Annotated in this window: 50 protein-coding genes (1 of these 50 only partly in view); 26 read left to right on the forward strand and 24 right to left on the reverse strand. The window is 53.3% G+C overall.

The window, feature by feature from the left end:
• Positions 1-333, forward strand: the final stretch of a protein-coding gene (locus tag ACT9TW_RS12975) for a YcbJ family phosphotransferase (protein ID WP_182060243.1). It extends 561 nt beyond the left edge of the window; the window shows 333 of its 894 coding nt (coding positions 562-894); its start codon lies beyond the left edge, outside the window; it ends in the stop codon at positions 331-333.
• Here the strand turns inward: ACT9TW_RS12975 and elyC are convergent.
• Positions 310-1,089, reverse strand: coding sequence for an envelope biogenesis factor ElyC (gene elyC, locus ACT9TW_RS12980; RefSeq protein WP_446492594.1), 780 nt, complete (start codon positions 1,087-1,089; stop codon positions 310-312). The two genes, ACT9TW_RS12975 and elyC, sit on opposite strands and share 24 nt — an antisense overlap.
• A 124-nt stretch (positions 1,090-1,213) precedes the next feature.
• Between elyC and cmoM the strand changes: the two genes are divergently transcribed.
• From cmoM to ACT9TW_RS13015, 7 genes are all read left to right on the forward strand, one after another.
• On the forward strand, positions 1,214-1,999 hold the full coding sequence (cmoM, locus tag ACT9TW_RS12985; RefSeq protein WP_436353438.1) for a tRNA uridine 5-oxyacetic acid(34) methyltransferase CmoM: 786 nt from the start codon (positions 1,214-1,216) through the stop codon (positions 1,997-1,999).
• Positions 1,996-3,318 (forward strand): chromosome partition protein MukF, encoded by a 1,323-nt coding sequence (mukF, locus tag ACT9TW_RS12990; protein ID WP_182060245.1) that lies wholly within the window; start codon positions 1,996-1,998, stop codon positions 3,316-3,318. Before cmoM ends, mukF begins: the two co-directional genes overlap by 4 nt.
• Positions 3,299-4,003 carry a chromosome partition protein MukE gene (mukE, locus tag ACT9TW_RS12995; RefSeq protein ID WP_014069595.1) on the forward strand — a complete coding sequence of 235 codons (705 nt, stop codon included), beginning with the start codon at positions 3,299-3,301 and terminating at the stop codon, positions 4,001-4,003. Before mukF ends, mukE begins: the two co-directional genes overlap by 20 nt.
• Positions 4,003-8,451, forward strand: a complete 4,449-nt coding sequence (gene mukB, locus ACT9TW_RS13000; RefSeq protein ID WP_446492595.1) for a chromosome partition protein MukB — start codon at positions 4,003-4,005, stop codon at positions 8,449-8,451. Before mukE ends, mukB begins: the two co-directional genes overlap by 1 nt.
• A gap of 180 nt (positions 8,452-8,631) precedes the next feature.
• Entirely contained in the window at positions 8,632-10,455 is a 1,824-nt protein-coding gene (ldtD, locus tag ACT9TW_RS13005) for a L,D-transpeptidase (RefSeq protein ID WP_446492596.1), read from the forward strand.
• Positions 10,456-10,631: 176 nt separating this feature from the next.
• The gene (locus ACT9TW_RS13010; RefSeq protein WP_182060248.1) at positions 10,632-11,183 is read left to right on the forward strand and encodes a YcbK family protein; all 552 of its coding nucleotides are present in this window, start codon (positions 10,632-10,634) and stop codon (positions 11,181-11,183) included.
• A 20-nt stretch (positions 11,184-11,203) separates the two neighbouring features.
• A complete protein-coding gene (locus ACT9TW_RS13015) occupies positions 11,204-11,851 on the forward strand; it encodes an MBL fold metallo-hydrolase (protein ID WP_257272496.1) in 648 nt (215 codons plus the stop codon).
• A 79-nt stretch (positions 11,852-11,930) separates the two neighbouring features.
• Here ACT9TW_RS13015 and ACT9TW_RS13020 read toward each other — a convergent pair whose 3' ends face one another.
• The 4 genes from ACT9TW_RS13020 to ACT9TW_RS13035 form a co-directional block, all read right to left on the reverse strand.
• A complete protein-coding gene (locus tag ACT9TW_RS13020) occupies positions 11,931-13,121 on the reverse strand; it encodes an amino acid aminotransferase (RefSeq protein ID WP_446492597.1) in 1,191 nt (396 codons plus the stop codon).
• Between the two features lie 184 nt (positions 13,122-13,305).
• A complete protein-coding gene (locus ACT9TW_RS13025) occupies positions 13,306-14,394 on the reverse strand; it encodes a porin (protein ID WP_310649358.1) in 1,089 nt (362 codons plus the stop codon).
• Between the two features lie 607 nt (positions 14,395-15,001).
• Positions 15,002-16,402: an asparagine--tRNA ligase gene (gene asnS / locus ACT9TW_RS13030; RefSeq protein ID WP_436353430.1), complete on the reverse strand. Its 1,401-nt coding sequence runs from the start codon at positions 16,400-16,402 to the stop codon at positions 15,002-15,004.
• 179 nt (positions 16,403-16,581) lie between these two features.
• On the reverse strand, positions 16,582-17,043 hold the full coding sequence (locus tag ACT9TW_RS13035) for an Lrp/AsnC family transcriptional regulator (RefSeq protein WP_446492598.1): 462 nt from the start codon (positions 17,041-17,043) through the stop codon (positions 16,582-16,584).
• Between the two features lie 307 nt (positions 17,044-17,350).
• On the opposite strand from ACT9TW_RS13035, the gene dpaL reads away from it, so the two are divergent.
• From dpaL to ACT9TW_RS13055, 4 genes are all read left to right on the forward strand, one after another.
• The gene (gene dpaL / locus ACT9TW_RS13040; protein WP_446492599.1) at positions 17,351-18,565 is read left to right on the forward strand and encodes a diaminopropionate ammonia-lyase; all 1,215 of its coding nucleotides are present in this window, start codon (positions 17,351-17,353) and stop codon (positions 18,563-18,565) included.
• 117 nt (positions 18,566-18,682) lie between these two features.
• Positions 18,683-19,972, forward strand: a complete 1,290-nt coding sequence (locus tag ACT9TW_RS13045; RefSeq protein WP_446492600.1) for an amino acid permease — start codon at positions 18,683-18,685, stop codon at positions 19,970-19,972.
• Positions 19,973-19,996: 24 nt separating this feature from the next.
• Positions 19,997-21,235 (forward strand): Zn-dependent hydrolase, encoded by a 1,239-nt coding sequence (locus tag ACT9TW_RS13050; protein ID WP_446492601.1) that lies wholly within the window; start codon positions 19,997-19,999, stop codon positions 21,233-21,235.
• An 18-nt stretch (positions 21,236-21,253) separates the two neighbouring features.
• The gene (locus ACT9TW_RS13055; RefSeq protein WP_446492602.1) at positions 21,254-22,417 is read left to right on the forward strand and encodes a M20 aminoacylase family protein; all 1,164 of its coding nucleotides are present in this window, start codon (positions 21,254-21,256) and stop codon (positions 22,415-22,417) included.
• A 51-nt stretch (positions 22,418-22,468) separates the two neighbouring features.
• On the opposite strand, the gene pncB is transcribed toward ACT9TW_RS13055, so the two are convergent.
• Positions 22,469-23,671, reverse strand: a complete 1,203-nt coding sequence (gene pncB, locus ACT9TW_RS13060; protein ID WP_446492603.1) for a nicotinate phosphoribosyltransferase — start codon at positions 23,669-23,671, stop codon at positions 22,469-22,471.
• A 264-nt stretch (positions 23,672-23,935) separates the two neighbouring features.
• On the opposite strand from pncB, the gene pepN reads away from it, so the two are divergent.
• The gene (gene pepN / locus ACT9TW_RS13065; protein ID WP_446492604.1) at positions 23,936-26,548 is read left to right on the forward strand and encodes an aminopeptidase N; all 2,613 of its coding nucleotides are present in this window, start codon (positions 23,936-23,938) and stop codon (positions 26,546-26,548) included.
• Positions 26,549-26,599: 51 nt separating this feature from the next.
• On the opposite strand, the gene ssuB is transcribed toward pepN, so the two are convergent.
• Genes ssuB through ssuE form a run of 5 tightly spaced genes read right to left on the reverse strand, consistent with a single transcriptional unit; the run spans position 26,600 to position 30,840 of the window.
• Positions 26,600-27,370: an aliphatic sulfonates ABC transporter ATP-binding protein gene (gene ssuB, locus ACT9TW_RS13070; RefSeq protein WP_446492605.1), complete on the reverse strand. Its 771-nt coding sequence runs from the start codon at positions 27,368-27,370 to the stop codon at positions 26,600-26,602.
• The gene (ssuC, locus tag ACT9TW_RS13075; RefSeq protein ID WP_315688246.1) at positions 27,367-28,158 is read right to left on the reverse strand and encodes an aliphatic sulfonate ABC transporter permease SsuC; all 792 of its coding nucleotides are present in this window, start codon (positions 28,156-28,158) and stop codon (positions 27,367-27,369) included. Before ssuC ends, ssuB begins: the two co-directional genes overlap by 4 nt.
• 9 nt (positions 28,159-28,167) lie before the next feature.
• Positions 28,168-29,313, reverse strand: a complete 1,146-nt coding sequence (ssuD, locus tag ACT9TW_RS13080) for an FMNH2-dependent alkanesulfonate monooxygenase (RefSeq protein ID WP_446492606.1) — start codon at positions 29,311-29,313, stop codon at positions 28,168-28,170.
• A complete protein-coding gene (locus tag ACT9TW_RS13085; RefSeq protein WP_446492607.1) occupies positions 29,310-30,272 on the reverse strand; it encodes an aliphatic sulfonate ABC transporter substrate-binding protein in 963 nt (320 codons plus the stop codon). Before ACT9TW_RS13085 ends, ssuD begins: the two co-directional genes overlap by 4 nt.
• Positions 30,265-30,840 (reverse strand): NADPH-dependent FMN reductase, encoded by a 576-nt coding sequence (gene ssuE / locus ACT9TW_RS13090; protein WP_446492608.1) that lies wholly within the window; start codon positions 30,838-30,840, stop codon positions 30,265-30,267. The genes ACT9TW_RS13085 and ssuE overlap by 8 nt, the downstream gene beginning before the upstream one ends.
• 248 nt (positions 30,841-31,088) lie before the next feature.
• On the opposite strand from ssuE, the gene pyrD reads away from it, so the two are divergent.
• Together pyrD and zapC are read left to right on the forward strand one after the other, a co-directional pair.
• Positions 31,089-32,099: a quinone-dependent dihydroorotate dehydrogenase gene (pyrD, locus tag ACT9TW_RS13095; protein ID WP_182060329.1), complete on the forward strand. Its 1,011-nt coding sequence runs from the start codon at positions 31,089-31,091 to the stop codon at positions 32,097-32,099.
• A 166-nt stretch (positions 32,100-32,265) separates the two neighbouring features.
• Complete coding sequence (gene zapC, locus ACT9TW_RS13100) at positions 32,266-32,808, forward strand: cell division protein ZapC (RefSeq protein ID WP_182060330.1); 543 nt, start codon at positions 32,266-32,268, stop codon at positions 32,806-32,808.
• On the opposite strand, the gene ACT9TW_RS13105 is transcribed toward zapC, so the two are convergent.
• The gene (locus tag ACT9TW_RS13105) at positions 32,805-33,914 is read right to left on the reverse strand and encodes a YcbX family protein (RefSeq protein WP_182060331.1); all 1,110 of its coding nucleotides are present in this window, start codon (positions 33,912-33,914) and stop codon (positions 32,805-32,807) included. The two genes, zapC and ACT9TW_RS13105, sit on opposite strands and share 4 nt — an antisense overlap.
• Before the next feature lie 98 nt (positions 33,915-34,012).
• Between ACT9TW_RS13105 and rlmKL the strand changes: the two genes are divergently transcribed.
• From rlmKL to rmf, 6 genes are all read left to right on the forward strand, one after another.
• On the forward strand, positions 34,013-36,121 hold the full coding sequence (gene rlmKL, locus ACT9TW_RS13110) for a bifunctional 23S rRNA (guanine(2069)-N(7))-methyltransferase RlmK/23S rRNA (guanine(2445)-N(2))-methyltransferase RlmL (protein WP_182063545.1): 2,109 nt from the start codon (positions 34,013-34,015) through the stop codon (positions 36,119-36,121).
• Positions 36,122-36,132: 11 nt separating this feature from the next.
• Entirely contained in the window at positions 36,133-38,040 is a 1,908-nt protein-coding gene (locus ACT9TW_RS13115; protein ID WP_446492609.1) for an ABC transporter ATP-binding protein, read from the forward strand.
• A gap of 13 nt (positions 38,041-38,053) precedes the next feature.
• Complete coding sequence (pqiA, locus tag ACT9TW_RS13120; protein ID WP_446492610.1) at positions 38,054-39,307, forward strand: membrane integrity-associated transporter subunit PqiA; 1,254 nt, start codon at positions 38,054-38,056, stop codon at positions 39,305-39,307.
• Positions 39,308-39,311: 4 nt separating this feature from the next.
• On the forward strand, positions 39,312-40,952 hold the full coding sequence (pqiB, locus tag ACT9TW_RS13125) for an intermembrane transport protein PqiB (RefSeq protein ID WP_446492611.1): 1,641 nt from the start codon (positions 39,312-39,314) through the stop codon (positions 40,950-40,952).
• The gene (gene pqiC, locus ACT9TW_RS13130) at positions 40,949-41,515 is read left to right on the forward strand and encodes a membrane integrity-associated transporter subunit PqiC (protein WP_446492612.1); all 567 of its coding nucleotides are present in this window, start codon (positions 40,949-40,951) and stop codon (positions 41,513-41,515) included. Before pqiB ends, pqiC begins: the two co-directional genes overlap by 4 nt.
• 254 nt (positions 41,516-41,769) lie before the next feature.
• Entirely contained in the window at positions 41,770-41,937 is a 168-nt protein-coding gene (gene rmf / locus ACT9TW_RS13135) for a ribosome modulation factor (protein ID WP_014069623.1), read from the forward strand.
• Between the two features lie 72 nt (positions 41,938-42,009).
• On the opposite strand, the gene fabA is transcribed toward rmf, so the two are convergent.
• Together fabA and ACT9TW_RS13145 are read right to left on the reverse strand one after the other, a co-directional pair.
• Complete coding sequence (fabA, locus tag ACT9TW_RS13140; protein ID WP_013097260.1) at positions 42,010-42,528, reverse strand: bifunctional 3-hydroxydecanoyl-ACP dehydratase/trans-2-decenoyl-ACP isomerase; 519 nt, start codon at positions 42,526-42,528, stop codon at positions 42,010-42,012.
• 68 nt (positions 42,529-42,596) lie between these two features.
• Positions 42,597-44,357 (reverse strand): AAA family ATPase, encoded by a 1,761-nt coding sequence (locus ACT9TW_RS13145; RefSeq protein ID WP_446492613.1) that lies wholly within the window; start codon positions 44,355-44,357, stop codon positions 42,597-42,599.
• Positions 44,358-44,543: 186 nt separating this feature from the next.
• On the opposite strand from ACT9TW_RS13145, the gene matP reads away from it, so the two are divergent.
• Positions 44,544-44,996, forward strand: a complete 453-nt coding sequence (gene matP / locus ACT9TW_RS13150; protein ID WP_182060337.1) for a macrodomain Ter protein MatP — start codon at positions 44,544-44,546, stop codon at positions 44,994-44,996.
• A gap of 65 nt (positions 44,997-45,061) precedes the next feature.
• Here matP and ompA read toward each other — a convergent pair whose 3' ends face one another.
• Both ompA and sulA read right to left on the reverse strand, forming a co-directional pair.
• Positions 45,062-46,117, reverse strand: coding sequence for a porin OmpA (gene ompA / locus ACT9TW_RS13155; RefSeq protein ID WP_182060338.1), 1,056 nt, complete (start codon positions 46,115-46,117; stop codon positions 45,062-45,064).
• A gap of 355 nt (positions 46,118-46,472) precedes the next feature.
• Entirely contained in the window at positions 46,473-46,982 is a 510-nt protein-coding gene (sulA, locus tag ACT9TW_RS13160; protein ID WP_182060339.1) for an SOS-induced cell division inhibitor SulA, read from the reverse strand.
• A gap of 217 nt (positions 46,983-47,199) precedes the next feature.
• Between sulA and ACT9TW_RS13165 the strand changes: the two genes are divergently transcribed.
• Positions 47,200-47,826 (forward strand): TfoX/Sxy family DNA transformation protein, encoded by a 627-nt coding sequence (locus ACT9TW_RS13165; RefSeq protein ID WP_182060340.1) that lies wholly within the window; start codon positions 47,200-47,202, stop codon positions 47,824-47,826.
• On the opposite strand, the gene yccS is transcribed toward ACT9TW_RS13165, so the two are convergent.
• Together yccS and ACT9TW_RS13175 are read right to left on the reverse strand one after the other, a co-directional pair.
• Positions 47,783-49,945, reverse strand: a complete 2,163-nt coding sequence (gene yccS / locus ACT9TW_RS13170; RefSeq protein WP_182060341.1) for a YccS family putative transporter — start codon at positions 49,943-49,945, stop codon at positions 47,783-47,785. The genes ACT9TW_RS13165 and yccS overlap by 44 nt on opposite strands.
• Positions 49,946-49,964: 19 nt before the next feature.
• Positions 49,965-50,411: a YccF domain-containing protein gene (locus ACT9TW_RS13175; RefSeq protein ID WP_182060342.1), complete on the reverse strand. Its 447-nt coding sequence runs from the start codon at positions 50,409-50,411 to the stop codon at positions 49,965-49,967.
• 123 nt (positions 50,412-50,534) lie between these two features.
• On the opposite strand from ACT9TW_RS13175, the gene helD reads away from it, so the two are divergent.
• Positions 50,535-52,589 carry a DNA helicase IV gene (gene helD, locus ACT9TW_RS13180; protein WP_446492614.1) on the forward strand — a complete coding sequence of 685 codons (2,055 nt, stop codon included), beginning with the start codon at positions 50,535-50,537 and terminating at the stop codon, positions 52,587-52,589.
• A gap of 55 nt (positions 52,590-52,644) precedes the next feature.
• Here helD and mgsA read toward each other — a convergent pair whose 3' ends face one another.
• Both mgsA and csgI read right to left on the reverse strand, forming a co-directional pair.
• Positions 52,645-53,103, reverse strand: a complete 459-nt coding sequence (mgsA, locus tag ACT9TW_RS13185; RefSeq protein ID WP_182060344.1) for a methylglyoxal synthase — start codon at positions 53,101-53,103, stop codon at positions 52,645-52,647.
• 81 nt (positions 53,104-53,184) lie between these two features.
• Positions 53,185-53,847, reverse strand: coding sequence for a curli synthesis inhibitor (gene csgI, locus ACT9TW_RS13190; RefSeq protein ID WP_182060345.1), 663 nt, complete (start codon positions 53,845-53,847; stop codon positions 53,185-53,187).
• Positions 53,848-54,019: 172 nt separating this feature from the next.
• On the opposite strand from csgI, the gene ACT9TW_RS13195 reads away from it, so the two are divergent.
• Positions 54,020-54,433 (forward strand): CoA-binding protein, encoded by a 414-nt coding sequence (locus ACT9TW_RS13195; protein ID WP_014069634.1) that lies wholly within the window; start codon positions 54,020-54,022, stop codon positions 54,431-54,433.
• Between the two features lie 36 nt (positions 54,434-54,469).
• Here ACT9TW_RS13195 and hspQ read toward each other — a convergent pair whose 3' ends face one another.
• Together hspQ and rlmI are read right to left on the reverse strand one after the other, a co-directional pair.
• Positions 54,470-54,787, reverse strand: coding sequence for a heat shock protein HspQ (gene hspQ, locus ACT9TW_RS13200; protein ID WP_182060346.1), 318 nt, complete (start codon positions 54,785-54,787; stop codon positions 54,470-54,472).
• A gap of 60 nt (positions 54,788-54,847) precedes the next feature.
• A complete protein-coding gene (gene rlmI, locus ACT9TW_RS13205; protein WP_182060347.1) occupies positions 54,848-56,038 on the reverse strand; it encodes a 23S rRNA (cytosine(1962)-C(5))-methyltransferase RlmI in 1,191 nt (396 codons plus the stop codon).
• Positions 56,039-56,131: 93 nt separating this feature from the next.
• On the opposite strand from rlmI, the gene yccX reads away from it, so the two are divergent.
• Positions 56,132-56,413, forward strand: a complete 282-nt coding sequence (gene yccX, locus ACT9TW_RS13210; protein WP_446492615.1) for an acylphosphatase — start codon at positions 56,132-56,134, stop codon at positions 56,411-56,413.
• On the opposite strand, the gene tusE is transcribed toward yccX, so the two are convergent.
• Positions 56,410-56,739 (reverse strand): sulfurtransferase TusE, encoded by a 330-nt coding sequence (tusE, locus tag ACT9TW_RS13215; protein ID WP_182063546.1) that lies wholly within the window; start codon positions 56,737-56,739, stop codon positions 56,410-56,412. The two genes, yccX and tusE, sit on opposite strands and share 4 nt — an antisense overlap.
• Positions 56,740-56,828: 89 nt before the next feature.
• Positions 56,829-57,488 carry an FtsH protease modulator YccA gene (gene yccA / locus ACT9TW_RS13220; protein ID WP_182060349.1) on the reverse strand — a complete coding sequence of 220 codons (660 nt, stop codon included), beginning with the start codon at positions 57,486-57,488 and terminating at the stop codon, positions 56,829-56,831.
• Between the last annotated feature and the right edge of the window lie 183 nt (positions 57,489-57,671).

Below are 57,671 nucleotides of genomic sequence, written 5' to 3' on the forward strand. Positions count from 1 at the left end.
GGGTTTAACGACAACTGTGTGCTGATCCATGGCAATTTTACCCTGCGAAGTATGTTAAAAGACTCCCGCAGCGATCAGCTACTGGCGATGGTTGGGCCGGGGGTCATGCTCTGGGCACCGCGTGAGTTCGAGCTGTTCAGGCTAAACGACAGCGCTTTCGCTGAAGGGTTACTGTGGCATTACCTGCAACGCGCGCCAGTTGCTGAGGCATTTATCTGGCGGCGCTGGCTCTATCTGTTATGGGATGAAGTGGCGCAACTGGTTAATACCGGGCGATTTAATCGCGCTAACTTCGATCTCGCGACAAAATCACTCCTGCCCTGGCTCGCCTGATGAGCCTTTTAGCCACTGCCATATGCGCCCGAGCGTCTCATAGCCTACGCGATCGCTGTGCATCAACCATACCGGGGACGGGATTACCCGCTCCCACGGGTTGAGGGGCGCTGAAATAGCCAACTGGTTGGCGGGTGCCGGCAGCGGGTGTAAACCCTGTTTTTCGAAGAAAATCATCGCTCTGGGCAGGTGCGACGCAGATGTCACCAGTAAGAACGGCGCATCGCCAATGGCCTGTTTCACCGCGGCAGCCTCTTCTTCCGTGTCTTTTGGACTGTCCAGTGTGATGATAGATGAACGCGGCACGCCCAGCGATTCAGCGACTCTGGCACCAGCTTCTGCCGTGCTGACCGGATTCGTTTTTGCCGCCGCCCCGGTGAAGATGATCTTGGCCCCCGGATTCGCCAGCCACAGGCGTATACCTTCGTTTAGCCGGGCAAGGCTGTTATTGATCAGGTTTGAACTTGGTGCCCACTGCGGATCCCAGGTGTAACCGCCACCCAGCACCACGATAAATCCGATTTTCTGATTTCCCTGCCAGGTCGGGTACTTATTTTCAATCGGGCGCAATAAGCTATCTGCGACGGGTTGCAGGCTTAACAACAGTAACGCCAGCCAGCCGAGCGTAATGAGCGATTTGCCACTTTTCTGAAAGCGACTAAACCACACCAGCGCCAGGCCCAGTGCGATAAGCATCAGCAGCAGAGGAAGGGGAAGCATCATGCCCCCAATGTATTTTTTCAGGGTAAAAAGCATCCTTTTTGGTTCCTTTTTTGACCATACAGCAGGCGATTACCTGTGATCTTACACCAGAGAGGTTCATTCTCCGCCCGGGTATGACAAAATAGCGGTTTTGCTGTTAGCGAGTGGAACTCTCCCAATGCGGGATCGCAATTTTGATGACATCGCGGAAAAGTTTTCGCGCAACATTTATGGCACCACCAAAGGTCAGCTACGGCAGACGATCCTCTGGCAGGATCTGGACAAGCTGCTCGCTGATTTCGGTGACCGCAAGTTGCGCGTGCTGGATGCCGGTGGCGGGGAAGGCCAGACTGCCATTCTGATGGCGCAGCGGGGTCATCACGTCACGCTTTGCGATTTGTCCGCTGAGATGGTTGCGCGCGCGCAACGTGCGGCAGAAGAGAAAGGTGTGAGCGACAACATGCATTTTATACATTGCGCCGTTCAGGACATCCCGCAGCATTTGGAAACTCAGGTTGATCTGATATTGTTTCATGCTGTGCTCGAATGGGTGGCCGAACCGCAAGCGGTCTTAAAAACGCTGTGGTCGATGCTGTGCCCTGGCGGTGCGTTATCGCTGATGTTCTACAATGCAAATGGCCTGCTGATGCGTAACGTACTGGTGGGCAATTTTGGCTACGTGCAGCAGGGTATGTATAAAAAGAAACGGCGCACGCTTTCACCGGATTTCCCGCGCGAACCGCAGCAGGTTTACGGCTGGCTGGAGGAGATCGGCTGGGAGATCACCGGTAAAACAGGCGTGAGGGTGTTTCATGATTATCTGCGTGATAAACAAAAACAGCATGACTGCTTAGATGCCTTAACAGAAATAGAAACGCGGTATTGCCGCCAGGAGCCTTACCTGAGCCTTGGCCGCTACATTCACGTCACCGCGCGCAAGCCGCAGAGCAAGGATAATCTATGAGTGAATTTTCCCAGACAGTCCCCGAACTGGTTGCCTGGGCCAGGAAAAATGATTTCTCCATCACGCTGCCGGTAGACCGTCTCTCTTTTCTGCTGGCGGTTGCTACGCTGAACGGCGAGCGTCTGGATGGAGAAATGAGCGAGGGTGAACTGGTGGATGCGTTCCGCCATGTCAGTGATGCGTTTGAGCAAACCAGCGAAACCATTAGCGTGCGTGCCAACAACGCGATCAACGATATGGTGCGTCAACGTCTGCTGAACCGCTTTACCAGCGAGCAGGCGGAAGGAAACGCCATTTATCGTCTGACGCCACTGGGCATTGGCATCACCGATTACTATATCCGCCAGCGCGAATTCTCCACGCTGCGCCTTTCTATGCAGCTGTCCATCGTGGCAGGCGAACTTAAGCGTGCCGCTGATGCGGCGGATGAAAACGGCGATGAGTTCCACTGGCACCGCAACGTCTATGCGCCATTGAAATATTCGGTGGCGGAAATTTTCGACAGTATCGACCTGACCCAGCGTCTGATGGACGAACAACAGCAGCAGGTGAAAGACGATATCGGTCAACTGCTGAATAAAGACTGGCGCGCGGCGATTTCCAGTTGTGAACTTTTGCTGTCAGAAACGTCCGGTACGCTGCGTGAATTGCAGGATACGCTGGAAGCGGCAGGCGATAAGCTTCAGGCCAACCTGCTGCGCATTCAGGATGCAACGCTGGCGCACGACGATCTGCATTTTGTCGATCGTCTGGTCTTTGATCTGCAAAGCAAACTCGACCGTATTATCAGCTGGGGCCAGCAGTCTATTGACTTGTGGATTGGCTACGATCGTCACGTGCATAAATTTATCCGTACCGCGATCGATATGGATAAAAACCGCGTCTTTGCCCAGCGTCTGCGTCAGTCGGTGCAAACCTATTTTGATGCACCATGGGCGCTGACTTACGCCAATGCCGATCGTCTGCTCGATATGCGTGACGAAGAGATGGCGCTGCGTGATGAAGAGGTGACAGGGGAACTGCCACCGGATCTCGAATACGAAGAATTCAACGAAATTCGCGAACAACTTGCAGCGATGATCGAAGAGCAGCTCGCGGTCTACAAAACCAGACAAGTGCCGCTGGATCTCGGGCTCGTGGTGCGCGACTATCTGGCGCAATATCCACGTGCGCGCCATTTCGATATTGCACGTATTGTTGTCGATCAGGCGGTTCGCCTGGGCGTAGCACAAGCAGATTTCACCGGCCTGCCGCCGAAATGGCAGCCGATTAACGATTACGGAGCCAAGGTACAGGCGCATGTCATTGACAAATATTGAACAAGTGATGCCAGTTAAGCTGGCACAGGCGCTGGCGAATCCGTTGTTTCCGGCGCTGGACAGCCAGCTGCGTGCCGGTCGTCACATTGGCCTTGACGAGCTGGATAATCACGCCTTTTTGATGGATTTCCAGGAGTACCTGGAAGAGTTTTACGCGCGCTATAACGTTGAACTTATCCGTGCGCCGGAGGGTTTTTTCTACCTGCGTCCGCGCTCTACAACGCTTATTCCCCGCTCAGTGCTTTCTGAGCTGGACATGATGGTCGGTAAAATTCTTTGCTATCTCTATCTCAGCCCGGAACGTCTGGCAAATGAAGGGATCTTTACCCAGCAGGAGCTTTACGACGAGCTGCTGTCGTTGGCAGATGAAAGCAAACTGCTCAAGCTGGTGAATAACCGCTCTACGGGGTCGGATCTCGATCGCCAGAAATTACAGGAAAAAGTTCGCTCTTCCCTGAACCGCTTGCGTCGTCTGGGTATGGTCTGGTTTATGGGCCATGACAGCAGCAAGTTCCGCATCACCGAATCCGTCTTCCGCTTTGGCGCAGATGTACGTGCGGGCGATGATGCCCGTGAAGCGCAGCTGCGCATGATCCGTGATGGTGAAGCGATGCCGGTGGAAAACCAATTGCAGCTCAATGAAGAGCATGAAGAGAACCAGGCGGATAGCGGGGAGGAAGAGTAATGATTGAACGCGGTAAATTTCGCTCACTAACGCTGATTAACTGGAACGGCTTCTTTGCCCGAACCTTCGATCTGGATGAGCTGGTTACGACGCTCTCCGGCGGTAACGGTGCGGGTAAATCCACGACCATGGCGGCGTTTGTCACAGCGCTTATCCCGGATTTAACGCTGCTGCACTTCCGTAATACCACCGAAGCAGGGGCAACAAGCGGCTCCCGTGATAAAGGTCTGCACGGTAAGTTGAAAGCTGGTGTCTGTTATTCCGTGCTGGACGTCATTAACTCCCGACACCAGCGTGTCGTTGTGGGTGTGCGTTTACAGCAGGTCGCCGGGCGCGACCGTAAAGTGGATATCAAACCTTTTGCGATCCAGGGGCTGCCAACGTCTGTGCAGCCGACCGCGCTGCTGACGGAAACACTGAACGAACGCCAGGCTCGCGTGCTGACGCTGCAAGAGCTAAAAGATAAGCTCGAAACTATCGAAGGCGTGCAGTTCAAGCAGTTCAACTCCATTACCGATTACCACTCGCTAATGTTCGACCTGGGCGTGGTGGCTCGTCGTCTGCGCACTGCGTCTGACCGTAGTAAATATTACCGTCTGATCGAAGCCTCGCTGTACGGCGGTATTTCCAGCGCCATTACCCGCTCCCTGCGCGACTACCTGTTGCCGGAAAACAGCGGCGTGCGTAAAGCCTTCCAGGATATGGAAGCGGCCTTGCGTGAAAACCGCATGACGCTGGAAGCCATTCGCGTTACTCAGTCCGATCGTGACCTGTTTAAACATCTGATCAGCGAAGCCACCAACTACGTGGCCGCAGATTACATGCGTCATGCTAACGAGCGGCGCGTGCATCTCGACCAGGCGCTTGAGTATCGTCGCGAACTGTTCACTTCCCGCAAACAGCTGGTGGCAGAGCAGTACAAACACGTTGAAATGGCGCGTGAGCTGGGCGAGCACAATGGTGCGGAAGGGGACCTGGAGGCCGATTATCAGGCAGCCAGCGATCACCTGAACCTGGTGCAGACTGCGCTGCGTCAGCAGGAAAAAATCGAGCGCTACGAAGCGGATCTCGATGAGCTGCAAATTCGTCTCGAAGAGCAAAATGAAGTGGTGGCCGAAGCCGCCGACATGCAGGAAGAAAACGAAGCCCGCGCCGAAGCTGCTGAACTGGAAGTGGATGAGCTGAAAAGCCAACTTGCCGATTACCAGCAGGCGCTGGATGTTCAGCAGACACGTGCAATTCAGTACACCCAGGCATTGCAGGCATTACAGCGTGCGAAAGAGCTGTGCCATCTGCCGGACTTAACGCCGGACAGCGCTGACGAATGGCTGGATACCTTCCAGGCGAAAGAGCAGGAAGCGACCGAAAAACTGCTGTCGCTCGATCAGAAAATGAGTGTGGCTCAGACGGCGCACAGCCAGTTTGAGCAGGCGTATCAACTGGTTGTGGCAATTAACGGCCCGCTGGCGCGTAACGAAGCCTGGGACGTTGCCCGCGAATTGCTGCGCGACGGCGTGAATCAACGCCATCTGGCTGAGCAGGTTCAGCCGCTGCGGATGCGTCTGAACGAACTGGAACAACGCCTGCGCGAACAGCAGGAAGCCGAGCGTCTGCTGGCCGATTTCTGCAAGCGTCAGGGCAAAAATTACGATATCGACTCTCTCGAGACGCTGCATCAGGAGCTGGAAGCACGTATTGCTGCGCTTTCCGACACCGTATCCAGCGCCAGCGAACAGCGTATGACGCTGCGCCAGGAGATGGAACAACTTCAGTCCCGCTCACAGACGCTGTTGCAGCGTGCACCAGTCTGGCTTGCGGCGCAAAGCAGCCTGAGCCAGCTCAGCGAGCAGTGCGGTGAAGAGTTTGCCTCCGGTCAGGAAGTCACCGAATATCTGCAACAACTGCTGGAGCGCGAGCGCGAGGCAATTGTTGAGCGTGATGAAGTCGGCGCACGCAAGCGTGATGTTGACGACGAAATCGAACGTTTAAGTCAGCCGGGTGGTGCGGAAGATGCACGCCTGAATACCCTGGCGGAACGTTTTGGCGGCGTGTTGTTGTCTGAGATTTACGACGATGTGGGTCTGGATGACGCGCCTTACTTCTCCGCGCTGTATGGCCCGTCACGTAATGCGATTGTTGTCCCGGATCTGTCGCTGATTGCCGATCAGCTCGCTGGCCTGGAAGATTGCCCGGAAGATCTCTATCTGATCGAAGGGGATCCGCAGTCGTTCGATGACAGCGTGTTCAGCGTTGATGAGCTGGAAAAAGCGGTAGTGGTGAAAATCGCTGACCGCCAGTGGCGTTATTCCCGCTTCCCTGAACTGCCATTGTTTGGCCGCGCAGCGCGTGAAAACCGCATCGAAAGCCTGCACGCCGAGCGTGAAGCGCTTTCTGAACGTTTTGCAACCCTGTCGTTTGACGTACAGAAAACGCAGCGTCTGCACCAGGCGTTCAGCCGCTTTATCGGTAGCCATTTGGCCGTTGCTTTTGACGCTGACCCGGAAGCCGAAATTCGCAAGCTCAGCACGCGTCGTGGCGAGCTGGAGCGTGCCATTGCCAATCATGAAAGTGATAACCAGCAGAGTCGTGCACAATTTGAGCAGGCGAAAGAGGGCGTTGCCGCGCTGAACCGCATTCTGCCGCGCCTGAACCTGCTGGCAGACGACACCCTTGCTGACCGTGTGGATGAAATTCAGGAACGCCTGGACGAAGCACAGGAAGCTGCGCGCTTTGTGCAGCAGCATGGCAATCAGCTGGCGAAGCTGGAGCCTGTTGTCTCGGTATTGCAGAGCGACCCTGAACAGTTTGAACAGTTAAAAGAAGATTACGCCTGGTCTCAGCAGGTGCAACGCGAAGCGCGTCAGCAGGCATTTGCGCTGACCGAAATCGTTCAGCGTCGTGCTCACTTTGGCTACTCTGATTCAGCAGAAATGCTGAGCGGCAACAGCGATCTTAACGAGAAACTGCGCCAGCGTCTTGAACACGCCGAAGCAGAGCGTACCCGTGCGCGTGAGGCGTTGCGTAGCCACGCCGCGCAGCTCAGCCAGTACAGCCAGGTCATGGCCTCGCTGAAAAGTTCGTTCGACACCAAGAAAGAGCTGTTAAACGACCTGCATAAAGAGCTTCAGGATATTGGCGTGCGTGCTGACAGCGGCGCCGAAGAGCGCGCGCGCATTCGCCGTGACGAGTTGCATGGCCAGCTCAGCAACAACCGCGCGCGTCGTAATCAGCTGGAAAAAGCATTGACCTTCTGCGAAGCCGAGATGGATAACCTGACCCGTCGTCTGCGTAAGCTGGAGCGCGATTACTTTGAGATGCGTGAGCAGGTGGTGACCGCGAAGGCGGGCTGGTGCGCGGTGATGCGTATGGTGAAAGACAATAACGTTGAACGTCGTCTGCACCGTCGCGAGCTGGCTTATCTTTCCGCGGACGAACTGCGCTCTATGTCGGATAAGGCATTGGGGGCACTGCGTCTGGCGGTGGCGGATAACGAACACCTGCGCGATGTGCTGCGTATGTCGGAAGATCCAAAACGTCCTGAGCGTAAAATTCAGTTCTTCGTGGCCGTTTACCAGCACCTGCGCGAGCGTATTCGTCAGGATATCATCCGTACCGACGATCCGGTTGAGGCCATCGAACAGATGGAAATCGAGCTGGGCCGTCTGACGGAAGAGCTGACCTCACGTGAGCAGAAGCTGGCGATCAGCTCCCGCAGCGTGGCGAACATTATTCGTAAGACTATCCAGCGCGAGCAGAACCGTATTCGTCAGCTGAACCAGGGGCTGCAAAGCGTATCCTTTGGCCAGGTGAACAGCGTGCGCCTGAACGTGAACGTGCGTGAAGCCCACTCCACGCTGCTGGATGTATTGTCTGAACAGCACGAGCAGCATCAGGATCTGTTCAACAGTAACCGCCTGACCTTCTCAGAAGCGCTGGCGAAGCTGTATCAGCGCCTGAATCCGCAGATCGATATGGGTCAACGTACCCCGCAAACCATCGGTGAAGAGCTACTGGATTACCGTAACTACCTGGAAATGGAAGTTGAGGTTAACCGTGGTTCAGACGGCTGGTTGCGTGCGGAATCTGGCGCACTCTCTACCGGTGAAGCTATCGGTACAGGTATGTCGATTCTGGTGATGGTTGTTCAGAGCTGGGAAGATGAAGCGCGTCGTCTGCGCGGCAAAGATATCTCTCCATGTCGTCTGCTGTTCCTTGATGAAGCGGCACGTCTTGATGCCCGCTCCATTGCCACGCTGTTTGAGCTCTGCGATCGTCTGGATATGCAGCTTATCATTGCAGCGCCTGAGAACATCAGCCCGGAAAAAGGCACAACCTATAAGCTGGTGCGTAAAGTGTTCCAGAACAGCGAACACGTACACGTGGTCGGATTGCGTGGTTTTGCGCCGCAGCCGCCGGAGTCGTTGCCAGGAACGGCTGACGCGTCATAACGCGTTTTGTTACAAAGGGCGGCGCAGAAGCGCCGCTTTTTTTATTCACTTAACTTGAGCTTACGGCTGCGTTATCTTTAAACTTCTTTACATAAGGTAAGGCAACACTATTTATGCCTTCCTATACTGAAGAAAAGCCCCAACGTGATGGGCATGTCGTAAGAAAACAGGGGGCAAGGGATGTTGCTAAAGAAAATTCGTGGTCGTCAGCTGTCTGCACTGAGTTTGTGCCTGGCAGTGATGTTTGCTCCACTGTTTAGCGCTCAGGCTGATGAGCCTGAAATTGTGCCGACTGACAGCTCTGCAACGACAGGCGCGCAGCCAACGTCGTTGTCTCAGCCGCTGGAGCAATCTCCGGCGACGGCGATCATGGCCGGTATTAAGCCGTTGCCAGAAGGCATGAACATTGAAACACTTCAGCAACAGCTTCTGACGGGGCTACCTTCAGGTTACAAACCTGCGTATCTCAACCAACTGACGCTGCTCTATGCTGCACGCGACATGAAGCCCATGTGGGACAATCGCGATGCGGTTCGTGCTTTCCAGCAACAGCTGGCAGAGGTGGCTATCGCCGGTTTCCAGCCACAATTCACCGCCTGGGTTGAACTGCTGACCGATCCGTCTGTGACCGGCCAGGCACGTGACATCGTGCTGTCAGATGCCATGATGGGCTACCTTCAGTTTGTCGCCGGAATTCCGGTCAATGGTAATCGCTGGCTCTACAGCGACAAGCCTTACAAGCTGGCAACCCCCGCTTTATCGGTGATTAACCAGTGGCAATTGTCTCTGGATAACGGCAATTTGCCGGGCTTTATTGCAAGCCTGGCCCCTGCGCATCCGCAATATGGCACTATGCATCAGTCATTGCTTACGCTGGTGTCTGACACCCGTCCGTGGCCGCAGCTACGTGGCGCAGGCTCATTGCGGCCGGGGCAGTGGAGCAGTGATGTGCCTGCTTTGCGAGAAATTCTCCGGCGCTCCGGTATCCTGGATGGCGGACCAAAAATTGCTTTACCCGGTGACGACCCACAGAGCGTAGTCGTAAGCCCGTCCGCACCTGCAAAAGTGAAAAACGTGCAGGTAATCAGTGATAAACCGGCTGCTTACGATCGCGAGCTGGTGGCTGCCGTTAAGCAATTCCAGGCCGCACAGGGGCTGGGTGCCGACGGTGTTATTGGACAATCAACGCGCGACTGGCTGAACGTCACCCCGGCACAGCGAGCAGGCGTGCTGGCGCTGAATATCCAGCGTCTGCGCTTGCTGCCAGGCACATTATCGACTGGCATTATGGTGAACATTCCGGCGTACTCGCTGGTTTATTACCAGAACGGCAGCGAAGTGCTGGCTTCCCGCGTGATTGTGGGTCGCCCGGACCGTAAAACGCCAATGATGAGCAGCGCCCTGAATAACGTCGTGGTTAACCCGCCGTGGAATGTACCGCCAACGCTTGCCCGTAAGGATATCCTGCCCAAATTGTGGAATGACCCAGGCTATCTGGAACGTCATGGTTATACCGTAATGCGCGGCTGGAACAGCAAAGAGGCGATTGACCCTTACATGGTTGACTGGTCAACCATTACGGCGTCTAACCTGCCGTTCCGTTTCCAGCAGGCACCTGGCGCGCATAATTCGCTTGGGCGTTACAAATTCAACATGCCAAGTTCGGAAGCGATTTATCTGCACGACACGCCAAACCACAACCTGTTCCAGAAAGATACCCGCGCGCTCAGCTCTGGTTGCGTTCGCGTCAATAAAGCCTCTGAACTTGCGAATATGCTGTTGCAGGATGCGGGCTGGAACGATACGCGGATATCCGATGCGCTGAAACAAGGAGATACACGCTACGTTAATATTCGACACAATATTCCGGTTAATCTTTACTATCTGACCGCGTTTGTTGGCGAAGATGGGCGTACCCAGTATCGTACAGATATTTACAATTACGATCTCACCGCGCGATCGGGTGCACAAATTTTGCCAAAAGCTGAACAATTAATCAGGTAAATGAAGTAGTTCGGGAAAATTGATTGTCGTAAGTTATGGTGAATGCGTGGCAATATGGCTGTAGGCCGCGTGTTTACTGGGGTTGGGCGCCTTGACGTAGGTTGTTTTGCCAGTTAAGGTGCCCTTCGTGCGCTAAGCATATATACGATAAACATTGACCTGTAGACCTGATTATCATGGACAAATTTGACGCTAATCGCCGCAAACTGCTGGCGTTAGGTGGTGTTGCGCTTGGCGCAGCGGCCATCTTGCCTACGCCAGCATTTGCCACCCTCTCGACACCTCGTCCGCGTATTTTAACGCTCAACAATCTGCATACTGGTGAGTCGCTTAAAGCGGAATTTTTCGATGGCAGAGGCTATATTCAGGATGAATTAGCAAAACTAAACCATTTTTTCCGTGATTTCCGCGCGAATAAAATAAAAGCCATCGATCCTGGATTATTTGATCAGCTTTTCCGCCTCCAGGGCCTGCTCGGAACCAGCAAGCCTGTGCAACTCGTTTCCGGTTATCGCTCTCTTGATACCAACAATGAATTGCGCGCCCGTAGCCGTGGGGTAGCCAAAAAAAGCTATCACACTAAAGGACAGGCGATGGATTTTCATATTGAAGGCGTTTCGTTAGCCAATATTCGCAAAGCTGCGTTATCTATGCGTGCAGGTGGTGTAGGATATTACCCCAGCAGCAACTTTGTGCATATTGATACCGGGCCCGTTCGGCACTGGTAATAACGAAATACAGGAGCAGTATGAACTATCGTATTATTCCGGTTACCGCGTTCTCCCAGAACTGTTCATTAATCTGGTGTGAGCAAACCAAACTGGCCGCGCTTGTCGATCCCGGTGGTGACGCCGAGAAAATCAAGCAAGAAGTCGCAGCGTCGGGTGTGACGCTGATGCAGATTTTGCTGACCCATGGTCATCTTGATCATGTGGGGGCTGCGGCGGAGCTGGCGCAACACTACGGTGTGCCGGTGATTGGCCCGGAAAAAGAAGATGAGTTCTGGCTGCAAGGGTTACCTGCCCAAAGCCGCATGTTTGGCCTTGATGAGTGTCAACCTCTGACACCCGATCGCTGGCTAAACGAAGGGGAGAGCGTTACCGTAGGGAATGTGACTTTACAGGTGTTGCATTGTCCGGGGCATACGCCAGGTCATATCGTCTTCTTTGATGATAAATCGCGTTTGCTGATTTCCGGTGATGTGATTTTCAAAGGTGGCGTAGGACGCAGCGACTTCCCGCGCGGTGACCACGGTCAGCTGATTCAGTCGATTAAACAGAAATTATTGCCGCTGGGCGATGATGTGACGTTTATTCCTGGACATGGCCCGATGTCGACGCTGGGTTACGAGCGTATACACAACCCGTTCCTCCAGGATGAAATGCCTGTCTGGTAAGCCAGATTAAATAAAAAAAGCCTGCATGATGCAGGCTTTTTTATTGGTCGGGTGCGTGAAAACATCACCCGACGGATTGTTACAGCACAGCGACAATCGCTTCGCACAGCGGCGCCATGTTGTCTGGTGTCATGCCGGCAACGTTAACACGGCCTGAAGCCACCGCGTAAACGCCAAACTCTTCACGCAGACGCAGAACCTGTTCTTTGGTCAGGCCGCTGAAAGAGAACATGCCGTTCTGTTTGATAATAAAGCTGAAGTCGCGGTCAGCGCCTTTCTCAGCCAGGGTGTTCACAAACAGCAGACGCATACGCTGGATGCGCTGGCGCATATCGTTCAGCTCTTGTTCCCAGATTGCACGCAGGGCGTCGTTGCTCAGGATGGTCGCGACCACCGATGCACCGTGCGCTGGTGGGTTAGAGTAGTTAGCGCGGATCACAGACTTCATCTGGCTGAATGCGCGATCAACAGTTTGCTCATCAGCGGAAACCAGCGTACATGCACCTACACGCTCGTTGTACAGGCCGAAGTTCTTGGAGTAGGAGCTTGCAACAATCAGTTCCTGATGCACAGCAGCGAAGGCACGCAGGCCTTCAGCATCTTCTTCCAGACCACGGGCAAAGCCCTGGTATGCGAAGTCGAACAGCGGCAGCCAACCTTTTTCAACGGACAGTTTAGCCAGTTGTTCCCACTGTTCCAGCGTAGGATCGATACCCGTTGGGTTATGGCAGCAGCCGTGGAACAGCACCACGTCTCCAGCTTGCGCTTCGCTCAGGCTGGCCAGCAGGCCGTCGAAGTCGAGAGAGTGTTTTGCCGCGTCGTAGTAAGCGTATTCACACACTTCCAGACCCGCAGAGTTAAACACGCTTTTGTGGTTCGGCCAGCTTGGATTGCTAACCCACACACGTTTAACAGAGGTATTTTTTGCCAGGAAATCCGCCGCAACACGCAGCGCGCCAGTACCGCCAGGGGTCTGCGCAGTGCGGGCACGCTTATCGGTCACGATCGCGTTGCCTTTTCCGAACAGCAGTTCCTGAGTGCAACGACCAAATTCAGGGATACCATCAATACCGAGGTAGTTTTTGGTGGTTTCGTTTTCCAGCAGATACTGCTCAGCTTTTTTAACGCTGGTCAGTACCGGAGTCTTGCCGGTTTCATCTTTATATACACCAATACCCAGGTTGATTTTGCCAGGGCGGTCATCGGCACGAAACAGATCGGCCAGGCCCAGAATTGGGTCGGCAGGAGCGGCGGTAATGTTCTCAAACATGACGAAGTTCCATTGTGATTACAGGAGTGAAATCCGCTATCAGGTTAACGGTAGATTTACAAAATGCCAACCGTTTGCGACAAAAAGCGTGCGGCTTTTCAAAAGTCGCCATTATTTACTATCAGACATAAAAAAACAGGGCCGAAGCCCTGTTTCTTAAGCATAGAACAAAGTGGTGTACTGATTAGAACTGGTAGGTCACAGCCATTGCAACCTGGTCGTCTTTACCGTTCACGATACCAACGTTACGAGAGTAAGAGGTGTCGTCGATCAGGTTCAGCTGGTAGTCAACATAAACGTTGAAGTTTTTGTTGAAGTAGTAAGTTGCACCCAGTTCAACAAATTTCTGCAGGTCAGCATCGCCGCCATTGAAGGTGCCACGCTGAGACAGGTTTTTACCTTTAGACTGAACGTAAGACACGGAAGGACGCAGACCGAAGTCGAACTGGTACTGAGCGATCACTTCGAAGTTCTGAGTTTTGTTCGCGAATGAACCGTCAGCTTCACGAGTCATGTTGCGGGTTTCAGCATAGGTGGTTGCCAGGTAGATGTTGTTAGCATCGTATTTAGCACCAACAGCCCATGCTTCAGCTTTGTCGCCTTTGCCGTCAGCAGTCTGAAGGTTGGTACGGTCAGAGTTGCTGTATGCACCGATCAGACCGAAGCCTTCACCGAATTCGTAACCAACAGAGGTACCGAAGCCATCACCGTTAGCGGTTTTAACGTCAGTACGGTCGTTTTTACCCTGATACTGCAGGCCCAGGCTCAGACCATCAACCAGACCGAAGAAGTCGGTGTTGCGGTAGGTCAGAACGCCAGTAGTACGGCCAGTCATGAAGTTATCAGAGTAGTTAGCCCAGGTCATACCGGAGAAAGAAGGTGCCATATCGGTCAGACCTTCTACATCGTATACGATACCGTAGTTACGGCCGTAGTCGATAGAACCAGCATCACCTGCTTTCAGGCCAGCGAACGCCAGACGGGTACGCTGAGTCTGGTTGCTTTCTGCCTGGCTTGCCAGAGCACGGTATTCCCACTGACCGTAACCAGTCAGTTGGTCATTGATTTGAGTTTCGCCTTTGAAACCGATCTGTGCATAGGTGTTGTCGCTGCTGTCGGTGTTGTCACCAGAGGTAACGAAGTCATGCTCACCAACAACTTTCCCATACAGATCCAGTTTGTTGCCGTTTTTGTTATAGATTTCTGCAGCGTTAGCTGCACCGGCTACCAGCAGAGCAGGGATAACCACTGCCAGGATATTGCGCTTCATCATTATTTATTACCCTCATTGGTTTTTTTATGACACTCGCCACTGCCGTCAATAAATTCTGTCAATAAATATTTCCGGAACTATTGATGAGAGTTTGGTGTCTTTATGTATCTGACAGGCATCTTTCCATTCATAGAACCGTTTCGCTAGCCTGAAAATGCTACAATTCTAAAGATTGAGTAACAAAAAGAAATAATGTGTAAGAGTTTGTGTATTTTAAGGAACTTTGTGAACCACCTCAAATTTCAGAACTGATTGGCTAATTAAAAGCCTGGTTCATTCCTATGTATATGAATTGCTTATGCTTAATTTGGATAAAGGCAATTCATATAAACAGAAGTTAAACGACTCGTTTTTTCTTATGACCGCTATCAGCCTTCTGGATGGCTGTAAATGTGGTTGAAATTTGTGCTAAAGCATCAGAAATGCATTAAGCGCAATAAGAGTGTGGTTTATTTTTTGTTCACAGATATTTCGTGGAAACAAAACGTAACAGGTAGAGGTTATGACGGGGTTGTAGTTTAAAGATGCTGACTTTCAACTGACGAAAACTGACAAAGCAGAATAAAATAATGGCCAGCAATTGCTGGCCATTTTAATTAACGCGGAATTAGAAGCTTGCGTTACGCGGGGTACGCGGGAATGGAATCACGTCACGCACGTTCTGAACGCCGGTCACGTAAGCGATCAGACGCTCGAAGCCCAGACCGAAACCTGAGTGAGGCACGGTACCGTAACGACGCAGGTCGCGATACCAGCTGTAATCAGCCGGGTTCAGGCCCATCTCTTCCATACGGGCATCCAGCACGTCCAGACGCTCTTCACGCTGAGAGCCACCGATGATTTCACCGATGCCCGGTGCCAGCACGTCCATCGCAGCAACGGTTTTACCGTCTTCGTTAAGGCGCATGTAGAAGGCCTTAATGTCTTTCGGATAGTTTTTAACAACTACCGGTGCTTTGAAGTGCTTCTCTGCCAGGTAACGCTCATGCTCGGAAGAGAGATCGACGCCCCAGTAAACCGGGTTCTCGAACGTCTCGCCGCATTTTTCGAGGATGGCAACCGCGTCGGTGTAATCCACCTGCGCGAAGTCAGCCGAAACAAAACGCTCCAGACGGGCAACAGCGTCGTTATCCACACGCTCGGCGAAGAATTTCATGTCGTCAGCGCGTTCTTCCAGAACCGCTTTGAACACGTACTTCAGCATCGCTTCTGCCAGACCCGCAACATCGTTCAGGTCAGCAAACGCCACTTCTGGCTCCAGCATCCAGAATTCCGCCAGGTGACGGCTGGTGTTGGAGTTTTCCGCACGGAAGGTTGGGCCGAAGGTGTAGATCTTAGACAGCGCACAGGCGTAAGTTTCGCCGTTGAGCTGGCCGGACACCGTCAGGAAGGCCTCTTTGCCGAAGAAATCTTTGTCGTAATCGATTTTGCCTTCAGGCGTTCGTGGCAGGTTTTCCATATCCAGCGTGGATACGCGGAACATCTCGCCTGCGCCTTCGGTATCGGAGGCAGTAATCAGCGGGGTAGAGACCCAGAAGTAACCCTGCTCGTCAAAGAAACGATGGAGCGCTTGCGCCAGCGTATGACGAACACGAGCAACCGCACCAATCAGGTTGGTACGCGGACGCAGGTGCGCCACTTCACGCAGATACTCGATGCTGTGGCGTTTTGCCGCCATCGGATAAGTATCCGGGTCTTCAACCCAGCCGGTCACTTCAATGGCAGAGGCCTGGATTTCAAAGCTCTGGCCCTGACCCGGAGAGGCAACCACAACGCCTGTCACGATAACGGAGCAACCTGTGGTCAGGTGCAGGACGTCATCATTGTAATTGGGCAGAGAATTATTAATGACGGCCTGTACAGGATCAAAGCAGGAACCGTCATAGACGGCAAGGAAGGAGATGCCAGCTTTAGAATCTCGGCGAGTACGCACCCATCCGCGCACGGTGACTTCTTGGTCAACGGCGACGCGGCCCTGGAGTACGTCGGCTACAGGCACAACGCTCATAATATTCTCTCTGTTAATAGTCGGAAAAAATAGACACTTGTCCACCCTTATGGGGGGGATATCTATGTTACCTGGCATCTGCCATCAGACAAGCAGATTTCGCAGTCAAAAGAGAAGAAATCGGAAATAATTGTGTCGCGGGCCCGCCGCTTTCCTTTCATCCCAGCCTTTCACGCACATTACTCGATGACCACCGTCATTTCCTGCTTCGCATTTTGCATCGATACGATGGTGCGAAAGGACTTTATATTCCCGGATGCGAAAAACAGTTCCCGGGTCAGGGCCTCATACTCCGCCATATCGCGGACGTTCATCACCAACAGGAAATCGAAATCCCCGGTAACGTAGTAGACCTGCTGTACCTGAGCACAGCTAACAAACCGTTGCTTGTCTTCCTCCAGCAGGTCGAGTCGTTCATTCTCAATGGTGACCTGAACCATGATGGTGATCGGACGGCCTACCTTACTGGCGTCGACCACACTGACCGTATTTTTAATGATGCCGGCCTCTTCCAGCGCCGCTATCCGCCGATTGACCGCCGAAGGTGACAGGCTGACACGATCGGCGATTTCCCGTTGTGAAAGGCGATGATTACGCTGTACCAGCGTGAGGATTTTCTTATCCCAGGTGTCCAGTTTCATTCTATTTGCGGCCCTGAAAGCATGTGATCGGCCTCACTAATGCAATTTTGTTGCAACAAAATGGTAAATGAGGGTGAAAGTTGCGTATTGCCGGACAATTTTGCGCCATTTAATCGTCGGGCGCAGTGTACCATCTCAGGCAGTGGGAAAGCGTTAAATCGCTCCAGGAAGTCACCCCACCATTATCTGAACACGTTTATTCGACCATTTCTTAACTGGCCGCGCGGATCTCTGCGCCTGAAATTGGGTGGAGTGGGTCGTGGATTAATTCATCGTCTCAGGACGATAGGGATATAAAGGTGCATTTATGACGGACACGATTAAATATCAACTTAATGCCAGGCGCCAGCCCTACGGACAGGGCGCAGACCTCTCCTTGCTCAATGAGCGCACTGGCAATGAGGTGCTGGCATTTCATCAGAAATTCCCTGACTACCGGGTGACACCACTGCGTAAGCTGAGCTTTTTAAGCCAGCGGCTGGGACTGGGATCGCTGCATATTAAGGACGAAGCACAGCGATTTGGCCTGAATGCCTTCAAGGGGCTGGGCGGCTCTTATGCCATGGGGAAATATCTCGCCAGCCAGCTTGGGCGCGATATTAATACATTGAGCTTTGCCGACCTGAATTCACCGGAAATGAAAGCGCGCATCAAAGATATCGTGTTTGTGACGGCCACTGATGGCAATCACGGGCGCGGTGTGGCCTGGGCGGCGGAGCAGCTTGGGCTGCGGGCAGTGGTCTATATGCCGAAAGGATCATCGCTGGTGCGGGCACAGAATATTCGTCAACACGGCGCCGAGTGCACCATAACCGAACTGAACTATGACAATACCGTGCGGCTGGCCAATAAAATGGCCAAAGAGCAGGGCTGGGTATTGCTCCAGGATACCGCCTGGCAGGGCTACGAACAGATCCCAACCTGGATTATGCAAGGCTATATGACCCTCGCCGTTGAAGCCTGGGAGCAGTTGGCGCAGAGCGGAGCCTCACGACCGACGCATCTCTTTTTGCAGGCGGGTGTTGGATCTTTCGCGGGCAGCATCATGGGTTATTTTGTCGAAAAAATGCAGCACCTGGCGCCGACCATCGTCATTGTCGAACCGCATAAAGCGAACTGCCTGTACCGCTCGGCAACCATCAACGACGGGCAACCGCACAGTGTCGGCGGTGACATGTCGACCCTGATGGCCGGGCTTGCCTGCGGTGAACCCAACATCACCAGCTGGCCGATGCTACGTGACCATGCCACCTGTTTTATCTCCGCTGACGACCATCTTGCCGCCAACGGGATGCGTTTGCTGGCCGCGCCACGTCCGCGAACAGACGAACCCTTTATCTCTGGCGAGTCCGGGGCCATTGGTACGGGTGTGCTTTATGCGCTCATGACCCGGCCTGAATACCGTGAGCTGGCCGAATCACTGCGCCTGAATGCGGATGCCCATGTCCTGCTTATCAGCACCGAAGGAGACACATCCCCGGATGTCTATGAAGACATCGTCTGGTTTGGTCGTAATGGCTAACCGCTAACGGCAATAACAAGAGGGCAATCTTACCTACCCTACACGCCCTCGGTATGACACGCGTTCTGACAATAAAACATACGCGATAACGCGAAATGCAAAGAGAGAACATGACCGATGAATACTGAAAATGCTGTTACAGAAAGAGAATATTGCGACGCCGAAAAATGGCATAACGAAGATACCGTATGGGTTCTGGGCCTGTTCGGGACGGCCATTGGTGCCGGCGTGCTGTTTCTGCCAATTAATGCCGGGATCGGCGGTTTTTGGCCACTGCTTATCGTTTTTGCCCTCGCGTTTCCGATTACCTGGCTTGCTCACCGTGGGCTGGCGCGATTCATTTATGCGTCAAACACGCCCGAAAGCAGCATTACCGATGTTATTGGAGAGCAATTCGGCGCGCTGGCGGGGAAGGTGTTTACCGTCATCTATTTCTTCGCCGTGTATACCATTTTGATTATGTATGCGGTGGCGCTTACCAATACGGCACTGAGCTTTATCACTCACCAGCTCGGGATGGCGGAACCCCCGCGGGCGCTTGTGTCCATTGTGCTTATTCTCGGGCTGATGTTGATTGTTCGAATGGGACAGCGGCTGATCATGCGGGTGATGAGCACCCTGGTTTATCCTTTTATTATCTCGCTGATATTTATGGCGCTGTTTTTGATACCGCACTGGAACGGCGCGATCCTGGACACCGTTAGCCTAAGCGCTATGGGGGAGGGCCATGGCATTTTACTGACGCTGTGGATGACCTTCCCGGTGCTGGTGATGTCGTTCAATCACTACCCGATTATTTCGCCGATGGTTGTACGCCAGAAACAGCGCTACGGCCTGGCGCTTGCAGAGCGGAAATGCGGTCAGATCCAGCGTTACGGCGTGCTGTTGATGACGGTAGTCGTGTTGTTTTTCGTTCTGAGCTGTGTGCTAAGCCTGTCACCTCAGCAACTGGCAGAGGCCAGGGCGCAGAATCTCTCTATTCTGTCATATCTCGCCAATCAGTTTGATACGCCCGTTATCGCCTGGCTCTCGCCGGTTATCGCTTTTGTCGCCATTACCAAATCCTTTCTGGGGCACTACATCGGTGCCTATGAGTCGCTGCGAGATGTGATCGTTGAGGCGGCGGCCACGAAAGGTAAAAAGCCAGATATCCGCTCGGTGAACACCGTTGTCCTGATTTTTATGATCCTGACATGCTGGTTCGCCGCCTATAAAAACCCAAGCATCCTCGGAATTATTGAGTGCATTAGCGGCCCGACGGGGGCAGCGATCCTGCTGCTGTTGCCGATGTACGCAATCCATAAATTACCGGTGCTGGCTCCGTATCGCGGAAAAGCCAGCAACATCTTTATCACCCTGATTGGGCTGATTACCGTATCTGCCATTTTTTACGGCATGTTCAAGTAACCACAATGAATAGCGAGATGTTTTATGAGTCATTATCTGCACATTAACGGCCAGCGGCTTATCGATTCTCTGTTCGCACTCGGCGAATGCGGCGCGCTGGAAGGCGGTGGCGTCTGCCGCCTTGCGGCAACGCCAGAAGATAAAGTCGGCAGGGACTTTGTTGTGTCCAGAATGAAAGCCCTGGGCCTGGCGGTCAGTATTGATGCTATCGGTAACGTCACAGGTATCTATGCCGGGGAAGAGGAATTACCGGTGGTGATGATGGGGTCGCACATTGATACCGTCGGCACTGGCGGACTATACGACGGAAACTATGGCGTGATGGCCGGGCTGGAAGTGATTGCCACGCTTCAGGAGGCTGGGATCCGCCCCCGGCGTCCGCTGGCCGTCACCTTCTTTACTAATGAGGAAGGTGTGCGCTTCCAGCCCGATATGATGGGCAGCGTTGTTTTTGCAGGTGAGTATCCTCTTGAGCAGGCCCTGGCGGCCAAAGACCGCGATGGCGTGACGCTTGACGAGGCATTACGTGAAATTGGCTATAAAGGTGAACGTGAGCCTGGCGATCTGTCGGTAGATAGCTACGTGGAACTGCATATTGAGCAGGGACCTATCCTTGATAAGGAGGGCATTCATATTGGTGTGGTCACCGGTGTGCAGGGGATTTCGTGGCAGGAACTGACGCTGACCGGTGTGTCTAATCACGCGGGCACCACACCGATGTCCATGCGTCGTGATGCCGGACTGGCAGCAGCGAAAATCGCCGTTTATGCCCGCGAACTGGCACTGAGCCTCGGTGGCGATCAGGTTTCAACCGTAGGGCACATCAGTGTCAAACCCAATCTGATTAACGTCATCCCTAACCATGTGGTGATGTCAGTGGATTTACGCAATACGGATAACAACATCTTAGCGTTGGCGGAAAAACGGCTCGCCGAGTTTGTCGCGAAAACGGCGCAAGAAGAGGGCGTTGCGATAACCAGCCGTTCGCTGGTGCGGTTTAATCCGGTCATTTTTGCTGATGAAATTGTGAATGCCGTGGAAGGCGAGGCCAGACGCCAGGCGCTGAGCTGGCGCCGCCTGCCGAGCGGCGCAGGGCACGATGCACAGTTTATGGCCTCCGTTTGCCCCTCCGGGATGATTTTCGTCCCCTGCGTTGACGGCATCAGCCATAACGTTAAAGAACACAGTGAAGCTAAAGACCTGATCGCTGGCGCGAACGTGCTGCTACAGGTGGTATTACAACGCGCACAGCGCACGGCATAACCTTTACAGGAGTAATGTATGGATCAGGAACAGCTAAAACAGCAGCTCATTGCATGGCGTCATCATCTCCATGCCAACCCGGAAAGCGCCTTTGAAGAGGTAAAAACCGCGCAGTTTATCGCCGAAAAACTCGAGGCGATGGGGATTGAGGTCCATCGCAATATTGGCCGGACCGGGTTGGTGGGTGTGCTCAGATGCGGTGACGGTCAGGGCGTCATCGCGATCCGTGCTGACATCGACGCCATTCAACTGACGGAGCAGGGCGAGCTGTCTTATCGTTCTGACACCGCTGAGCGGATGCATGGTTGCGGACATGACGGCCATACCTGTATTGCGCTGGGTGCGGCGCAATTGCTGCTACAGCGGCAGAATTTTAACGGTACTGTCTGCTTTGTTTTCCAGCCTGCCGAAGAGCCTGGCTATGGTGCGAAGGCAATGATGGATGATGGCCTCATTGAGCGCTTTGGCATTGAGGAGATCTACGGCCTTCATAATATGCCGGGTATGAAAGCCGGTACCATCGCCACACGGGTGGACGGCATTATGGCCAGCGAAGACAACTTTATTATTCGCATTAAGGGGCAGGGCGCACATGCTGCCCGGCCGCATATGGCGAAAGATCCGCTGGTGATTGCCGCGGAGATCATTCTGGCGCTGCAAACCATTGTTTCGCGTAATGTTGACCCGAACGTCCCGGCCGTTATCTCGTGTACAGAGCTGCATACCGACGGTATTCGTAATGCGATCCCGACTCATGTTGAAATCAAGGGCGATACGCGCAGTTATTCAGCAGACGTACAGGCTCTGCTGGAAGAGCGGATGCGCACCCTCAGTGAAGCCATTTGTGCAATGAATGGTGCGCAATGCGAGTTTAGCTACACCCATGAATTTGCGCCGACGGTGAACTGGCAGCAATGTGTGGATGTGGCTGTGAATGCGGCGGTAAACGTTGTGGGCGCAGAGCGTGTTGAGGGTAATGTTGCGCAGATGATGATCTCAGAGGATTTTGGCGCTTTCCTGCAAAAAATCCCCGGTTGCTTTATTTTTTTAGGAAACGGCGATGCATCGGATCCACGGGGAAATATGCCGCTTCACAATGCCTGCTATGACTTCAATGACGAGATTTTACTCACTGGCGCGGAATATTTTGCCGAAGTTATCAGAACCCGGTTGCCGCAGTAAGTAAAAGAGGAATAAAAAAAGCGCCTGTAATGGGCGCTTTTTTTTGAGGAATCAACTGGCCTTTTTAATCACGGGTAGGTCGAAGGCCTCACGCAACGCACGCACAAATGCCTTGTCGTGACAGATGGTTTTGCCCGGGCTGTCGGAGAGTTTCGCTACCGGCTTGCCGTTACATTCCACCAGTTTAATGACAATGTTCAGAGGTTTCACCTGGGGAATGTCACAGGTTAAACGGGTGCCAATACCGAAGCTCAGGTTAACCCTGGAAGAAAAATGACGATAAAGCTCGACCGCTTTGGCTAAATCCAGATTATCGGAAAAGACCAATACCTTGCTCATCGGGTCGATACCCAGTTTTTCGTAATGGGCAATGGCCTTCTCACCCCATTCCACCGGATCCCCGGAATCATGGCGTAAGCCCTGGTAGCGCGTAGCAAATTCTGGCCCAAAATCGCGCAGGAAGGCATCCATCGTAATGCAGTCGGTCAACGCGATCCCCAGCTGGTCTGGATACTCTTCCAGCCATGCCGCCAGTGCAGCACGCTGGCTGGTAGCCAGGTCCGGGCTAATCTGTTGATGTGCCTGGAACCATTCGTGCGCCTGGGTACCCATCGGCGTCAGATTCAGGCGGCGTGCCAGATCGTAATTACTGGTGCCAACGAACCAGGACTCCTGTTGCAAACGCTTAACGATGGCCTGCTGCACTTCGCGGGAGAAACGACGGCGCGTACCAAAATCCATCAGGCGGAAGCGGGACATATCCAGCCCTTCAGTCAGCTGCGAGAACTCAACGAGTTTGTTTTCCAGCGACGCGACGGCCTGTTCAACGCCTGTTTCGGGCGAGCGGTAGCGGTGGGCGAGCTCACTGATCACTGCCAGCAGCGGCACTTCCCACATAATCACTTCACGCCATGGGCCTTCCAGGCGGATGTTCAGCTTACCGTTATCGTTGGTGACAGTCACCTGCGCCGGGTTATAGCGGAAATCACGCAGCCAGTTCAGATAGTCGGCTTTGAAGAAGGGGAGGCCAGAAAGCCACTGGTATTCATCGTCCCGCAGAGCCAGATGCTGCATAGCATCGACCTGTTCACGAATGGAATCTGCGTAGATACCCAGCAAGTCGTCGCCCCGGCAGCGAAACTCCGCCGCAACATGAACATCATAATAATGGTGGAAAACGGCTTGCTGCATATGCAGTTTATACGCATCGGTATCCAGCAACGTATGCAGAACAGGAGAAGCGAATTGAGTCATAGGTGCGCAGTAGCATCCTCTCACAGGAGCGTTTAGTACAATAAACAACTACAGAAACCGCTGGAGTATACCTTGTTTAGCGATTTATTGAACCCCGATCACAACATAAGCTGTAGTTATGGTCGAGGGCATTTCGTGCCCCGTGTTATAAAAATGTAGCAAAAAAGGGCTTTGCACCTGAAAAGATAAACATTCTGCATAGCGCGTTTTACACAACAGGAATATATTGAATCGTTACTCGACAAACGATGCATAAGGTTTTCTATGACACAACAGCCACAAGCCAAATACCGCCACGACTATCGTGCGCCGGATTACCTGATTAGCGATATCGATCTGACTTTTGACCTGGATGCCAATAAAACCGTGGTAACGGCGGTAAGCCAGGTCACGCGCCAAAGCGCGACCGCAGTACCGCTGCGTCTTGATGGTGAAGACCTGACGCTGGTATCCCTGCATATTAATGACGAAGCCTGGACTGACTATAAAGAAGAAGGCAACCAGTTGGTCATTAACAACCTGCCGGAACATTTTACGCTGCGCATCGTGAATGAGATCAGCCCTGCGGCCAATACCGCGCTGGAAGGGCTTTACCAGTCGGGCGTGGCGCTGTGTACGCAGTGCGAAGCGGAAGGTTTCCGTCACATCACCTGGTATCTGGACCGCCCGGACGTGCTGGCGCGCTTTACGACCAAAATTATCGCCGATAAAACCCTTTATCCGTTCCTGCTCTCTAACGGTAATCGCGTGGGTGAAGGCGAGCTGGAAAACGGCCGTCACTGGGTGCAGTGGCAGGATCCATTCCCGAAACCATGCTACCTGTTTGCGCTGGTCGCGGGGGATTTCGACGTCCTGCGCGATACCTTCAAAACCCGTTCTGGCCGCGATGTAGCGCTGGAGCTGTTTGTTGACCGTGGCAACCTTGACCGCGCGCCGTGGGCGATGACTTCGCTTATCAACTCGATGAAGTGGGACGAAGAGCGCTTTGGCCTCGAATACGATCTCGACATCTATATGATCGTTGCCGTCGACTTCTTTAATATGGGCGCGATGGAGAATAAAGGTCTGAATATCTTTAACTCCAAATACGTGCTGGCGCGTACCGATACCGCAACCGATAAAGATTATCTCGATATCGAACGCGTGATTGGTCATGAGTACTTCCACAACTGGACCGGTAACCGTGTCACCTGCCGCGACTGGTTCCAGTTGAGCCTGAAAGAGGGTTTAACTGTCTTCCGCGACCAGGAGTTCAGCTCTGACCTGGGTTCACGCGCGGTTAACCGCATCAACAACGTGCGCACCATGCGCGGCCTGCAATTTGCAGAAGATGCCAGCCCAATGGCACACCCGATCCGCCCGGATAAAGTGATTGAAATGAACAACTTCTACACCCTGACGGTGTATGAAAAAGGTTCTGAAATTATCCGTATGATCCACACCCTGCTGGGTGAAGATAACTTCCAGAAAGGGATGCAGCTCTACTTCGAACGCCACGACGGCAGCGCCGCTACCTGTGACGATTTTGTCCAGGCGATGGAAGATGCCTCTAACGTTGATCTGTCCCATTTCCGCCGCTGGTACAGCCAGGCCGGTACGCCGATTGTGACCGTCAAAGACGATTACAACCCGGAAACCGAACAGTACACGCTGACCATCAGCCAGCGCACGCCGCCAACGGCTGAGCAGGAAGAGAAACATCCGCTGCATATCCCGTTCAGCATTGAACTGTATGATAACGAAGGCAAAGTGATCCCATTGCAGAAGGGCGGGCACCCGGTGCATTCCGTACTGAATGTGACGCAGCCTGAGCAGACCTTTATCTTCGATAACGTCTACTTCCAGCCAGTTCCGGCGCTGCTGTGTGAATTCTCCGCGCCAGTGAAGCTGGAGTATAAATGGAGCGATCAGCAGCTGACGTTCCTGATGCGTCATGCACGCAACGACTTCTCCCGCTGGGATGCGGCGCAAAGCCTGCTGGCAACCTACATCAAGCTGAACGTGAACCGCCATCAGCAGGGCCAGCCGTTGTCGCTGCCGGTGCATGTGGCCGACGCCTTCCGCGCGGTTCTGCTGGATGAGAAAATTGACCCAGCGCTGGCTGCGGAAATTCTGACCTTACCATCGGCAGGTGAAATCGCTGAGCTGTTCGAGATTATCGATCCGATTGCGATCGTGGCCGTTCGTGAGGCGCTGACCCGTACCTTGGCCGCTGAGCTGGCAGACGAATTCCTGGCGGTCTATAACGCGAATAAACTGGCTGAATATCGTGTGGAACATGACGACATTGGCAAGCGTTCGCTGCGTAATACCTGCCTGCGTTACCTGGCCTTCGGTGAAGTCGAACTGGCGAACACCCTGGTGAGCAAACAGTATCATGAAGCTGACAACATGACTGATGCCCTGGCTGCCCTGGCGTCAAGCGTTGCCGCAGAACTGCCGTGCCGTGATGCGCTGATGCAGGAATACGACGACAAGTGGCATCAGGATGGTCTGGTGATGGACAAATGGTTCATCCTTCAGTCCACAAGCCCGGCGTCTGATGCACTGAACACCGTTCGCAGCCTGCTGAAACACCGCTCTTTCACCATGAGCAACCCGAACCGCGTCCGTTCGCTGATTGGTGCGTTCGCCAGCAGCAACCCGGCAGCCTTCCACGCCGAAGACGGCAGCGGTTATCAGTTCATGGTAGAGATGTTGACCGAGCTGAACAGCCGTAACCCGCAGGTGGCGTCACGTCTGATTGAGCCGCTGATCCGCCTGAAACGCTACGATGCGAAGCGCCAGGCGAAAATGCGCGCCGCGCTTGAGCAGCTGAAAGGGCTGGAAAATCTGTCTGGCGATCTGTACGAGAAGATTGCTAAGGCCTTGGCTTGATATAAAAGATAACCAGCCCTCTCCCGGTGGGAGAGGGCTGGGGTGAGGGCATCAGGCATTAGCCTTTCTTCGCGCTAACTCAGTTCCCCCACGCTTCATCACCCGTTCCAGTACTTCTGCTTCCAGCTCCGCCAGTCTTGCTGACCCCACGCGACGCGGTCGCGGAATATCCACCGTCAGATCCAGCCCAATTTTTCCCTCTTCTATCAGCAGCACACGGTCAGCCATTGCCACGGCTTCGCTGACGTCATGCGTCACCAGCAAGACCGTAAACCCGTGCTCCTGCCATAAAGAGACAATCAAATCCTGCATTTCGATACGGGTCAGGGCATCCAGTGCGCCGAGCGGTTCATCAAGCAGCAGCAGGCCGGGGCGGTGAATCAGTGCTCTGGCCAGCGCCACGCGCTGTTTCTGCCCACCTGACAAAGCCGCCGGCCACTCACCCGCGCGATTTTTCAGCCCAACGGCGGCCAGCGCCTGTCTTGCTTCATCCCGCCAGCTACCTTTCAGACCCAGCCCGACGTTGTCGATAACCGTTTTCCACGGCAGCAGACGCGCATCCTGGAACATCATGCGGGTATCATCCTGAATATCGGCAAGCGGGGTATTTCCGGCCAACAGCTTGCCGCCGTTGGGCGCTTCCAGCCCGGCTAACAGCCGCAGCAGCGTACTTTTCCCTCCGCCGCTGCGCCCCACAACCGCCACAAATTGCCCGGCGGGGATATGCAGATCCAGTGCGTTAAGAATTGTGTTTTCGCCGTAGCGTTTCGTCACACCGCTGAGCAACAGCGGTGTTCCCTGGTTCAGTCGGGCAGTATTCATGCGTTTGCCTCCTGAGTGTTATAGGCCGGATTCCAGCGCAACCAGCTACGTTCAAGCCACTGGGCGCTGACGTCGGCAAGCTTGCCGAGCAGGGCATAAAGAATGATGGCAACCACCACCACGTCTGTTTGCAGAAATTCACGGGCGTTCATCGCCAGATAACCGATACCAGAGTTGGCCGAGATGGTTTCCGCCACAATTAGCGTCAGCCACATCAGCCCGAGCGCAAAGCGCACGCCCACCATAATGGAGGGCAGGGCACCTGGAAGGATCACATGGATAAACAGGGCAAAACCGGATAAACCATAGCTGCGTGCCATCTCCACCAGCCCACGATCGATATTGCGGATACCGTGCCAGGTATTAATGTAAATCGGGAACAGCGTCCCCAGCGCGACAAGAAAAATCTTGGCGCTTTCATCAATGCCAAACCACAAAATAACCAGTGGGATCAAGGCCAGATGCGGCACGTTACGCAGCATCTGGATTGAGGTATCCAGCAAACGCTCGCCCCAGCGAGACAACCCGCTGATCAGCCCGAGCGTCAGGCCGATGCTCCCGCCAATCGAAAAGCCAATCACCGCACGCCAGGAGCTGATAGCCAGGTGTTGCCACAGTTCGCCACTCACGCTGAGTGACCAGAACGCTTCTACGACGCCCTCCGGGGAGGGCAAAATGCGGCTCGATAACCAGCCGGTTGTAGAGGCCAGTTGCCAGAGCGCCACAATGCCGACGGGCAAAAACCAGGGAGCGGCACGCAGCAGCCATTTTTGTGCAGTAACAGACATCGGCGCTCCTTAGCTTTGCGCAGCTTTTCGCGGAATAAACTCATTGGCGACCGCTTCGCCCTGAAGCTGGAGCGGGCGAGGCTGCGGAATTTCCGGGATGGCGACATCCAGATGCGGGAATAACAACTCGCCCACTTTGTATGCCTCTTCCAGATGCGGATAACCGGAGAGAATAAAGCTGTCGATACCCAGTTCAGCATACTCATTGATGCGTGCCGCGACGGTCGGGCCATCGCCTACCAGCGCGGTACCTGCGCCGCCGCGAACCAGGCCCACTCCCGCCCACAGATTGGGGCTAATCTCCAGATTTTCGCGCTTGCCGTTATGCAAAGATGCCATCCGGTGCTGGCCCACGGAATCCGTTTTGGCGAAGGCAGCCTGCGCTCTGGCGATGGTGTCCTCATCCAGATGCGAGATCAGCCGGTCGGCTGCCCGCCAGGCTTCTGCATTCGTTTCGCGCACAATTACGTGCAGGCGAATACCAAAACGCACTTTGCGACCATGCGCCGCCGCTTTGGCGCGCACCTGAGCTATTTTTTCTTTAACCAGCTCTGGTGGCTCGCCCCAGGTCAGATAGAGATCGACCTGTTCGGCGGCCAGATCCTGCGCGACATCGGAAGAACCGCCAAAATAGAGCGGTGGGCGCGGCTGCTGCACCGGCGGGAAATAGAGTTTCGCATCCCGAACGTGAACATGTTTGCCGTCATAGGTGACGGTATCCCCTTCCAGCAGGCGTCGCCATACGTGGGTAAATTCCGCCGAGGCTTCATAACGTTCAGTGTGATCCAGAAAAACGCCATCACCCGCCAGCTCCTGCGGATCGCTTCCGGTCACCAGGTTAAACAGGGCGCGCCCATTGGAAAGTCTGTCCAGCGTGGCGGCCTGACGTGCTGCCACGGTAGGGGAGACCACGCTCGGGCGCAGCGCGACCAGGAATTTCAAACGCTGAGTCACTGGGATCATCGACGCGGCCACCAGCCAGGCATCTTCACAGGAACGCCCGGTAGGGATCAGCACACCGGTAAAACCGATACGATCTGCTGCCTGGGCTATCTGCTGCAAATAGCCGTGATCGACCGGGCGGGAACCCTCTTCTGTACCAAGATAGTGTCCATCACCATGGGTGGGTAAAAACCAGAAAAGATTCAGACTCATGATTTCGTTCCTTGTGTAGCAGTGGGTTGCCAGATGCGATCGCGTATATTCACCTGTTTTGGAGCAAGGTGGTTTTGATAAAAGAGATCGGCGGTTTGTTGCTGAAGCGCTGCCACGTGTGCGTCGACAGGCTTAATGGTGGTGGGTGGACGGTGATCCAGGTAGCTGGCAATAACCGGTTCAGGCAATCCCATGGTTTTGGCCAGCAACGTGATACTTTCCTGGCGCTGGCTTTGCGTCAGTGCATCCGCCTGGGTAAAGGTGTCGAGAACACCCTGAACAAAAGCACCGTTCTTTTCCGCATATGGACGCGCGGCAAGATAGAACGATCCGGTCTGTTTCAGCGTGCTGCCGTCTTTAAGCACCCGCACGCCACCCTGAAGTAACGCCGCAGAATAATACGGATCCCAGATTGCCCATGCATCAACGTTGCCCTGCTGGAACGCCGCGCGGGCATCGGCAGGAGTCAGATAAACCGGTTGAATGTCGGTGAATTTAAGCCCGGCCTCCTGCAATGCGCGTAGCAGCAGGTTATGCGAGCTGGAACCTTTCTGGAACGCCACTTTGTGACCTTTAAGTTCAGCAACGTTCTTAATGGCGCTATTTTCTGGTACCAGAATCACTTCCGCTTTCGGCTTGGGCGGCTCTACACCGACATACACCAGGTCCGCACCGGCAGCCTGCGCGAAAATAGGCGGAATATCGCCGGTACTGCCCAGATCGATACTGCCCACGTTAAGGGCTTCCAGCATCTGTGGCCCGGCCGGGAATTCCACCCAGGAGAAGGTTGTGTTCGGGAAGCGTTTTTCCAGCAACTGATGACTTTTCGCCAGCACCATACTGACGCTGCCTTTCTGATAACCAATGCGCAGACTCTCCGGCGCAGTTTCCGCCGAGTGAGCCAGTGCAGAGAGGGTCAGCAACCCAGCCAGTCCTATGCGGGTTAAGTGTTTAAACATGAGCAACTCCTTGCGGCAGGCTAAATGCAGGTACCTGTACATCGCGGCGGTGCAGGGCCTGCCAGAAGGTTTCCAGCGCGCTGTCCAGGCGGGTTTGCAGATTCGGCGTGAAGTGCGGTTTGTGCTGATAGTCGATAACCTGAGAATCATCAGCAAAGACGCCGTGCAGGATCTCCTGTGCTTTTAACGCACTCAGTACCGGTTTCAGGGCGTAATCAACCGCCAGCAAATGTGCAACCGTACCGCCTGTCGCCAGTGGTAGCACCACTTTGCCGTCCAGCGCGCGTTCTGGCAGCAGGTCGAGTAACGTTTTCAGGGCGCCAGAAAAAGAGGCTTTATATATTGGCGTTGCCACAATTAAACCGTCTGCGCCTTTGAGCTGTTCGATCAGAGTTTTGAGCGCCGGGCTGTCAAAGCGGGCATAAAGCAGGTCTTCCGGGGCGAAGTTGTGCAGATTCCAGTGGCACACTTCGATATCCAGGCTATTCAACTTTTCGCGGGCATATTCCAGTAGCGCACTGGAGCGCGAAGGGAAACGTGGACTTCCTGCCAGGGTAATGACACGCATGTTTGCTCCTTGTAACTAATTGTTTGCTTTTATCTAACATTCATAACAATTTTCAGGAGTGTGACACCGAGGGGTTATTCCACTAAATGATTTATCCGCAATTTAAATGCCATAAACTGCATAAGAAGTGTGCTGCGAGGGAAACGATTGCGTTTTGCGCGTTTTTTTTGCCGCAGGTCAATTCCCTTTCCGGGCAGGATCGCACATAATCCCCTCCCGGTTTGCACACCGGGAATCCAGGAGAGTTCATGTACTACCCCTTCGTTCGTAAAGCCCTTTTCCAGCTCGATCCTGAGCGCGCTCATGAATTTACATTCCAGCAATTACGCCGTATTACCGGTACGCCACTGGAAGCACTGGTGCGTCAGAACGTGCCGGAAAAACCTGTGCAGTGCATGGGACTGACCTTCAAGAACCCACTGGGCCTGGCGGCCGGGCTGGACAAAAATGGCGAGTGTATTGATGCCCTCGGTGCGATGGGGTTTGGCTCCATTGAAATCGGGACGGTGACGCCGCGCCCACAGCCGGGTAACGATAAACCGCGCCTGTTCCGCCTGGTCGCTGCCGAGGGGCTGATCAACCGTATGGGCTTTAATAACCTTGGTGTTGATCATCTGGTCGAGAACGTCAAAAAATCGCATTTTGACGGTGTATTAGGCATCAATATTGGCAAAAATAAAGATACGCCAGTTGAGCAAGGTAAAGATGACTATCTGATTTGTATGGAAAAAGTCTATGCCTACGCCGGTTATATCGCGGTGAACATTTCTTCACCAAATACCCCGGGGCTGCGTTCTTTACAATATGGCGAAGCGCTTGACGACCTGCTTAGTGCCATTAAAAATAAGCAAAATGAGTTGCAGGCGATCCACCATAAATATGTGCCAGTCGCGGTTAAGATCGCCCCGGATCTTTCTCCCGAAGAATTGATCCAGGTTGCTGACAGTTTAGTTCGCCATAATATTGATGGTGTGATTGCAACCAATACTACGCTCGATCGTTCTCTGGTTCAGGGAATGAAAAACTGTGACGAGGCCGGTGGCTTAAGTGGCCGTCCGGTACAATTAAAAAGCACCGAAATTATTCGTGCCTTGTCAGCCGAATTAAACGGACGTCTGCCAATTATTGGTGTGGGTGGTATCGACTCTGTCATCGCAGCGCGCGAGAAGATAGCGGCAGGTGCGACTATCGTGCAAATTTATTCCGGCTTTATTTTTAAAGGCCCACAGTTGATTAAAGAAATCGTTACTCACATCTAATCTTTTCTCCCTTATCAGACAACCAGGGCTTTATTTCCAGCCCTGGTTGTTTTATATTCCGTCATTGTTGCTTATTTAAACATTATGGTCTTTTATTATTGATGTTATAAACGAAGCCACAATCAGGACATTTTTAGAACAGGGCGTTTGGGGACGGGAGAGAAAAATGCGAATTAAACCTGACGATAACTGGCGCTGGTATTTTTGCGATGAGCATGACCGCATGATGCTCGATTTAGCCAATGGTATGTTGTTTCGCTCTCGTTTTGCCCGCCGAATGCTGACCCCTGATGCTTTCGCGCCGTCAGGTTTTTGCGTTGACGATGCCGCACTCTATTTCTCGTTTGAAGAGAAATGCCGCGACCTGGAACTCTCTAAAGAGCAGCGCGCTGAGCTGGTATTAAACGCGCTGGTCGCAATCCGTTTTCTGAAACCGCAGATGCCAAAAAGCTGGCATTTTCAGGCGCATGGCATGAGCTGGGAGCCAGTCACCGGGGACGCCGCCAGCGTCAATCTTAGCGATACCGCCGAAGAGGTGAGTTTGCTGGTGGTAGAGCCTGGCGAAAATGCCGCGCTCTGTTTACTGGCGCAACCCGGCGTGACAATCGCCGGGCGGATGATGCAACTAGGTGACGCAATCAAAGTGATGAACGACAGGCTGAAACCCCAACTGCGTGTTGATACCTTCAGCCTCGAGCAGGCCGTTTAAGCTTCCAGCTGTATCGACGTTTTCGGAATACAGCTGCAACACAAAATGGTGCCGTCATCCCCGATGGCCGATTTTTTCAGCGCACTCACTTCACCTTCTACCAGCCTGATGCGACAGCACCCGCAAATCCCGGCGCGGCACGAGTAGGGAACGCGTATTCCCGCTTGTTCCAGCTGTTCAAGTAAAACCTGCTGGTTGTTGCCCCGGATGACTTGCCCTTGCCACTGAATATCCACCACTGAAGTGGGTTCCATTTCGACATCAACAAACTCTTCTTCCTGGCCTGAGCCATACACTTTGGCCGGCCCGCGCGCGAGAATTTCTATCTCATCGCCCACGCGGATCACGCCGCTGGAGCGAGGGATTAAGTTCTGCCCGAAATCAACATCGCCATTATCCTGCGCGGTGCGGAACGACTGAAGGGTTTTCAGCGGCTCGCCGGAAGGGTGTTTTTGTCCTTTTTCCGGGCTAACGGTGGTAAAGATGCAGCGGCTACAGGGTTTCACTACATCAAAAATCACGCTCCCGATGCGGATCACTTTCCAGGTGTCTTCCTCCCAGGCCTCTGTACCAGTAACAACCAGATTCGGGCGGAACTGCTCCATCTGGACACTGGCTTTACAGCGGCTCTGCAAATCCCGAAGCGATGCTTCGTTGGTAAGCAAAAACGGGAAACCATCAGCGAAGGAAAGCGGGACGGCGTCATGGCGCTTGACCCTGCGCGTCAGCTCAGGCCCTACCCAACGCAGCTGCACATCACGTGCGAAGAAACCACTGAGCCAGCGGTTTATTTCATCCGGGGCGATACGCGCGGTAAAATGATTCCCCCACACTTCCGTTGGGGCATCAACAGGCGCAAAATCACTGAACCGGATGACGACGCTTGAGCCGTCTGGTGCGGTCAGGTGTAAACCGTCATGCAGAGGTGAAGGGGTAAAACGAACCATTTGCGGGAACTGGCGTGCAGTAATAAATGTACCGTCAGGCTCGGTGACCATAAAAATACGATCGAAGGCAAATCCGCTCATGTCGGCCAGCGCGTGAGAAACGCCGATGCCGCGCATCGATTTTACCGGATGAATAAAAAGCCTGGATAAAGTCGCCACTGCACACTCCCTGAAATGAAAATAAGCCTTCAACTTTAGGACATACACGCCATATTAGCTATAATGCGCGACAATTTTCTATGAGTAAAAGTGACGATATGAATTCTCTGTTTGCCAGTACGGCCCGTGGGCTGGAAGAGCTGTTAAAAACTGAACTGGAATCCCTCGGCGCACAGGAGTGCCAGGTCGTTCAGGGTGGTGTCCATTTTGAGGGCGACACGCGGCTTATTTACCAGAGCCTGATGTGGAGCCGTCTGGCGTCGCGCATCATGCTGCCGATGAAAGAGTGCAAGGTCTATAGCGACCTTGATCTCTATACCGGTGTACAGATGATCGACTGGACAGAGATCTTCACCCCTGATGCGACCTTTGCGGTGCACTTCAATGGTGTGAACGATGAGATCCGCAACAGCCAGTACGGCGCGCTGCGCGTAAAAGACGCCATAGTGGACTGCTTTACGCGTAAAAATAAGGAACGCCCGAACGTCGATCGTGAAAATCCCGACCTGCGTATCAACGTGTGGCTCAATGGCGATACCGCCAGCATTTCCCTTGATCTGAGCGGGGCGGGTCTGCACCTGCGCGGCTATCGCGACCGCACCGGTATGGCACCGATCAAAGAAACTCTGGCCGCTGCTATTGTGATGCGTTCCGGCTGGCAGCCAGGCACACCGCTGCTCGACCCGATGTGTGGTTCCGGTACGCTGCTGATTGAAGCCGCGATGCTGGCAACTGACCGCGCGCCGGGGCTGCACCGCGGCTATTGGGGATTCAAAGGTTGGGCGCAGCACGATGAAGAAATCTGGAAAGAGGTGAAGGCCGAAGCCCAGACGCGTGCGCGTAAAGGCCTGGCTGACTACACTTCCCATTTCTACGGCTCGGACAGCGACTCTCGCGTAATTGAGCGTGCGCGCAGCAACGCCCGTCGCGCGGGTATCGGTGATCTGGTGACCTTTGAAGTGAAAGACGTTGCTAACCTGACCAATCCGCTGCCGAAAGGCCCATACGGTACGGTTATCAGCAACCCGCCATACGGTGAGCGTCTTGACAGCGAACCCGCACTGATTGCGCTGCACAGCCTGCTGGGTCGCAATATGAAAGACTATTTCGGTGGCTGGAACCTGTCGCTGTTCAGCGCCTCACCGGAATTGCTAAGCTGCCTGCAATTGCGTGCCGACCGCCAGTTTAAAGCGAAAAACGGCCCGCTGGACTGCGTGCAGAAAAACTACCATCTTGCAGAGAAATCCGCCGACAGCAAGCCTTCTGGTGTGGCGGAAGATTACGCCAACCGTCTGCGCAAGAACCTGAAGAAATATGAAAAATGGGCGAAACAGGAAGGTATCGAATGCTATCGCCTGTATGACGCTGACCTGCCGGAATATAACGTGGCCGTCGACCGCTATGCGGACTGGGTCGTGATTCAGGAATATGCACCACCGAAAACCATCGATGCGCAAAAAGCGCGTCAGCGTATGCTGGATGTGATCGCGGCAACCATCGCCGTGCTGGGTATCACGCCGAATAAACTGGTGCTGAAAACCCGTGAACGTCAGAAAGGTAAAAACCAGTACCAGAAGATGAATGAGAAGGGCGACTTTATTGAAGTGGGCGAATATAACGCTCGCCTGTGGGTTAACCTGACCGATTACCTCGATACCGGCCTGTTCCTTGATCACCGTATTGCCCGTCGCATGTTAGGGCAAATGAGCAAGGGCAAAGACTTCCTGAATCTGTTCTCCTACACCGGCAGCGCCAGCGTCCACGCGGGGCTCGGTGGTGCGCGTAGCACCACCACAGTAGATATGTCCCGTACTTATCTGGAGTGGGCGGAACGTAACCTGCGCCTTAACGGGCTGACCGGACGCCAGCATCGCCTGATGCAGGCCGACGTGCTGGGCTGGCTGCGTGATACGGATGAACAGTTCGACCTGATCTTTATCGATCCACCGACCTTCTCCAACTCCAAGCGCATGGAGGATAGCTTTGATGTTCAACGCGATCACCTGCGCCTGATGACCGACCTGAAACGCCTGTTGCGTAAAGGCGGTACCATTATGTTCTCGAACAACAAACGCGGATTCCGCATGGATCACGACGGCCTGACCGCTCTGGGACTGAAAGCACAAGAAATCAGCCAAAAAACGCTGTCTCAGGACTTTGCCCGTAACCGTCAAATTCATAACTGCTGGCTTATCTCCGCGGTCTAAAGGAAAAACAAATGTCACTTATTAGCATGCATGGCGCCTGGCTGTCCTTCAGCGATGCGCCACTTCTCGATGATACTGAACTGCATATTGAAGACAACGAACGCGTCTGTCTGGTAGGCCGCAACGGCGCGGGTAAATCGACGCTGATGAAGATCCTCAACCGTGAACAGGGTCTGGACGATGGGCGTATTGTTTACGAACAGGATCTGATTGTTTCCCGCTTACAACAGGATCCCCCACGTAACGTGGCGGGTACCGTTTATGATTTCGTTGCGGAAGGGATTTCTGAGCAGGCTGAATACCTGAAGGGTTATCACGAAATTTCACATCTGGTGATGACCGATCCAAGTGAAAAAAACCTCAATGAGATGGCTCGCTTACAGGAGCTGCTGGATCATCACGGCCTGTGGCAGCTTGAAAGCCGTATCACTGAAGTGCTGGATCAATTAGGTCTGGATGCAGATATGGAGCTGGCGTCACTTTCCGGCGGCTGGCTGCGTAAAGCGGCGCTCGGACGTGCGCTGGTCAGTGGTCCAAAAGTACTGCTGCTGGACGAACCGACGAACCACCTGGATATCGAAGCTATTGACTGGCTGGAAGGATTCCTGAAAACCTTTAACGGCACCATTATTTTCATCTCGCACGACCGTTCGTTTATTCGCAATATGGCAACCCGTATTGTCGATCTCGATCGCGGCAAGCTGGTGACTTACCCTGGCGATTACGATACCTATCTGCTGGAAAAAGAAGAAAACCTGCGCGTCGAAGAGCTGCAAAATGCCGAGTTCGATCGCAAACTTGCGCAGGAAGAGGTCTGGATCCGTCAGGGCATCAAGGCGCGTCGTACCCGTAACGAAGGCCGCGTGCGTGCCCTGAAAGCGATGCGTAATGAGCGTAGCGCCCGTCGTGAAGTGATGGGCAGCGCGAAGATGCAGGTCGAGGAGGCTTCTCGCTCGGGTAAAATCGTCTTTGAGATGGAAGATGTTAATTACCAGGTTGACGGCAAAGTGCTGGTGAAAGACTTTTCTGCCCAGGTGCAACGTGGCGACAAAATTGCCCTTATCGGCCCGAACGGCTGTGGTAAAACCACGCTGCTTAAGCTGATGCTGGGTCAGTTACAGGCCGACAGCGGTCGCGTTCACTGCGGGACGAAGCTCGAAGTGGCTTACTTCGACCAGCACCGTGCGGAGCTGGACCCGGACAGGACGGTGATGGATAACCTCGCGGAAGGCAAGCAAGAGGTGATGGTTAACGGCAAACCGCGCCATGTCCTGGGGTATTTGCAGGACTTCCTGTTCCACCCTAAACGCGCGATGACACCAGTGCGCGCGCTGTCCGGCGGTGAGCGAAATCGCCTGCTGTTGGCGCGTCTGTTCCTGAAGCCAAGTAACCTGTTGATTCTCGATGAACCGACCAACGATCTGGATGTCGAAACGCTGGAATTACTGGAAGAGCTGATTGATGGTTATCAGGGCACGGTGATGCTGGTGAGCCACGATCGTCAGTTCGTCGATAATACCGTGACTGAGTGCTGGATCTTCGAAGGTGGAGGCCGTATTGGGCAGTATGTGGGCGGTTATCACGACGCGCGCGGGCAGCAAACACAATCGCTGGCGCAAAAACAATCAAAGTTCAAAAATGGTGCGGAACCTACTGTAACAAAAGCAGAAACAGCTAAGAAAACATCAGCTAAACTAAGTTATAACCTGCAACGCGAGCTGGAAGGCCTGCCTAAACGTCTTGAAGAGCTTGAAGGCGCTCTTGAGGCTCTGCAAATTCAGGTTGCTGATGCTTCATTCTTTACGCAGTCGCACGACTATACTCAGAAAATATTGGCTGACCTCTCCAGTGCTGAACAGGAACTGGAAGAAGCATTTGAGCGCTGGGAGTACCTTGAGTCTCTGAAAAACGGCGCATAAACAGGGATAAAATATGTGTGACCAGCACCATGCCGACAGGCATATATTATGCTCACAATGCGATATGCTCGTTGCGCTGCCTGTGCTGGGTCACGGACATAAGGCAACCTGTCCGCGTTGCGGTGCAACGTTAACGACAGAATGGGACGCACCCAGGCAGCGTCCTACTGCCTATGCCATAGCTGCTCTGTTTATGCTCCTGCTGTCTAATCTCTTCCCCTTCATTTATATGAAGGTGGGAGGGATAACCAGCCAGGTTGACCTTCTTGAAATTCCTGGTGTGATGTTCTCGGAAGATTACGCCAGCCTCGGTACCTTTTTTCTTCTGTTTGTGCAAATTGTCCCGGCCTCTTGTCTGGTCGTGATTCTGCTGCTGGTCAACCGTGTCCGGATGCCCACGCCCCTTAAAATCAAACTTGCCCGTTTCCTTTTTCAGCTAAAAAGCTGGGGAATGGCCGAGATTTTCCTGGCCGGTATTCTGGTGAGTTTCGTGAAGCTGATGGCCTATGGTGATGTGGGCATCGGCAGCAGCTTTATTCCCTGGTGTCTTTATTGTGTGCTGCAATTGCGTGCGTTTCAGTGCGTAGATCGGCGTTGGGCATGGGACGACATCGCCCCTGCACCCACGCTTGCGCAGACGGTGAAAGTGGGTGTGCCGGGTATCCGTCAGGGACTGCGTTCCTGCTCATGCTGTACCGCAGTGTTGCCTGCCGACCTGGACACGTGTCCGCGTTGCGAAACAAAAGGTTATGTACGGCGTAAAAACAGCCTTCAGTGGACGATGGCGCTGCTGGTTACGTCGATCATGCTTTATCTGCCTGCCAATATTATGCCCATCATGATCACCGATTTGCTCGGCGATAAAATGCCTTCCACGATTATGGCAGGGGTCATATTGCTGTGGGGTGAGGGGTCTTACCCTGTGGCTCTGGTTATTTTTATCGCCAGTATCATGGTGCCGACGTTAAAAATGATTGCGATTGCCTGGCTCTGTTGGGATGCAAAAGGGCACGGCAGGCGCGACAGTGAGCGAATGCACTTGATTTATGAAGTTGTCGAGTTTGTCGGACGCTGGTCAATGATTGACGTGTTTGTCATCGCCGTTCTTTCCGCGTTGGTGCGGATGGGGGGGCTTATGAATATTTATCCCGCTATGGGAGCGCTGATGTTTGCGTTGGTCGTTATTATGACAATGTTTGCGGCCATGACCTTCGACCCTCGTTTATCGTGGGATCGTGAGCCCGAGTCAAGCCATGAGGAAGAGTAAGAGCATGGAAAATAAGAGTGGAGAGGCTAAAGTGCAGAAGGTCAAAAACTGGTCGCCGGTGTGGATTTTCCCCATCGTGACTGCGCTGATCGGTGCATGGATACTGTTTTACCATTATAGCCATCAGGGGCCGGAAGTGACGCTCATCACCACCAATGCTGAGGGTATTGAGGGGGGGAAGACCACCATCAAGAGCCGTAGCGTGGATGTGGGTGTCGTTGAAAGTGCGACCCTGACCGATGATCTGACCCATGTGGAGATCAAAGCGCGTCTGAATTCCGGTATGGAAAAGCTGATGCACAGTGATTCCGTCTTCTGGGTCGTTAAGCCGCAGGTAGGACGTGAAGGGATCAGCGGTTTAGGCACACTGTTATCGGGCGCCTATATTGAGTTGCAGCCAGGCACGAAAGGGAACCCGCCTGGCCAGTATCAACTGCTGGATTCACCTCCACTCGCGCCACCTGATGCAAAAGGGATCCGCGTCATACTCGACAGCAAAAAAGCAGGCCAGTTAACGGCGGGCGATCCGGTGCTATTCCGTGGCTATCGTGTCGGTTCCGTTGAGACGAGCACCTTCGATCCACAAAAAAGGTCTATCAGCTATCAGCTGTTTATCAATGCGCCTAACGACCGCCTGGTCACCAGTAACGTCCGTTTCTGGAAAGACAGTGGGATCGCAGTTGATCTTACCTCGGCGGGGATGCGTGTTGAAATGGGTTCGTTGACCACCTTGTTTGGCGGGGGCGTGAGCTTTGATGTGCCGGAAGGGCTGGATCTTGGTCAGCCGGTTGCAGAGAAAACAGCTTTCCGACTCTTTGATGACCCGAAGAGCATTCAGGACGCACTCTATACCGATCATATCGATTTCCTGATGTTCTTTAAAGATTCAGTGCGTGGCCTCCAGCCAGGCGCGCCTGTTGAGTTCCGCGGCATTCGTCTGGGAACCGTGGGTCAGGTGCCATTCTTTGTCCCTGGGCTGCGTCAGGTTCTGGATGACGACTATCGCATTCCGGTGCTGATCCGTATCGAACCTGAGCGTCTGATCAATCAGATGGGTGAGAATCAGGACATTGGCGCGCATATCAACGCGTTGATGGAGCGCGGTCTGCGTGGCTCGCTGAAAACCGGTAACCTTGTGACGGGTGCGCTGTATGTTGATATGGACTTCTATCCTAAAGCGCCTGCGATTACGGGTATCCGTGAATTCGGCGGTTACAAGATCATCCCTACGGTGAGTAGCGGTCTGGCTCAGATCCAGCAACGTCTCATGGAAACACTGGATAAGATTAATAATCTGCCGCTGAATCCAATGATTGAAGCTGCAACAAACTCGCTCAGCGAAAGCCAGGCGACGATGCGCCGACTACAAACCACGCTGGATAACATCAACAAAATCACCGCAAGCCAGTCCATGCAGCAGCTGCCGCAGGATATGCAGAAAACGCTGCGCGAACTTAACCGCAGTATGCAGGGCTTCCAGCCGGGTTCTGCGGCGTACAACAAGATGGTGGCAGATATGCAACGTCTTGATCAGGTATTGCGTGAACTCCAGCCGGTTCTGAAAACGCTCAACGAGAAGAGCAACGCGCTGGTGTTTGAAGCAAAAGATAAAAAGGATCCTGAGCCGAAGAGGGCAAAAGAATGAAAAAGTGGCTATTGATGGTTGGCGCTCTGCTTTTAACGGCGTGCAGTTCCGGTGTAGAGAACAAGAGTTACTATCAGCTACCTGTTGCAGCTCAGGCCGGCGGACAAAGCATGGCAAGCCAGGGAAACCGCCTGTTGTGGGTTGAACAGGTAAACGTGCCCGATTATCTTGCAGGTAACGGAGTGGTGTATCAGACGAGCGATGTTAAGTATGTCATCGCGACAAACAATCTGTGGGCCAGCCCGCTGGATCAGCAGCTGCGAAACACGCTGGTGGCTAACCTCGGAAGCCAGCTTCCTGGTTGGGTTGTCGCCTCGCAACCTCTCGGTACTGACCAGGATACCCTAAACGTCACTGTAACGGGCTTCCACGGCCGTTACGACGGTACGGTAGTGATCAGCGGCGAATGGTTGCTAAACCATCAGGGGCAGCTGATTAAGCGTCCTTTCCATCTTGAAATGAAGCAGCAAAAAGATGGATACGATGAAATGGTGAAAGTCCTGGGACAAGGTTGGGCGCAGGAATCGGCCAGCATCGCCAGAGAGATTTCCCGGCTACCATAAGTAAAATTCATAGTAAAAAGCCGCCGTCAGTCTGGTTCTGATTGCGGCTTTTTTTTCGTTTTGACATCAGGTTGTTACTTGTGCCGGGTCACATTTTTTGTACAAATGATCTTCCGCATAGCTCACAAATATGACACCCGTATGAATTTCGAACATTGACGCTGAGGCTTATTCAGGGTATTCGTTATCTGTGCTTGCACACTTTGCAATCACTGTTTTCTTTCCACCAGACAAAAGAATGAGGGAAACGAGGCATGAAGAGACAGAAACGAGATCGCCTGGAACGGGCTCATCAACGTGGTTATCAGGCTGGAATCGCTGGACGCTCAAAAGAAATGTGTCCTTATCAGACGATAAATCAAAGGTCACAATGGCTGGGAGGCTGGCGAGAAGCCATCGGCGACAGGGTACTTATAGCTTGATAACGTCTCTTTAAATAAAGAAACCTCCGCAATGCGGAGGTTTCGCCTTTCCGGGGTTGCTTAAATCAGCAATCAGAACGCAGAAGTGTCCTGGAACAGACCCACTTTCAGATCGTTTGCGGTATAGATCAGACGACCATCTACCAGCACTTCGCCATCCGCCAGGCCCATAATCAGACGACGGTTAACAATGCGCTTGAAGTGAATGCGATAGGTGACTTTCTTCGCAGAAGGCAGAACCTGACCGGTGAATTTCACTTCGCCAACGCCCAGTGCGCGGCCTTTGCCTTCGCCGCCGAGCCAGCCCAGGTAGAAACCAACCAACTGCCACATAGCATCAAGGCCCAGGCAGCCAGGCATTACCGGATCGCCAATAAAGTGGCAACCGAAGAACCACAGATCTGGGTTAATATCGAGTTCTGCTTCTACGTAACCCTTATCGAAGTTGCCGCCGGTTTCGGTCATTTTTACGACACGGTCCATCATCAGCATGTTCGGGGCCGGTAACTGTGGGCCTTTAGCGCCAAACAGTTCACCGCGACCAGAGGCAAGAAGGTCTTCTTTTGTATAGGATTCGCGTTTATCTACCATGTTCTCAATAAGCCTTATTTTAGTGAAGCACGCAGGATAGCTAACACGTGTACGCTGAACAAGTCCGATCAGTTCGGACTAAACCAACTCAACCAGCGTAACGGCCACGGGTAACGATGACGAGCGTCCTGCTGTGTCGCCTGAGCAATACGTTCCTGGATAGTTTGCATCAGGGTTGTTTGACCTTCGCCATCCCATACCAGATTTGTCAGTAAGGGTAGCGCATCCTCAATTCCTTCGATGGCCCAGAGCGTAAATTGTTCCTGTTCCACCGCATCCAGAAGCGCCTGACTCAGGCTCAGATGGCGTGCATTAGGTGCCGGGATAATAACACCCTGTTTACCGTTTAAACCGCGCTGCTGGCAAATGGCAAAGAAACCTTCGATTTTCTCATTCAGCCCGCCAACCGGCTGAGCGCGCCCAAACTGATCAACGGAACCGGTAATGGCGATGTTCTGATTAATCGGCACTTCTGCCAGGGCGCTGATCAAGGCGCATAGCTCTGCCATTGAGGCGCTATCGCCATCGACTTCGCTGTAGGATTGTTCAAAAGTGAGCGAGGCGGAGAAGGGGATTTGCTGCTCAAGCTGCAACTCAGACATCAAAAATGCCTGCATGATCATCATGCCTTTGGCATGGATGTTCCCGCCGAGTTCAGCTTTGCGTTCAATGTCAGTAAATTCCCCGTCGCCAATGTGCACGACGCAGCTGATACGCGAAGGTTCGCCAAATGCACGTGGATGCCCCGGGAACTCAATAACGGATAAGGCGTTGATTTGCCCAATACGTTCGCCCTCGGTTTCCACCAGAATTTGATCCAGCAGAATTTCATCCTGCATCCGGTCGGCGAGATAGCCTTCACGCCATTCGCGTTGCACAAGCATCTGGGTGAGCTGTTCACCGGTAAACGCGCCGTCACCGCTAATAACGCCCACTTCACGCAGCTGTTTGCTGATCCAGAGTGGACAGAGCGGTAAGGTTTCCTGATCGCCAGTATAGCGTACTGCTTCGCGGAGTAGACCAGGCCAGGCGTCAGCAGCCGGAACAGGTAATTCATAGCGTGCCGCAATGGCCATTACCCATTGACACCACTGTGCCATATCATCGGCATCGGCAATCTGAATATTGTCTTCGTACTCGCTGTAAACGGCCAGGCTCGCCAGTTCTGGCTCCATCTCCTGGAGGTCTGCCAGCGATTCACGATCGCCGGTCAGCACCACGGTCAACGACAATGGCATTGACGGCACTGCGACAGGGAGAGGGCGGGATTCGTCGTAGCCCACCCAGTCAAAGCGTTGCTGGCTCACAATCGTTTTCAGGCGCATCCAAAGCAGCGGCTGGGAGAGTAAGGTTCTCAGGGCGATGATCAGAACACCGCCGTTAGCGCGATGGACAAGCCCCGGTTGAAGCGACAGTTCGCCATTAAACTGACGAAGGCAGCCAAAAAGCTGCTCCGCTTCGACCCAGTTGGCGGTGATCACTTCGCCTTTTGCGGCAAAACGATCGTCAGCCTGCTGCGCCGGTTCAAAAGTAATGTTATGACCCGCGATACGATACTGGCCGCCAAAAACAGCATCTGTTTCTGGCTGTAACTGGCGCATGGCATCACCCAGAAGCGTCAAATACTCGGCTTCTTCCGGGGCTTTGAGCAGCATGAAGGGAGATGTCGCCCACGGGCTTAACACCTGCTCCAGCGCATAATGCAAACGCGGTTGTGTATCGCTAAGTATGAATTCGTGTTCTTTTGCGAGTTTTGGCTGTGCAAAGAGCTCCTGATAACTTTCTGTATCGGGAACAAGGTCACGCCATGCAAGTTTCGTAATGGTCAAAGTTGATGTTTTTTAGTCAGATGTAAAACCGTGGAGTATACCGTAAGCGGAAGGCTCTGCCCAAGCAGGATTGGGGATTTCCGCGGGTGAATCTCCTGTAATGATGCACAGGATATGATTTCTTTTCAGCAGATTGCCAAAAAACTGATATTCTGAACAGAGTTACGTGGTAACACTGAGATCGCAATGAAATATCAACAACTGGAAAATCTCGAAAGCGGCTGGAAATGGAAGTACCTGGTCAAAAAACATCGCGAAGGCGAGTTGATCACCTGCTACATCGAAGCCAGCGCGGCGCAAGAAGCCGTAGATATGTTGCTGACCCTCGAAAACGAACCGGTACAGGTCAATAACTGGATAGCGAAACATATCAATCCAGAACTGTTGAACCGGATGAAGCAAACTATTCGTGCGCGTCGCAAGCGGCATTTTAATGCCGAGCATCAGCATACCCGCAAGAAATCTATCGATCTGGAATTTATTGTCTGGCAACGCCTGGCAGGCCTTGCACAACGGCGTGGAAAGACGTTATCAGAAACGGTAGTGCAGCTGATTGAAGATGCTGAGCATAAAGAGAAGTACGCGAACCAGATGTCGACGCTGAAAAACGATCTACAGGCGCTTCTGGGTAAAAAATAAGATTCTGTATTTCTTCAGACAATAAAAAAACCCCGCTATGCGGGGTTTTTTCTTAAGACGATAACTTATGCCGCTGGCTGAGTTACAACGTCTTTGATGCCTTTAACTTCGATCTCAACACGACGATCTGGAGCCAGGCAGTCGATCAGTGCAGCGCGAGCTTTCACGTTGTTACAGGTAGAACCGGTAACTGGGTTAGATTCGCCCATACCACGTGGGGAGATCTTGTTAGCCGGGATACCTTTAGATACCAGGTAATCAACAACAGACTGAGCACGTTTTTCAGACAGCTGCTGGTTGTAAGCGTCAGAACCGATACGGTCGGTGAAGCCCAGAACCACTACTGAACCGTCTTTAGGATCCAGGTTGCTCAGCTGAGAGTACAGCTGATCCAGTGCCTGCTGACCTTCTGGTTTCAGGGTAGCTTTGTTGAAGTTGAACAGAACGTCAGACTTCAGAGTGAAGTGCTTGGTCTGTACTTCTGGAGCTGGAGCCGGAGCTGGAGCTACGATTGGTGCAGCTTCTTCCTGCTGGCCGAAACGGTAGGAAACACCTACGCTCAGCATACCGTTGTCAGGACGAACACCTACGGTGTTGCCGTCGCCGATGTTGTTAACCCACTGGTATTCCAGACGGGTAGCGATGTCACGGGTCATAGCCCACTCAACACCACCTGCGAATACTGGAGAAACGCCAGTGTCGTGATCGCTGCCAATCTGGTTGTTGCTGGAATCAGCACGCCATACCATGCCGCCCAGACGGGTGTACACGTCCAGATCGTCAGTTACTGGGTAACCCAGTTTAGCAGTCAGCTGTACGCCCTGAGCTTTGAAAGCGCCATTTACGGTGTCGCCTTTGTATGGCATACGACCTAACCAGTCGTAACCCATTTCAAAACCAACATACGGGTTAACCTGATAGCCACCGAACGCACCTGCACCAAGCTGGCTCTCATGAGTAGGGCCATCGTTGTTCAGTTTGCTGTTGTACCAGCCGGTGTCATGGAACTGAGACCAGCCCAGTTTACCACCTGCATACCAGGTATTATCTTTCGGAGCGGCCTGCGCTACGGTAGCGAAGCCAGCCAGTGCCACTGCAATCGCGATAGCTGTCTTTTTCATTTTTTGCGCCTCGTTATCATCCAAAATTTGCCATGAAGATCTCCGACGAGAAATCACGGTTAAATCCTTCACCGGGGGGCGTGGTCAAATATAAATCTACCGATATCTTCGGCTTAGGCCGAGCACCCCTGGCGATGTAAAGTCTACAACGTAGCTAGAAACTTACAAGTGTGAACTCCGTCAGGCATATGAAAAAAAAAGTTCCGTATACCTAATATTTAACATTTTTTGTATGGAAATTGTGCAGTAAAATTAACGGGAACCGCACCAGACAAGCCTTTCCGCAGATTTAACGCATGGAACTATTTCCACATCTTGTGGTCGAAAAAAATTCCAGGAAAACTCCTAAATTTACTCAATGATACAAATTCGAGTGAATTTTTAGCCCAGAAAGTTGTCCTCTGCGGTAAGAATCTGGATGAACCGGACGCATAATAAAACCGATGGCGTTACCTTCCTCGGCTGCTTCAGTCAGTCGAAAATGTTCTTCTTCCGTCAGTTCGTCTGGTAACCACCCGATCACGACACTGTAATTTCCGGTACGTAATGCACGGATCATCGACTCGACCGTATCGCAAGGTGAGAGTTGGTTAATCTGCATGACCTTTGTCAGCGGCAATCCTGCGGACTGAACCCATTCACGGCTCAGTTTTTGTTGTGGCGTCAGCCAGAGCTGCCAGCGCGACTGCTGGCCAAGCTGTTGTAATAAAGGAAGTAATAAAAGTTGGGTTAATAGGGGCTGGTCTTCTCGATAAATCACTTCACTGATAAGACCTGTCGACACGCTCCCGACGGATTTCTTCGCGACATTGCTTGCGGTAGAAGAGAAAGATGTTGAGCGATTTGCGTAGCCTGAAGTGTACATATTCATTCCAGCCCTGTAGTTACTGTATGAATATACAGTAACCCCTGTATGCATAAAGATCAACCTCATTTTCGGAAAGCGACTCGCAAATTTTGCTCATGATCGGCCCCTAAAGAAAATTCATCTTGCTCACTGGCGATAAGTTGCCTATTTTCCTGCTAACGGATCCGTTAGTAAGAATTAGCCTCTTTATAGTATGATTTTTAAGGGAAATATCATGAAAAAGATATCTTATGAACGGATTTATAAATCCCAGGAATACCTTTCAGAACTGGGTGATATTCATCACCGCGCACTCTTTGGTGGCTATACCCTGGCGGTTGATAACGCCGTATTTGCCATGGTGTCTGATGGGGAACTTTATCTGCGTGCCTGTGAGCAAAGCGCGACCTACTATGTGAAACACGCCTCCTCTTTTTTGACCCTTCTGAAACGGGGTCGACCAGTGCTGCTTAACTACTTCCGTGTTGATGACGGGCTGTGGCAGGACAGGGGGACACTACTCCAGCTTTCTTCTTTTGCGCTTGAGGCCGCCAGGCGGGAACGGTATCAACGCTATCAGCGTAACCGGCTTAAAGACCTGCCCAATCTCACCTTCCAGATTGAGGTTCTGCTTTTTGAAGTCGGGATCACTAACGAAGAAATGTTACGGGAGCTGGGGGCAAAAGCGAGTTGGCTGAAAATCAGAGTTCAAAATAAACAACTTGGGATTAAAGTGCTTTTTGCGCTTGAAGGTGCAATAGAAGGGCTGCATGAAGCGGCGCTCCCGGCAGAGATTCGCCGGGAACTCACGGAATGGTTTAACGCGTTGCCAGAGCCTGCGGAGAATCGTTCCGCCATGTAGCAATCAGTTGTTGTAGGCGACAAATTTCCGGCAGCAGAGCAATAAGCAGGCCAACTTGCTGAAGAACCAGCGGGGCTTTGCTGTCGGTACCAGGATCAAGATGGGCGATACGCTGGGCGAGTTCATCCAGGGCCTGCCGAACACGGGGTTCATCGGCTGGACGGTGGTGAAGTGCATCGTCGACATAGCAAACGGCATCATCCAGCAATCCCAGAATACCCGGATTACTTAACCTTTCTCGGTGAGCGCCCAGCGTAGAAATATAGCTGGTAAAGGTATGGTTCAGGCACAGCAGACGAAAGGCGGTTTCACGGATTTCTGCCGTAGCGCCAGGTTCCGTTGACATGTTCGATACCACCGATGCAAGCTCCGCATCGCGGTTATGCGCATCACGGCGGGCGATGCGATAGGCCAGACGGTTATCACGACCCTGGTGATATTGCTCAAGAATGGCATCCAGGTATCGGCAGTTAGCATTCATTGCCCTGTCCAGCACGCGCGGCAGATTGCGAAAACGCCAGTCCGGCCAGATAAAACTGACTGCAGCCCAGGCAATGGCGCAGCCGATCAGTGTATCAATAACGCGGGGAAGGGCGACTTCAAACCCTTCGCCAAGCAGGTTAAAGCACAGCAATACCAGTAAGGTGATAAACATCGTTGCGTGCGCGTATTGCACATTGCGAAATGCAAAGAACAACACGCCGGTTATCACGATAAGGACAAGCTGCCCTTCAATGGACGGGACAAAGTAAAGTACCGGAAGGCCGATAGCGACACCCACCAGCGTACCAATAATACGCAACGCGAGCCGGTGGCGGGTGGCGTTATAGTTTGGCTGGCAAACAAACAGGCTGGTCAGCAAGATCCAGTAGCCATGATGCAAGCCGGTTATCTGGATAAACGCGTAACCGACGCACAGCACCAGCGACATTCTTACGGCGTGGCGGAAGAGAGCCGATTCTGGCGTAAAGTTACGGCTCAGCCGTAACCACATATCGCTAAAGCCGTGAAGGCTGTCATCGGCAAGCTGGTTATCAGCGTCATTGTTCGGCATCGCCAAGGCTTGTTCAGACTCAATGGTGGCCAGTTGCGCGTCTATCGCCCGCAGGTTATTGAGTAAGAAACCCAGCGCTTTTATCTGCTCCGGGGATGTCCCGCTGGCCTGTACGCGATCAAGCGCTGCATCAAGGTGGCTAAACGCGCGTTCAAAGCGTGGATCATGCTGATACGGCGTGCGCAGTAAAATGGAGCGGGACAGTTGCTGACACGCCTGGGATTGCATTGAAAGTAGCCGCTGAAAACGGAACATAACGTCGCTGTAGCGAAACTTTTCCCGCAGGGCCGCATATTGCACATGCGATGAACTGGCACGCTCATGGATATCCTGGGCGGCAAAATAGTAGTGCAAAGTCCGGCGCGTTCCTCGCTGACCGCGATCTCCGCGTAACCGCGTAAGAAGGCTGGCTTTGGTCTGGTTTAAGGTTGCGACCAGTTGGCCGTTTGCCAGCGCCAGATCGTAAAGTGGCGCCTGGCTTTCTTCTTCAATATCCGGGTCAAATAAACGGGATTTTAGCTCCAGATAATGCGCCAGCTGTTCATAGCTGCGGGCGAGGTTATCCTGTAAAGCGCGAACCGGAAAAATGAGATGTCCGGTAAGCGTCAGCAGGTTATACCAGATAGCGCCAAGCAGCAGCAGAACGGGCTGCTGATACCATTGATCGTAAAGCGATACGCCCAGCATGGTGTAGATAGCAATCAGCAATGCGCCAAACGCAATGGTGGCATAGCGCTGGCCAAGCCCACCCAGAAGAATAAATCCGCTGGTTGAAAGCGTCAGGCCTAACGCAAATAGCCATGGCCATGGGAACAGCAGTTCAACGGATGCGGAGGCAATGAAAAAACAGATAAGGGTGATAACCAGATTACGCAGTCGCCCAGCCAGGCGATCGTCGAGGTCTGCCAGCGCTCCGGCAACAACGCCCAGGGTCAGCGGGATAGTGAGCTTAACGTCGTTTAACCACCACGGCAGGGCGACCGTACCGCAAAGTGCGATAAAAATCCTGACGTTATACAGCCAGGTGCTGTTCCATGTGTAGCGGCGAATCAATGGGCTTAGCATGAGCGCGGCCTGTCCTTAATTACTGAAAACGACGGCGGGCGTTTGCTTCGCGCGCGGCTTGCGCCACTTCAACCGGAACAACCCTGCGCCCGACTGGCCACAAGGCGATGGCAGCGATTTTGAAATTGGCGATCCCGACAGGAATGCCAATAATCGTGATGCACTGAGCAATACCTGCGAAGATGTGCATCAGACACAGCCACCAGCCAAAGAAAATCAGCCACAGGATGTTAAGCACAGTCCCGCCTGTGTTCATCAGCACGTTTTTGCTTTCCGGGTTCAGTTCGTCGACGTGTACAGCCTCGTTACCATAAGGAAAAAGCGACAGCCGGGTGATTTCCCAGCAGGAGCGCGTCAGCGGAAGGGTAAAAATGAGCACGATGCTCACCAGCGTGGCAATAAGCCAGGAAAGAGTGGTGGCAAAACCGCCAAGGACAAAATTAAGAATATTCAGAACGGTACGCATAAACCCTCAGTTCCTTTCGATATGATTAACGCTTAGTGATTGTAACGTTTTTTTAGGCTGGAGCACCTTAAAACTGGCAGTTAAACTGTCAGGTAAATTATCTCTTCGTGGATCAGGCAGGACATGGAACTGAAAGCAACTTCACTGGGCAAGCGCATGGCTCAACATCCTTACGATAAGGTTGTCCTTCTGAATGCAGGGGTAAAAGTCTCTGGCGAACGCCACGAATATCTCATTCCGTTTAATCAGCTTTTAGCTATCCACTGCAAGCGCGGGCTGGTCTGGGGCGAGCTTGAGTTTGTGTTGCCTGCCGAAAAGGTGGTTCGCCTCCACGGCACTGAATGGGCGGAAACGCAACGCTTCCATCATCATCTGAATAGCCTCTGGCGCCAGTGGAGCGACGAGATGAGCACCGTTGCCGCACAGGTGTTGCAGCAGGTTCTTGATGATATTGCACAAAGCAATGCGCAACAAAAATGGCTTACGCGCCAGCAAACCGTCGGTTTGCAGCAAAAGATTAAAGTGGCGCTTTCGGCACTGCCGTTGCCGGTTTCCCGTCTGGATGAGTTTGATAATTGCCGCGATGCCTGGCGGCAGTGTCAGGCATGGCTTACCGATATTGATAAAAGTCGGCTTGCCCATAACCAGGCATGGACGGACACCATGCTCACGCAGTACGCCGATTTCTTCAGTAACATTGAATCCTCACCGCTGAATCCGGCCCAGGCGCGCGCGGTGGTTAATGGTGAACACTCCCTGCTGGTGCTTGCCGGGGCAGGGAGCGGTAAAACGTCGGTGCTGGTGGCGCGGGCGGGCTGGCTCCTGACCACAGGCGAAGCGGTGGCCGACCAGATTTTGCTGCTGGCGTTTGGTCGTAAAGCCGCGCAGGAGATGGACGAGCGCATTCAGGAACGCCTGCACACACAGGATATTACCGCCAGAACCTTCCATGCCCTTGCGTTACACATTATCCAGCAGGGGAGCAAAAAGGTTCCTTCGATCAGCAAGCTTGAGAACGACACGCAGGCCCGCCAGTCGCTGTTTATTAAGACCTGGCAGCAGCAATGCAGCGAGAAAAAAGCCCAGGCAAAAGGCTGGCGCCAGTGGCTGGAAGAAGAACTTAACTGGGACGTGCCGGAAGGCAGTTTCTGGCAGGATGAAAAACTGGCGCGTCGCCTGGGCTCTCGCCTCGACCGCTGGGTAAGCCTTTTGCGGATGCACGGCGGGTCTCAGGCAGAAATGATTGAAAGTGCCCCGGAAGAGATCCGCGCGCTCTTTACGAAACGGGTCAAACTGATGGCCCCGCTGCTGAAAGCCTGGAAAACGGCACTGAAAGACGAAAGTGCGGTCGATTTTTCAGGGCTTATCCATCAGGCCATTATCATTCTGGAAAAAGGCCGCTTTGTGAGCCCGTGGAAACATATCCTTGTGGATGAATTCCAGGACATCTCACCCCAGCGCGCCGCGCTTCTTTCAGCGCTTCGGGCGCAAAATAAACACACATCACTGTTTGCCGTCGGCGATGACTGGCAGGCAATCTATCGCTTCAGTGGTGCTCAGCTATCACTGACAACCGCGTTCCATCACTATTTTGGCGAGGGCGATCGCAGCGATCTGGACACCACCTATCGTTTCAACTCACGCATCGGCGAAATCGCCAATCGATTCATCCAGCAAAACCCGCATCAGCTGGCCAAACCGCTTAACAGCCTGACGCCGGGGGATAAAAAAGCCGTCACCTTGCTGGCGGACGATCAGCTGGAGCCTCTGCTGGATAAACTGAGCGGCTATGCGAAACCCGAAGAGCGCATTTTGGTGCTGGCGCGTTATCACCACCTCAAACCGGCCGCGCTGGAAAAAGCGGCTACCCGCTGGCCTAAGCTCCAGCTCGATTTTATGACCATCCATGCCAGTAAAGGGCAGCAGGCCGATTACGTGATTGTGGTGGGGTTAAAAGAGGGCAACGATGGTTTCCCGGCCCCGGCGCGCGAATCGGTGATGGAGCAAGCCCTGTTGCCAGTACCGGAAGATTTCCCGGATGCTGAAGAGCGCCGTCTGCTGTATGTCGCGTTAACCCGCGCCCGCCACCGTGTATGGCTGCTGTTCAATAAAAATGAACCCTCAACGTTTGTCGATATTCTGAAGAGTATTGATGTACCGGTGGCGAAGAAGCCGTAACGGGAGGCAGGGTTTTGTAGGCCGGGTAAGGCGTAGTCGCCACCCGGCATAACATTCACTTCAGTCTTTCGGCAAGATAGCGCTGATAATCCGGGATCAGAATATCGACAGGGGAGCTGAACTGAGGTGATTCAATAATAAAGTCTGCTGTGGACAGGTTAGTCGCAACCGGGATATTCCATACTGTTGCAAGACGCAGCAGCGCTTTAACATCCGGGTCGTGCGGGACGGCATTCAACGGATCCCAGAAGAAAATCAGTACGTCAATTTTACCTTCCGAAATTTGCGCCCCAACCTGCTGGTCGCCGCCCATTGGGCCACTCAGCATGGCTTGAACCTCTAACCCGGTTTCACGGTGGATAAGGTTGCCGGTCGTACCCGTTGCTGAGAGGGTGTGGTTTTCCAGCATTGGCTGATGGCGGCGTACCCAGTTCAGCAGCATTTGTTTGCAGTGATCGTGCGCCACCAACGCAATGTGTTTGCGGGCAGGAAGCGTGCGTGTTGTCAGTTCCATAATCTTTTCCGTCAGGGTTAACTGGCTACAAGATGACGGGAAGCGCCTGATGCTGCAAGAGAAAGGGCAAAAAAATGTGGGTTACGACGAAGGTTGTTGTTTTGCCCATTGCAGAAACCGGGCCCGCGTATCGGGATCGGCCTGCTGGAACCAGAATTTAAGGCGTTGTTCGGTGAGCGTCTGCGACTGAGGTGGGATCACGTCCAGTTCGGATACGCCCGACAAAAGCGTGCTGTCATCCGCCATCATGGTAGCAAACTGAGGCAGCGACGCGCGTTTGCCCGCTTTATTATAGATTTCCGTATCCGCCTCATAATCAATGCCTTTCGGTGTTTTGGTGAGTGCCAGAATATCCAGCTTCACGGGGATAGGCATGGCATCGCCATCCAGCAGCTCAAGGCGCGGCCCCGACTCAAACGCCTGGGCCTCTTTTTCGGTCTCCAGACGGGGTAAGTTAAAGTTGACCTGGCTAATCCGCTGGGTGTTAAAACTGACAATCAGCGGCGGTGAGATATACATACGCTGTTCATGATTCGCCACGCGGATCGTCTTTTCTACCCGGAACACAAGCTGGTGTTGCCCGTTATCCAGTTCAATACTGTCAGCACCGCGAAGAAGCGAGCTGGAGACTTTTTTGCCGTCAAGCACCAGCAGGTCAATGTCGGTGGAGAGCCGTAGCGTTGTTGCAAAGACGCAAACCGGCATAACTAATGCAATCAGAGCAGAGGCAATGCCGGTTTTCATAGGGTGCTCCTGTGGAAAATACTATTTCTTAATAATGTATCTAAATTTTTCGAGAATCATGTTTACTAACATATAGACATATTCTGCGGTTTTGCCCTCATACATCTGTATGGGATAGATGGTTGCGATGTCCCCTTTGACGTACACTTTGAAAAAAGCCAGGAGGAAGACCATGAAAGAGAACGATATTGCTGACATTCTGACATCGACCCGAACCATTGCACTGGTGGGGGCGAGTGATAAACCCGACCGCCCAAGCTATCGGGTGATGAAGTATCTCCTGGACCAGGGCTACCACGTTATTCCGGTATCGCCAAAAGTCGCGGGGAAATCACTGCTGGGGCAACAGGGGTACGCTACCCTGGCCGATGTGCCGGAAAAAGTGGATATGGTGGATGTTTTCCGCAACTCAGAAGCGGCATGGGGCGTTGCTCAGGAAGCGATTGCTATCGGCGCGAAAACGTTGTGGATGCAGCTTGGCGTCATCAATGAACAGGCGGCGGTGCTGGCGCGCGAAGCCGGCCTGGCGGTGGTCATGGACAGATGTCCGGCAATCGAAATTCCCCGTCTGGGGCTGGCGAAGTAATAAAAAAAGCCCGGTATCGGGCTTTTTTTTTCACGCTTAGTTGCGCAGGCGAGGGGCCTGTAGCTGTTTGCGAATGGTCCGGGCAAGCTCATCCATCGTGGGTTGCTCGGGATGCTCATCCTGAAGTTCGCCGCTAAGCTGCGCTTCGGCAAGATAGGTATGGACAGGCTGCCCATCATCATCTTCCATCACCACATGATACCAGGGGGCAACGCGAAGCTCTGCGTCGACCGCCAGCTCATCAGCTGACGGTTCATCAAGGGAATACTCCGGGTCGATATCCACGACCACACCCAAATAGCCCAGTAAGGTGTGGCGGACCTGCTGGCCGATACCGAATTTGCTGGCAATCATAGTCACCTCCCGGGAAACATTACATACACTCAAGGTGTGGGCAATATTTCTCTTTTCAAGTTACATGACGCGACAGGCAAACCCTTTCAGATACAGCCCTTCCGGGTAGGTAGCGATCACCGGATGATCGGCCGCCTGACGGAACTGCTCTATAAATTGTACATCACGGCCAGCATCTATAGCGGCATCGGCGATGATTTTCTGAAATAAATCTGTCGTCATCAGGCCAGAACAGGAGAATGTCAGCAGAACGCCACCCGGGTTCAACAGCTGGATAGCCAGCATGTTGATGTCTTTATAGCCGCGGCAGGCACCCATCAGCTGGCTTTTGTTCTCGACGAATTTCGGTGGGTCCATCACGATAACGTCAAACTTCTCGCCCTGATCGCGATATTTACGCAGCAGTTTGAACACGTCATCGCGCACGAACTCCGCTTTGCTCAGATCCAGCTTATTCAGCTCGACGTTCTGTTTTGCCACATCCAGCGCTTCCTGCGATGTATCCACGCTCACCACCTGAGCACAGCCGCCCATCAGCGCAGAAACCGCGAAACCACCGGTGTAGGAGAAACAGTTCAGCACGCGTTTGTTCTCAACGTACTGGCGCGTGGCCAGGCGGCTATCGCGCTGGTCGAGGTAATACCCGGTTTTGTGCCCACCCTGGATATCAACCAGCAGCTTCATACCGTGTTCTTCAATAGGTAGCAGGGCAGGTGGCAGTTCACCCGTTACCGGGCCTTGCGTCAGCTCCAGACCTTCTTTCTTACGTACGGCAACATCGCTGCGGTCGTAAATGGCGCATTCAGGGAACAGGTTTTGCAGCGCGCTAATTAGGGCTGCACGCTGATACTCAGCGCCCGCGCTCAGCAATTGCAGCACCAGGAAATCACCAAAACGGTCGATAGTGATGCCCGGCAGTCCGTCAGATTCCCCGGCAATCAGACGATAGCTGTCCAGCCCGTCGCGTTTTGCCAGCCACTCGCGCCACTGTTGTGCCTGTTGCAGGCGGCGGGTAAAGAACGCAATGTCGATGGTTTCGTCTTTATCAAAGGTCCAGACGCGCGCGCGGATCTGGGATGCAGGCGAGTATGCGCCACGCGCTAACCATTTCCCCTGATGATCAACGATATCGATGGTTTCACCGAGGCTGGCTTTGCCTTCCATGCGGGTTACTGCGCCAGAAAAGACCCAGGGATGGCGGCGCAGTAATGACTTCTCGCGCCCTTTGGCTAACACTAAACGTACACTCATAATTTGCTATTCTGTCGATTCCAATGAAATGGCCGCCATTTTCCCGAGTTCAGTGAGGAAATGCAACGCGCCAGACGGATAAGGGGAAGGAAGATGTCAAAAGTCTGCACTATTGCCTGGGTTCACGGCACCGTTCAGGGCGTGGGCTTCCGCTACAGCACCCAGCGAGAGGCCGTCCAGCTAGGGCTTACCGGGTACGCACGCAATATGGATGACGGCAGCGTCGAGGTGGTGGCCTGCGGTGACGCGGAACAGGTAGAGCGGCTGGTGGCGTGGTTAAAAGCGGGCGGGCCGCGCAGTGCACGGGTTGATAAGGTGTTGACGGAGCCGCATCAACCCGGCCGGGAATACGTTAACTTTGGTATTCGCTATTAAATACACTTCACAGGCTTGGGCAGACCGGCGATTTTTGTCGCCTGTTTTGCCGGGCCTTTCGGGAAGAGACGATACAGGTAACGGCTGTTGCCTTTCTCTTCGCCGAATTTGTTCGCCATCGCCTTAACCAGCATCCGGATAGCCGGAGAGGTGTTGAATTCCAGGTAGAATTCACGCACAAAACGCACCACTTCCCAGTGTTCTGGCGACAGGGTGATGGCCTCTTTCTGCGCAATCACTTCTGCCAGCGCTTCGCTCCACTGGCTGCTCTCTTTCAGATAACCGTCGGCGTCGGTTTCTATCTCTTTACCTTCAAAGCTCAACATAATCATTCACACGTCAGTCAAAAACCTGCGCAGTGTACCAAAAAAAACAAAGCCCCGCATAAGCGGGGCCCGGTTCAACGCACTGTTGGTTAATCGCGGCTGGCGAAGCCCAGGATGCTCAACAGGCTGACGAAGATGTTGTACAGCGACACATACAGGCTCACGGTCGCGCGGATGTAGTTCGTCTCGCCACCGCGAATAATGTTGCTGGTTTCCATCAGGATCGCGCCAGAGGAAATCAGGATAAACACCGCGCTGATTGCCAGGTGCAGGGCAGGCAGTTGCAGGAAGATGTTTGCCACCATACCTACCAGTACCACCACGATACCCGCCATCAGCATCCCGCCGAGGAAGGACATGTCCTTGCGCGTGGTCAGAACGTAAGCCGAGCAGCAGAAGAACACCAGTGCAGTACCGCCCAGCGCCAGACCGATAAGGTCACCCATGCCTGCAGACAGATAGGCATTCAGCATTGGCCCCAGGATGTAGCCCAGGAAGCCGGTAAAGGCGAACGCAGACAGAATACCTACTGGCTTATCCGCGGTTTTGTAGGTCAGGAACATCAGACCATACATTCCCACCAGCGTCAGGATCAGGCCCGGTGACGGCAGCATCAGAAGGGTGCTGGCGGTTGCGGTGATCGCAGAAAACGCCAGCGTCAGGCTGAGCATGAAATAAGTATTGCGCAGCACCTTGTGGGTGCTGAGTAGCGATGTGCGGTCGCGTGAAGAACTAATAATACGATCCATGAGTCACTCTCTTATGACAGATGTAATTAACGGCAAGAATAGGAAACAGGACGCCAGTTACAAAGCGGTTTTACCCATCTTTACTCAACGCGTTAGCGCCAGTGTTGGTTGTTTATACCGCAAAAATTCGTTTCTTCAGCATGAAGAGTGGTATGGCGAATTTATTCAGATCAACCTCTTATA

The sequence above is a fragment of the Enterobacter sp. C4G1 genome (genome assembly GCF_052886895.1).

Coding starts and splice junctions, on each gene's coding strand:
- elyC (WP_446492594.1), bottom strand. CDS start 1,089: ATGCTTTTTACCCTGAAAAAATACATTGGGGGCATGATGCTTCCCCTT.
- cmoM (WP_436353438.1), top strand. CDS start 1,214: ATGCGGGATCGCAATTTTGATGACATCGCGGAAAAGTTTTCGCGCAAC.
- mukF (WP_182060245.1), top strand. CDS start 1,996: ATGAGTGAATTTTCCCAGACAGTCCCCGAACTGGTTGCCTGGGCCAGG.
- mukE (WP_014069595.1), top strand. CDS start 3,299: ATGTCATTGACAAATATTGAACAAGTGATGCCAGTTAAGCTGGCACAG.
- mukB (WP_446492595.1), top strand. CDS start 4,003: ATGATTGAACGCGGTAAATTTCGCTCACTAACGCTGATTAACTGGAAC.
- ldtD (WP_446492596.1), top strand. CDS start 8,632: ATGTTGCTAAAGAAAATTCGTGGTCGTCAGCTGTCTGCACTGAGTTTG.
- ACT9TW_RS13010 (WP_182060248.1), top strand. CDS start 10,632: ATGGACAAATTTGACGCTAATCGCCGCAAACTGCTGGCGTTAGGTGGT.
- ACT9TW_RS13015 (WP_257272496.1), top strand. CDS start 11,204: ATGAACTATCGTATTATTCCGGTTACCGCGTTCTCCCAGAACTGTTCA.
- ACT9TW_RS13020 (WP_446492597.1), bottom strand. CDS start 13,121: ATGTTTGAGAACATTACCGCCGCTCCTGCCGACCCAATTCTGGGCCTG.
- ACT9TW_RS13025 (WP_310649358.1), bottom strand. CDS start 14,394: ATGATGAAGCGCAATATCCTGGCAGTGGTTATCCCTGCTCTGCTGGTA.
- asnS (WP_436353430.1), bottom strand. CDS start 16,402: ATGAGCGTTGTGCCTGTAGCCGACGTACTCCAGGGCCGCGTCGCCGTT.
- ACT9TW_RS13035 (WP_446492598.1), bottom strand. CDS start 17,043: ATGAAACTGGACACCTGGGATAAGAAAATCCTCACGCTGGTACAGCGT.
- dpaL (WP_446492599.1), top strand. CDS start 17,351: ATGACGGACACGATTAAATATCAACTTAATGCCAGGCGCCAGCCCTAC.
- ACT9TW_RS13045 (WP_446492600.1), top strand. CDS start 18,683: ATGAATACTGAAAATGCTGTTACAGAAAGAGAATATTGCGACGCCGAA.
- ACT9TW_RS13050 (WP_446492601.1), top strand. CDS start 19,997: ATGAGTCATTATCTGCACATTAACGGCCAGCGGCTTATCGATTCTCTG.
- ACT9TW_RS13055 (WP_446492602.1), top strand. CDS start 21,254: ATGGATCAGGAACAGCTAAAACAGCAGCTCATTGCATGGCGTCATCAT.
- pncB (WP_446492603.1), bottom strand. CDS start 23,671: ATGACTCAATTCGCTTCTCCTGTTCTGCATACGTTGCTGGATACCGAT.
- pepN (WP_446492604.1), top strand. CDS start 23,936: ATGACACAACAGCCACAAGCCAAATACCGCCACGACTATCGTGCGCCG.
- ssuB (WP_446492605.1), bottom strand. CDS start 27,370: ATGAATACTGCCCGACTGAACCAGGGAACACCGCTGTTGCTCAGCGGT.
- ssuC (WP_315688246.1), bottom strand. CDS start 28,158: ATGTCTGTTACTGCACAAAAATGGCTGCTGCGTGCCGCTCCCTGGTTT.
- ssuD (WP_446492606.1), bottom strand. CDS start 29,313: ATGAGTCTGAATCTTTTCTGGTTTTTACCCACCCATGGTGATGGACAC.
- ACT9TW_RS13085 (WP_446492607.1), bottom strand. CDS start 30,272: ATGTTTAAACACTTAACCCGCATAGGACTGGCTGGGTTGCTGACCCTC.
- ssuE (WP_446492608.1), bottom strand. CDS start 30,840: ATGCGTGTCATTACCCTGGCAGGAAGTCCACGTTTCCCTTCGCGCTCC.
- pyrD (WP_182060329.1), top strand. CDS start 31,089: ATGTACTACCCCTTCGTTCGTAAAGCCCTTTTCCAGCTCGATCCTGAG.
- zapC (WP_182060330.1), top strand. CDS start 32,266: ATGCGAATTAAACCTGACGATAACTGGCGCTGGTATTTTTGCGATGAG.
- rlmKL (WP_182063545.1), top strand. CDS start 34,013: ATGAATTCTCTGTTTGCCAGTACGGCCCGTGGGCTGGAAGAGCTGTTA.
- ACT9TW_RS13115 (WP_446492609.1), top strand. CDS start 36,133: ATGTCACTTATTAGCATGCATGGCGCCTGGCTGTCCTTCAGCGATGCG.
- pqiA (WP_446492610.1), top strand. CDS start 38,054: ATGTGTGACCAGCACCATGCCGACAGGCATATATTATGCTCACAATGC.
- pqiB (WP_446492611.1), top strand. CDS start 39,312: ATGGAAAATAAGAGTGGAGAGGCTAAAGTGCAGAAGGTCAAAAACTGG.
- pqiC (WP_446492612.1), top strand. CDS start 40,949: ATGAAAAAGTGGCTATTGATGGTTGGCGCTCTGCTTTTAACGGCGTGC.
- rmf (WP_014069623.1), top strand. CDS start 41,770: ATGAAGAGACAGAAACGAGATCGCCTGGAACGGGCTCATCAACGTGGT.
- fabA (WP_013097260.1), bottom strand. CDS start 42,528: ATGGTAGATAAACGCGAATCCTATACAAAAGAAGACCTTCTTGCCTCT.
- matP (WP_182060337.1), top strand. CDS start 44,544: ATGAAATATCAACAACTGGAAAATCTCGAAAGCGGCTGGAAATGGAAG.
- ompA (WP_182060338.1), bottom strand. CDS start 46,117: ATGAAAAAGACAGCTATCGCGATTGCAGTGGCACTGGCTGGCTTCGCT.
- sulA (WP_182060339.1), bottom strand. CDS start 46,982: ATGTACACTTCAGGCTACGCAAATCGCTCAACATCTTTCTCTTCTACC.
- ACT9TW_RS13165 (WP_182060340.1), top strand. CDS start 47,200: ATGAAAAAGATATCTTATGAACGGATTTATAAATCCCAGGAATACCTT.
- yccS (WP_182060341.1), bottom strand. CDS start 49,945: ATGCTAAGCCCATTGATTCGCCGCTACACATGGAACAGCACCTGGCTG.
- ACT9TW_RS13175 (WP_182060342.1), bottom strand. CDS start 50,411: ATGCGTACCGTTCTGAATATTCTTAATTTTGTCCTTGGCGGTTTTGCC.
- helD (WP_446492614.1), top strand. CDS start 50,535: ATGGAACTGAAAGCAACTTCACTGGGCAAGCGCATGGCTCAACATCCT.
- mgsA (WP_182060344.1), bottom strand. CDS start 53,103: ATGGAACTGACAACACGCACGCTTCCTGCCCGCAAACACATTGCGTTG.
- csgI (WP_182060345.1), bottom strand. CDS start 53,847: ATGAAAACCGGCATTGCCTCTGCTCTGATTGCATTAGTTATGCCGGTT.
- ACT9TW_RS13195 (WP_014069634.1), top strand. CDS start 54,020: ATGAAAGAGAACGATATTGCTGACATTCTGACATCGACCCGAACCATT.
- hspQ (WP_182060346.1), bottom strand. CDS start 54,787: ATGATTGCCAGCAAATTCGGTATCGGCCAGCAGGTCCGCCACACCTTA.
- rlmI (WP_182060347.1), bottom strand. CDS start 56,038: ATGAGTGTACGTTTAGTGTTAGCCAAAGGGCGCGAGAAGTCATTACTG.
- yccX (WP_446492615.1), top strand. CDS start 56,132: ATGTCAAAAGTCTGCACTATTGCCTGGGTTCACGGCACCGTTCAGGGC.
- tusE (WP_182063546.1), bottom strand. CDS start 56,739: ATGTTGAGCTTTGAAGGTAAAGAGATAGAAACCGACGCCGACGGTTAT.
- yccA (WP_182060349.1), bottom strand. CDS start 57,488: ATGGATCGTATTATTAGTTCTTCACGCGACCGCACATCGCTACTCAGC.